The organism is Streptomyces sp. NPDC006552 (assembly GCF_040611655.1).
Classification (GTDB): Bacteria; Actinomycetota; Actinomycetes; order Streptomycetales; family Streptomycetaceae; genus Streptomyces.
This window is the reverse complement of record NZ_JBEXOS010000004.1, coordinates 1-51011: the sequence shown is the minus strand read 5'-3', so window position 1 is coordinate 51011 and position 51011 is coordinate 1. Positions and strand designations below refer to the sequence as shown.

46 protein-coding genes, 2 tRNA genes and 1 other RNA gene are annotated in these 51011 nt (G+C 72.2%); 21 read left to right on the top strand and 28 right to left on the bottom strand.

Annotated elements, in window-relative coordinates; genetic code table 11:
* Positions 1 to 681, bottom strand: a 681-nt coding sequence (locus ABZY33_RS03780) for an endonuclease/exonuclease/phosphatase family protein (RefSeq protein WP_356489828.1), incomplete at its 3' end; no start/stop codon positions are given.
* A gap of 87 nt (positions 682 to 768) precedes the next feature.
* On the opposite strand from ABZY33_RS03780, the gene ABZY33_RS03775 reads away from it, so the two are divergent.
* Both ABZY33_RS03775 and ABZY33_RS03770 read left to right on the top strand, forming a co-directional pair.
* Positions 769 to 2277 (top strand): MFS transporter, encoded by a 1509-nt coding sequence (locus tag ABZY33_RS03775; protein WP_356489827.1) that lies wholly within the window; start codon positions 769 to 771, stop codon positions 2275 to 2277.
* Between the two features lie 80 nt (positions 2278 to 2357).
* The gene (locus ABZY33_RS03770; RefSeq protein ID WP_356489826.1) at positions 2358 to 3140 is read left to right on the top strand and encodes a TetR/AcrR family transcriptional regulator; all 783 of its coding nucleotides are present in this window, start codon (positions 2358 to 2360) and stop codon (positions 3138 to 3140) included.
* Between the two features lie 25 nt (positions 3141 to 3165).
* Here ABZY33_RS03770 and ABZY33_RS03765 read toward each other — a convergent pair whose 3' ends face one another.
* Both ABZY33_RS03765 and ABZY33_RS03760 read right to left on the bottom strand, forming a co-directional pair.
* The gene (locus ABZY33_RS03765; protein ID WP_356489825.1) at positions 3166 to 3636 is read right to left on the bottom strand and encodes a PPOX class F420-dependent oxidoreductase; all 471 of its coding nucleotides are present in this window, start codon (positions 3634 to 3636) and stop codon (positions 3166 to 3168) included.
* Between the two features lie 37 nt (positions 3637 to 3673).
* Entirely contained in the window at positions 3674 to 4039 is a 366-nt protein-coding gene (locus tag ABZY33_RS03760) for an STAS domain-containing protein (RefSeq protein ID WP_356489824.1), read from the bottom strand.
* Between the two features lie 257 nt (positions 4040 to 4296).
* Between ABZY33_RS03760 and ABZY33_RS03755 the strand changes: the two genes are divergently transcribed.
* On the top strand, positions 4297 to 4989 hold the full coding sequence (locus ABZY33_RS03755; protein WP_356489823.1) for an ANTAR domain-containing protein: 693 nt from the start codon (positions 4297 to 4299) through the stop codon (positions 4987 to 4989).
* 102 nt (positions 4990 to 5091) lie between these two features.
* On the opposite strand, the gene ABZY33_RS03750 is transcribed toward ABZY33_RS03755, so the two are convergent.
* The 3 genes from ABZY33_RS03750 to ABZY33_RS03740 all read right to left on the bottom strand — a co-directional run bounded on the left by ABZY33_RS03750 (position 5092) and on the right by ABZY33_RS03740 (position 9187).
* Positions 5092 to 5910: a YceI family protein gene (locus ABZY33_RS03750; protein ID WP_356489822.1), complete on the bottom strand. Its 819-nt coding sequence runs from the start codon at positions 5908 to 5910 to the stop codon at positions 5092 to 5094.
* 214 nt (positions 5911 to 6124) lie between these two features.
* A complete protein-coding gene (locus ABZY33_RS03745) occupies positions 6125 to 8662 on the bottom strand; it encodes an MFS transporter (RefSeq protein ID WP_356489821.1) in 2538 nt (845 codons plus the stop codon).
* 18 nt (positions 8663 to 8680) lie between these two features.
* Positions 8681 to 9187, bottom strand: a complete 507-nt coding sequence (locus ABZY33_RS03740) for a MarR family transcriptional regulator (protein WP_356489820.1) — start codon at positions 9185 to 9187, stop codon at positions 8681 to 8683.
* A gap of 194 nt (positions 9188 to 9381) precedes the next feature.
* Here ABZY33_RS03740 and ABZY33_RS03735 point away from each other — a divergent pair, with 194 nt between their 5' ends.
* A complete protein-coding gene (locus ABZY33_RS03735) occupies positions 9382 to 9594 on the top strand; it encodes a hypothetical protein (protein WP_356489819.1) in 213 nt (70 codons plus the stop codon).
* Between the two features lie 26 nt (positions 9595 to 9620).
* On the opposite strand, the gene ABZY33_RS03730 is transcribed toward ABZY33_RS03735, so the two are convergent.
* The 10 genes from ABZY33_RS03730 to ABZY33_RS03685 all read right to left on the bottom strand — a co-directional run bounded on the left by ABZY33_RS03730 (position 9621) and on the right by ABZY33_RS03685 (position 15748).
* Positions 9621 to 10445 (bottom strand): hypothetical protein, encoded by an 825-nt coding sequence (locus tag ABZY33_RS03730; RefSeq protein ID WP_356489818.1) that lies wholly within the window; start codon positions 10443 to 10445, stop codon positions 9621 to 9623.
* A gap of 84 nt (positions 10446 to 10529) precedes the next feature.
* Positions 10530 to 11504 carry an RNA polymerase sigma factor SigF gene (locus ABZY33_RS03725; RefSeq protein WP_356489817.1) on the bottom strand — a complete coding sequence of 325 codons (975 nt, stop codon included), beginning with the start codon at positions 11502 to 11504 and terminating at the stop codon, positions 10530 to 10532.
* Positions 11505 to 11750: 246 nt separating this feature from the next.
* Complete coding sequence (locus tag ABZY33_RS03720) at positions 11751 to 12569, bottom strand: RNA polymerase sigma factor SigF (RefSeq protein WP_356489816.1); 819 nt, start codon at positions 12567 to 12569, stop codon at positions 11751 to 11753.
* Between the two features lie 191 nt (positions 12570 to 12760).
* Entirely contained in the window at positions 12761 to 13054 is a 294-nt protein-coding gene (locus tag ABZY33_RS03715) for a Dabb family protein (RefSeq protein ID WP_356489815.1), read from the bottom strand.
* 28 nt (positions 13055 to 13082) lie between these two features.
* Complete coding sequence (locus ABZY33_RS03710) at positions 13083 to 13253, bottom strand: hypothetical protein (protein ID WP_356489814.1); 171 nt, start codon at positions 13251 to 13253, stop codon at positions 13083 to 13085.
* Positions 13254 to 13383: 130 nt separating this feature from the next.
* Positions 13384 to 14013, bottom strand: coding sequence for a histone deacetylase (locus ABZY33_RS03705; protein ID WP_356489813.1), 630 nt, complete (start codon positions 14011 to 14013; stop codon positions 13384 to 13386).
* 74 nt (positions 14014 to 14087) lie between these two features.
* Positions 14088 to 14172 (bottom strand) — tRNA-Ser (locus ABZY33_RS03700).
* Positions 14173 to 14182: 10 nt separating this feature from the next.
* Positions 14183 to 14641, bottom strand: coding sequence for a tRNA adenosine(34) deaminase TadA (gene tadA, locus ABZY33_RS03695; RefSeq protein WP_356489948.1), 459 nt, complete (start codon positions 14639 to 14641; stop codon positions 14183 to 14185).
* A 138-nt stretch (positions 14642 to 14779) separates the two neighbouring features.
* Complete coding sequence (locus ABZY33_RS03690; protein WP_356489812.1) at positions 14780 to 15337, bottom strand: hypothetical protein; 558 nt, start codon at positions 15335 to 15337, stop codon at positions 14780 to 14782.
* Positions 15338 to 15541: 204 nt separating this feature from the next.
* Entirely contained in the window at positions 15542 to 15748 is a 207-nt protein-coding gene (locus ABZY33_RS03685; protein WP_356489811.1) for a hypothetical protein, read from the bottom strand.
* Between the two features lie 122 nt (positions 15749 to 15870).
* Between ABZY33_RS03685 and upp the strand changes: the two genes are divergently transcribed.
* The gene (gene upp / locus ABZY33_RS03680) at positions 15871 to 16506 is read left to right on the top strand and encodes a uracil phosphoribosyltransferase (RefSeq protein ID WP_356489810.1); all 636 of its coding nucleotides are present in this window, start codon (positions 15871 to 15873) and stop codon (positions 16504 to 16506) included.
* A gap of 112 nt (positions 16507 to 16618) precedes the next feature.
* On the opposite strand, the gene ABZY33_RS03675 is transcribed toward upp, so the two are convergent.
* The 4 genes from ABZY33_RS03675 to ABZY33_RS03660 form a co-directional block, all read right to left on the bottom strand.
* Positions 16619 to 17266, bottom strand: coding sequence for a LytR C-terminal domain-containing protein (locus ABZY33_RS03675; protein WP_356489809.1), 648 nt, complete (start codon positions 17264 to 17266; stop codon positions 16619 to 16621).
* 147 nt (positions 17267 to 17413) lie between these two features.
* Positions 17414 to 17710: a type II toxin-antitoxin system VapB family antitoxin gene (locus ABZY33_RS03670; protein WP_003955420.1), complete on the bottom strand. Its 297-nt coding sequence runs from the start codon at positions 17708 to 17710 to the stop codon at positions 17414 to 17416.
* A 300-nt stretch (positions 17711 to 18010) separates the two neighbouring features.
* Positions 18011 to 18151 (bottom strand): hypothetical protein, encoded by a 141-nt coding sequence (locus ABZY33_RS03665; protein ID WP_356489808.1) that lies wholly within the window; start codon positions 18149 to 18151, stop codon positions 18011 to 18013.
* A 59-nt stretch (positions 18152 to 18210) separates the two neighbouring features.
* Entirely contained in the window at positions 18211 to 18561 is a 351-nt protein-coding gene (locus tag ABZY33_RS03660) for a hypothetical protein (RefSeq protein ID WP_356489807.1), read from the bottom strand.
* A gap of 166 nt (positions 18562 to 18727) precedes the next feature.
* Between ABZY33_RS03660 and ABZY33_RS03655 the strand changes: the two genes are divergently transcribed.
* A complete protein-coding gene (locus ABZY33_RS03655; RefSeq protein WP_356489806.1) occupies positions 18728 to 21382 on the top strand; it encodes a GNAT family N-acetyltransferase in 2655 nt (884 codons plus the stop codon).
* A 25-nt stretch (positions 21383 to 21407) separates the two neighbouring features.
* Here ABZY33_RS03655 and ABZY33_RS03650 read toward each other — a convergent pair whose 3' ends face one another.
* Positions 21408 to 22160: a sulfite exporter TauE/SafE family protein gene (locus tag ABZY33_RS03650; RefSeq protein ID WP_356489947.1), complete on the bottom strand. Its 753-nt coding sequence runs from the start codon at positions 22158 to 22160 to the stop codon at positions 21408 to 21410.
* A 171-nt stretch (positions 22161 to 22331) separates the two neighbouring features.
* On the opposite strand from ABZY33_RS03650, the gene ABZY33_RS03645 reads away from it, so the two are divergent.
* Positions 22332 to 23255 carry a LysR family transcriptional regulator gene (locus tag ABZY33_RS03645; protein ID WP_356489805.1) on the top strand — a complete coding sequence of 308 codons (924 nt, stop codon included), beginning with the start codon at positions 22332 to 22334 and terminating at the stop codon, positions 23253 to 23255.
* Positions 23256 to 23408: 153 nt separating this feature from the next.
* On the top strand, positions 23409 to 23735 hold the full coding sequence (locus tag ABZY33_RS03640) for a cupin (protein WP_356489804.1): 327 nt from the start codon (positions 23409 to 23411) through the stop codon (positions 23733 to 23735).
* Between the two features lie 51 nt (positions 23736 to 23786).
* On the opposite strand, the gene ABZY33_RS03635 is transcribed toward ABZY33_RS03640, so the two are convergent.
* Positions 23787 to 25976, bottom strand: a complete 2190-nt coding sequence (locus tag ABZY33_RS03635; RefSeq protein ID WP_356489946.1) for a TerD family protein — start codon at positions 25974 to 25976, stop codon at positions 23787 to 23789.
* A 186-nt stretch (positions 25977 to 26162) separates the two neighbouring features.
* Between ABZY33_RS03635 and ABZY33_RS03630 the strand changes: the two genes are divergently transcribed.
* Positions 26163 to 28070, top strand: coding sequence for a propionyl-CoA synthetase (locus ABZY33_RS03630; protein WP_356489803.1), 1908 nt, complete (start codon positions 26163 to 26165; stop codon positions 28068 to 28070).
* Here ABZY33_RS03630 and ABZY33_RS03625 read toward each other — a convergent pair.
* The 5 genes from ABZY33_RS03625 to ABZY33_RS03605 all read right to left on the bottom strand — a co-directional run bounded on the left by ABZY33_RS03625 (position 28053) and on the right by ABZY33_RS03605 (position 34976).
* A complete protein-coding gene (locus ABZY33_RS03625) occupies positions 28053 to 28769 on the bottom strand; it encodes a sensor domain-containing protein (RefSeq protein WP_356489802.1) in 717 nt (238 codons plus the stop codon). The genes ABZY33_RS03630 and ABZY33_RS03625 overlap by 18 nt on opposite strands.
* Complete coding sequence (locus ABZY33_RS03620; RefSeq protein WP_356489801.1) at positions 28766 to 29446, bottom strand: helicase-associated domain-containing protein; 681 nt, start codon at positions 29444 to 29446, stop codon at positions 28766 to 28768. Before ABZY33_RS03620 ends, ABZY33_RS03625 begins: the two co-directional genes overlap by 4 nt.
* Before the next feature lie 90 nt (positions 29447 to 29536).
* The gene (locus ABZY33_RS03615) at positions 29537 to 30430 is read right to left on the bottom strand and encodes a phosphorothioated DNA-binding restriction endonuclease (protein ID WP_356489800.1); all 894 of its coding nucleotides are present in this window, start codon (positions 30428 to 30430) and stop codon (positions 29537 to 29539) included.
* Positions 30431 to 30519: 89 nt separating this feature from the next.
* Positions 30520 to 34425, bottom strand: coding sequence for an ATP-binding protein (locus ABZY33_RS03610; protein ID WP_356489799.1), 3906 nt, complete (start codon positions 34423 to 34425; stop codon positions 30520 to 30522).
* 77 nt (positions 34426 to 34502) lie between these two features.
* Positions 34503 to 34976, bottom strand: coding sequence for a hypothetical protein (locus tag ABZY33_RS03605; RefSeq protein WP_356489798.1), 474 nt, complete (start codon positions 34974 to 34976; stop codon positions 34503 to 34505).
* Positions 34977 to 35321: 345 nt separating this feature from the next.
* Between ABZY33_RS03605 and ABZY33_RS03600 the strand changes: the two genes are divergently transcribed.
* The 6 genes from ABZY33_RS03600 (at position 35322) to ABZY33_RS03575 (ending at position 41849) form a co-directional block, all read left to right on the top strand.
* A complete protein-coding gene (locus tag ABZY33_RS03600) occupies positions 35322 to 36545 on the top strand; it encodes a helix-turn-helix transcriptional regulator (RefSeq protein WP_356489797.1) in 1224 nt (407 codons plus the stop codon).
* A 163-nt stretch (positions 36546 to 36708) separates the two neighbouring features.
* Positions 36709 to 37521 (top strand): toll/interleukin-1 receptor domain-containing protein, encoded by an 813-nt coding sequence (locus tag ABZY33_RS03595; RefSeq protein ID WP_356489796.1) that lies wholly within the window; start codon positions 36709 to 36711, stop codon positions 37519 to 37521.
* On the top strand, positions 37518 to 39506 hold the full coding sequence (locus ABZY33_RS03590) for a hypothetical protein (protein WP_356489795.1): 1989 nt from the start codon (positions 37518 to 37520) through the stop codon (positions 39504 to 39506). The genes ABZY33_RS03595 and ABZY33_RS03590 overlap by 4 nt, the downstream gene beginning before the upstream one ends.
* Complete coding sequence (locus tag ABZY33_RS03585) at positions 39503 to 40828, top strand: hypothetical protein (RefSeq protein WP_356489794.1); 1326 nt, start codon at positions 39503 to 39505, stop codon at positions 40826 to 40828. Before ABZY33_RS03590 ends, ABZY33_RS03585 begins: the two co-directional genes overlap by 4 nt.
* Positions 40829 to 41160: 332 nt before the next feature.
* On the top strand, positions 41161 to 41571 hold the full coding sequence (locus ABZY33_RS03580) for a hypothetical protein (protein WP_356489793.1): 411 nt from the start codon (positions 41161 to 41163) through the stop codon (positions 41569 to 41571).
* Positions 41568 to 41849: a hypothetical protein gene (locus tag ABZY33_RS03575; RefSeq protein ID WP_356489792.1), complete on the top strand. Its 282-nt coding sequence runs from the start codon at positions 41568 to 41570 to the stop codon at positions 41847 to 41849. The genes ABZY33_RS03580 and ABZY33_RS03575 overlap by 4 nt, the downstream gene beginning before the upstream one ends.
* Positions 41850 to 41980: 131 nt before the next feature.
* Here the strand turns inward: ABZY33_RS03575 and ABZY33_RS03570 are convergent.
* Positions 41981 to 42068 (bottom strand) — tRNA-Ser (locus ABZY33_RS03570).
* Between the two features lie 97 nt (positions 42069 to 42165).
* Between ABZY33_RS03570 and ffs the strand changes: the two genes are divergently transcribed.
* The 6 genes from ffs (at position 42166) to ABZY33_RS03540 (ending at position 50891) form a co-directional block, all read left to right on the top strand.
* Positions 42166 to 42260: signal recognition particle sRNA small type (gene ffs / locus ABZY33_RS03565), an RNA gene on the top strand.
* Positions 42261 to 42330: 70 nt separating this feature from the next.
* The gene (locus tag ABZY33_RS03560; protein WP_356489791.1) at positions 42331 to 44550 is read left to right on the top strand and encodes a DNA polymerase III subunit gamma and tau; all 2220 of its coding nucleotides are present in this window, start codon (positions 42331 to 42333) and stop codon (positions 44548 to 44550) included.
* A 173-nt stretch (positions 44551 to 44723) separates the two neighbouring features.
* Positions 44724 to 45989, top strand: coding sequence for a phosphoribosylamine--glycine ligase (gene purD, locus ABZY33_RS03555; protein WP_356489790.1), 1266 nt, complete (start codon positions 44724 to 44726; stop codon positions 45987 to 45989).
* Between the two features lie 426 nt (positions 45990 to 46415).
* Positions 46416 to 48164 (top strand): hypothetical protein, encoded by a 1749-nt coding sequence (locus tag ABZY33_RS03550; protein WP_356489945.1) that lies wholly within the window; start codon positions 46416 to 46418, stop codon positions 48162 to 48164.
* A gap of 258 nt (positions 48165 to 48422) precedes the next feature.
* On the top strand, positions 48423 to 49865 hold the full coding sequence (locus ABZY33_RS03545; RefSeq protein ID WP_356489944.1) for a N,N-dimethylformamidase beta subunit family domain-containing protein: 1443 nt from the start codon (positions 48423 to 48425) through the stop codon (positions 49863 to 49865).
* Positions 49866 to 49988: 123 nt separating this feature from the next.
* Positions 49989 to 50891, top strand: a complete 903-nt coding sequence (locus ABZY33_RS03540; RefSeq protein ID WP_356489789.1) for a phosphoribosylaminoimidazolesuccinocarboxamide synthase — start codon at positions 49989 to 49991, stop codon at positions 50889 to 50891.
* The last annotated feature ends 120 nt before the right edge of the window (positions 50892 to 51011 follow it).

Below are 51011 nucleotides of genomic sequence, written 5' to 3'. Positions count from 1 at the left end.
CGGGTCCAACTCCGCGGCGGAGCGCGGTGCGTTGAAGTCCCCGAGGAGCACCTGCCGCGCTCCCGGGGCGGCGCGCCGCTCGCTCGCCATGATCCGCCGCGTGTCCGCGACCTGCGCCACCCTTACAGCCGGATCCGGCCGGTAGTCCAGGTGGGTCACGAAGACCTGCACCGGGACGCCGCGCACCTTCAGCGTGACCTCGCCGAAGCCGGGCGCGGGCGCCGGCACGGGGTCCGGGTCCTGCGTGGACAGGCGGGTGATCTCGTGGTTGACGGCGGAGCGGATCGGATACCGGGAGAGCACCGCCACCCCGAACTCGCGCCGCGGCTCCCCCGCGGTCTGCGGATCGAGGCTGTAGATCGGCGCGAACGACACCCGCATCCCGAGCCGGTCCGCCAACTCGCGGGCCACATCGAGGTTCCGGCTGCGCGCGCTCCAGTGGACGTCGACCTCCTGGAGCCCGATCACGTCGGCGTCGAGCGCGCGCAGTGCGGCCTCCTGCCGGTCGAGATCGAAGACGTTGTCCATGCCGGAGCCGAAGTGGATGTTGTACGAGGCGATCCGCAGCGGGACCGGGGTGACGTGCCGGGGCGTGGCGGCGGCGGGCGGGGCCGCGGCGACGAGGCCCAGGAGGAGTGCGGACAGGGCCGTGGAAGACAGGGCTCGCGTGCGCGTCGGCATGGCGGAACCGTACGCCGAAAACTGACTTGTACACCGTATAGCTGTCCTCTTACGGTGTACAGGAAATCACCGGCGACAGGGGGACGCATGACGACCACGACCACTGAGAACACCACGGGGCCCAGCGCGGCCGGCGGACACCCGCAGCGCTGGCTGATCCTGGGCGTCATCTGCCTCGCGCAGCTGACCGTGCTGCTCGACAACACCGTCCTGAACGTCGCGATCCCCTCCCTCACCGAGGAACTGCGCGCGTCGACCTCCGACATCCAGTGGGTCATCAGCGCGTACTCGCTCGTCCAGTCGGGGCTGTTGCTCACCGCGGGCAGCAGCGCGGACCGGTACGGGCGCAAGAAGATGCTCGCCGCGGGACTCGTCCTGTTCGGTGCCGGCTCGCTCGTCGCCGGACTGGCGGACACCACCGGGCAGTTGATCGCCGCGCGGGCCGGGATGGGCGTGGGCGGCGCGCTGCTGATGACCACGACCCTCGCCGTCGTCGTGCAGATCTTCGACGACACCGAGCGGGTCAGGGCGATCGGCCTGTGGGCGACGGTCAACTCGCTCGGCTTCGCCGTCGGCCCGCTCCTCGGCGGCGTGCTGCTCGACCACTTCTGGTGGGGCGCGATCTTCCTCGTCAACATCCCGGTCGCGGTCGTCGGCCTCGTCGCCGTCCTGGCGCTCGTGCCCGAGTCGAAGAACCCGCGCGGCGACCGGCCCGACCTGCCCGGCGCCGTGCTCTCCACCATCGGCATGGCCGCCGTCGTCTACGCCATCATCTCGGGCCCCGGCGAGGGCTGGACCTCCGCCGCCACGCTCCTGCCGGCCGCGGTCGGCGTCGGCGTCATGGCCGCGTTCGTGGCGTGGGAGCTGCGCAGCCCGCACCCGATGCTGGACATGCACTTCTTCCGCGACCAGCGGTTCACCGGCGCGGTCGCCGGGGCCGTCCTGGTCGCGTTCGGCATGGGCGGCTCGCTCTTCCTGCTCACCCAGCACCTGCAGTTCGTGCTCGGTTACGGGCCGCTCGACGCGGGCCTGCGTACCGCGCCGCTCGCCCTCACCGTCGTCGCGCTCAACCTGACGGGCGTCGGCGCGCGGCTGCTGCCCCGGCTCGGCGCGCCCCTGGCCATCGCCGCCGGGATGAGCTGCCTGGCGGCCGGGCTCGCGGCGATCGCGCTGCTCGGCGACGGCTACGGCGGCATGCTGGCCGGCCTGATCGTCATGGGCGCCGGGATCGCCCTCGCGATGCCGGCCATGGCCAACGCCATCATGAGCGCGATCCCGCCGGAGAAGGCGGGCGTGGGCGCGGGCGTCAACGGCACGCTCGCGGAGTTCGGCACCGGGCTCGGCGTGGCGGTGCTCGGCGCCGTCCTCAACGCCCGGTTCGCGGCGCTCGTCCCGGTCGCCGCGGCCTCGCTCCCGGCGGCCCTCGCGGCGGCGGACTCGGCCGGGGAACGGACCCGGGTCGCCGACGCGTTCGCCTCGGGGCTCGCGACCAGTCAGCTGGTCGGGGCCGGCGCGGTGCTCGTCGGCGGGCTGCTCGCCGCCGCGTTGCTGCGGCGGGCGGAGCGGGCCACCTCGGCCGGTGCGGCTTCCGCATAGCATCGAGACGGCGGACGGGCGGGTTCCACGAGGGGCCCGTCCGCACCCGCCGGACCCGAGGAGCCCAGGGAGGGTGCGCCATGGCGAAGGCAGCGCGGATGAGCGTCTGGCTGGAGGACCCCGCGGTCAGGACACCGCGCACCAGGCGCAGCGAGCAGCCGAGCGGCCTGGACCGGGAGCGGATCACCGAGGCGAGCGTGCGGCTGCTCGACGCGGAGGGGCTCGCCAAGTTCTCCATGCGGCGCCTGGCGGCCGAGCTCGGGGTCACGGCGATGTCCGTGTACTGGTACGTCGACACCAAGGACGACCTGCTCGAACTCGCCCTGGACCGGGTCTTCGCCGAGCTGGCCGTCCCCGCGCCGGAGGCGGTCGACGCCGGGGACTGGCGGGTGCACCTGCGCGACCTGGCCGCGAGCTACCGGGCGGTGATCGTGCGCCACCCCTGGATCTCGCCCCAGATGGGCAATTACCTCAACATCGGGCCGAACTCGCTGTCCTTCTCCCGCGCGGTGCAGCGTGTCGTCGCCGCCACCGGGCTCTCCCTGACCCGGCAGCGCGGCGCCATCGCCTCGGTCTTCCAGTTCGTCTACGGCTACGGGACCATCGAGGGCCACTTCCGCCGCCGGTGCGCCGAGGCCGGGCTCTCCCAGGACGACTACTTCCGGGAGGCGATGGCGGTGTTCGAGGTGCCACGGGAGATGGCCGAGGACTTCCGGCACGCCGAGGAGATGGTGGCCGCCGTGGAGGGCGGCCTGACCGTCGAGCAGATGCGCGACATGGACTTCCAGGTCGCGCTCGACCTGCTCGTGGCGGGCATCGAGGCCCTGGTCGCCCAGGAGGCCCGGGAGGACCCGGCGCCCTGAGACCCGCCGGCCCCCCGCGCCGGTATCAGCCCTCTTCGGCCAGCCGCGCCGGGAAGCCGCCGGTGGCGATCGGGCCCCACGCCGCGGGGGTGACCCGGATGATCGACTTGCCCTGCTTCAGCATCGCCTGCCGGTACTCGTCCCAGTCCGGGTGCTCGCCCGAGATGTTCCGGAAGTACTCCACCAGCGGCTCCACCGAGTCGGGGGAGTCGATGACCTCGGCGGTGCCGTCGACCTGGACCCAGGGGCCGTTCCACTCGTCGCTGAGGACCAGCACGCTCACCCGCGGGTTCCGCTTGGCGTTGCGCGTCTTCGCGCGCTCGGGGTAGGTCGACATGACGATCCGCCCCGAGTCGTCGACGCCGCAGGTCAGCGGAGAGGCCTGCGGGGAGCCGTCGGCGCGGGCGGTGATCAGCAGGGCGCGGTGGCGGGGGCGTACGAAGTCGAGCAACTCGTCGAGGCTGACACGGGTGTTGGTCGCGATGTTCGGAGCCATGGACCCAGCCTAAGCCGCACCCGGCCCGCGTGGACGCTCACGGCTCGCAGGCCCGCAGCGCCTCCTCGACGCTGTCGTGCACGGGGATGTCCCGCCGGGTCTGCGCGAGGGTCAGAACCCGGCGCACCGGCCCCGCGCCGGGGGCCGCCACCCGCATCCGGGCACCGTGCCGGTCCAGGAGATGGCGGCGCAGCTGTGACAGCAGCCGCACGCCCTGGGAGTCGACGAAGACGGTACGGGTCAGATCGAGGATGAACTCGCGGCACCGGTCGGCCCGCTCGTCCGCCAGGGCGCACGCCTCCGCGAGCAGCGACGGGGCGTTGCCGAGGTCGATCTCCGCCGGGAACGTCAGGAGGGTGCGGTCCGCGAGGTCGACGGGTGCCAGTTGAACGGGTGCGGGCACAGGGGTTCACCTGCCATGCCGGTACTGGTGGTCGGTCGGTGGACGACGAGCCGCTTCCTGACCCGGTCCCATTCCACCACCGAAGCGGGGGCCCTCGCTGGCTCCCGAGCAAATCCACGTCGTCTTAAGGAAACGGATAGAGTTCTGTACGTCCTGCGCTCGCAGTCGGGAATGTGCTGCGGAGCTCTCCCCGCGCATGCCCTTTTTGGGCATGCTCGCTGAAGAGGTTCGTGGTGGTTGCGCCCAGTTTTCCCGAAGTGCCCTATTCCTCTGCCGGTTTTCAGCTGGCGGAGGCGCTGACCGTTGCCGCGCGTCAGCTCCACGAGCAGTCCGGCCCCGCCGCCACGCTGCGGACCGCCGTACGGCTCGCCGTGCACCTGGTGCCGGGGGTCGAGCACGCCGGCATCGTCACCGTCGGCCGCGACCTCGTGCCCGACTCCGTCGCCTGGAGCGACGACGTGGCCCGCAGCGCCCAGGCGCTGACCGGGATGCCGGGCCACCGGCCCTTCTGGGAGCAGCTGTGGTCCGCGCCCGTCGCCACCCTCGCGGACACCACGGAGAAGAACGGGCCGGGGCAGAGCCTGTCCGTGCTCGGGGTGCGGGCCGTGCTGGCGTTGCGGCTGCGCACCGACCGCAACCGCCTGACGGCGCTCGTGCTGTACGGCCGCAAGCCAGGCGGCCACGACGAGACGAGCCTGCGCGTGGGCCGGATGCTCGCCGCGCACGTCTCCGTCGCGCACGACTCCGCCACCGTCCAGGAACAGCTCACGGCGGCGATGCGCACCCGGGACCTCATCGGCCAGGCCACCGGGCTGCTCATGGCGCGCGAGGGCGTCGACGCGGCCGAGGCGTTCGACCACCTCGTACGGGCCTCGCAGCAGCAGAACATCAAGCTCAGGGAGCTGGCGCAGCGCTACGTGGACTCCGCCGCGCGGCCGCGTGACGCGTGAGGCCCCGCCGCGGCGGCCGGTGACCCGGGCCGGCGGAGCGCCGTCGAGCCGGGGGGAGTCCACCGAACGCCGCCCCGGCCGCAACCGCTCCGCCGGGCGGGCTCAGACCTGCGGCAGGGCGTCGCCCTGGACCGCCTGGATGTCGAGCTCCACCTTCAGCGTCGCGCCGATCGCCGCGATGCCGGCCTGGACGACCTGGTTGTAGTTCATCGCGAAGTCCTCGCGCTTCAGCTCGGCCGTCGCCTTGAAGGCCGCGCGGGTGCCGCCCCAGGGGTCGGCGCCGGTGCCCAGGTAGCTCAGGTCGAGGTCGACCTGGCGGACCACGCCGTGCAGGCTCAGCTCGCCGTGGACGGTCCAGCGGTCCGGGCCGGCCGGCTCCAGCGCGGTGCTGCGGTAGGTGATCTCGGGGTGCGTCTCCACGTCCAGGAAGTCCGGCGACTTCAGGTGGCCGTCGCGCATGCCGTTGCCGGTGTCGATCGACGCGGCCCGGATCACGGCCTCGACGCGGGACTTCTCCACGTCCTGGGCGATGTCGACGCGGGCGGTGAAGTCGGTGAACCGGCCGTGCACGCTGGTGATCCCCAGGTGCTGGGCGGTCGCCGCGACGGTGGAGTGCGCCGGGTCGACCGTCCACGGCCCGGGCGGCGGCAGTTCGGCGCCGCCCTGCCGGGCCAGCACGACCGTGCCCACCTCGGCCCGGCCGGTCGCCGTGACCAGGGCGGTGGAGGCCACGGGGGCGTACCCGACGGCGGTGACGATCACCGTGTAGGGGCCGGGGGTCAGCGCGGCCGCGTCGTGCACGGCGCCCTCGTCGTCGGCCTCGGCCCGCAGCACCTGCGCGCCCGTCATGTCGGTCACCGTGACGACGGCGTGCGGCAGGGCCCACCCGTCCCGCGTACGGATCCGCGCACTCAGTCCCATCAGACACAACTCCTAGCTCAAGTTCTCACACACGTAAGGGAATCGGGGTGACCCCGGACGTGAACGGGCCCCGGCCCGTGACGTCTCGGCCGTCCCCTGCCGTTAACGACGCCACCGGGTCCGGGGCCCATTTCCCACAACCGGTCCGGCAGGCCCGCGCCTCCGCTCGAAGCGCGGGCCGCCCGGTCCGGGGTCTTGCCGGGACTCGCGCGAACTACTCGCCGGGGTGCGAGAGTTCGATGTCGTGACCGTCGACGCCGCTGCCCTGCACGCTCAGGTGCGTGGCCACGGGCGGGTAGCCGGTCGCGATGACGGTGTAGTCGCCGCCGTCCAGGTCGGTGAAGGCGTACGCGCCGTCCTCACCGGTGGTGGACGTCGCCACGACGTTGCCCGCGGCGTCGATCAGGGTGACCCGCGCGTCGTTCAGCGAACGGCCCGCGGCCCGCACGGTGCCCTGCACCTGGGAGCCGGAGTTCAGCTCCAGCTCGACGCGGGTGACACCGGTGCCGCCGACCTCGACGGGGAGCGCCAGCGGGCGGTGGCCCGCGGCGTTCACCGCGACGGTGACCGGTCCCGGCACCAGCTCGGCGAAGGTGAACTCGCCGTCCTGACCGGAGAGCCCGGTCGCCAGGACGTCACCGCGGACGTCGGTCACGATGACCATGGCGCCGATGACGGCGGCCTTGGTCTCGGCGGCCCGGACGACACCGCTCAGGCCGCTGGTGCCGCTGAGGAGGATGTCGTAGGTGACCGGCTCCTCGCCGACCAGGACCGTGGAGGCCTGCGGCTGGTAGCCGTCGGCCGAGGCGATCAGCACGTAGGAGCCGGCGCCGGGGGCGTCCACTCCGTAGGAACCGTCGCCCTGGGCGACCGCGCGTCCCAGCTGGCGTCCGCCGAGGGAGATCAGCGTGACCGCGGCCCGCGGGACCGGGGCGGACTCGGCGCCGCGGACGAAGCCGCGCACCGGGGTGCCGCCGCCGACGGTCTGCGCCGGCGCGTCGCCCGCGGCGGAGGCCACCGCGGCCAGCGGCTGGGTCTGGGTCTGCGGCCCGGCGGCGGGCGCACCCGCGCCGACCAGGCTCGGCACCCGCTCGTCCTGGCCCTGCACGGGCTCAGCGGCGGCGGGGGCGGCGGCTGCCGCCTCGTTCTGCTTGGCCTGGTCCAGGCCGCCCGACGTACGCAGCGGAACCTCCTTGATGAACAGCGTGGCGATGAGAGCGAGCAGCGCGATCGGCGCCGCGATCAGGAAGACGTCGGCGATGCCGTGCCCGTACGAGCTCTCCATGATGGTGCGCAGCGGCGCGGGGAGCGTGGCCAGGTCCGGGATGGCGCCGCCGCCGGTGCCGGCGTGGCCCAGGGCCGCGCCCTTGGGACCGAGGTCGGCGAGGCCGTCCGTCACGTAGTGCGTGATCCGGGTGGCCATGATCGAACCGAGCGCGGAGACACCCATCGCACCACCGAGGGAGCGGAAGAAGGTGACCGTGGAGCTGGCCGAGCCGATGTCCTGCGGGGCGACCTGGTTCTGGGTGCAGAGCACGAGGTTCTGCATCATCATGCCGATACCGAGGCCCATCAGGGCCATGAAGATCGCGACGCGCCAGTACGGGGTGTCGTAGCGGATCGTGCCGAGCAGGCCGAGGCCCGCCGTGATGAGGACGCCGCCGGAGACCAGCCACGCCTTCCACTTGCCGGTCTTGGTGATGATCTGGCCGGCGACGGTCGACGAGATGAACAGGCCGCCGATCATCGGGATCGTCATGACACCGGACATCGTCGGCGACTTGCCGCGCGCCAGCTGGAAGTACTGCGAGAAGAACACGGTGCCCGTGAACATCGCGACACCCACGAAGAGCGAGGCGATCGAGGCGAGCGTGATGGTGCGGTTGCGGAACAGCCGCAGCGGGATGATCGGCTCGGCGGCCTTGGCCTCCACGAGGAGGAAGATCAGGGCGAGCACGACCGCGCCGCCCACCATCGCGCCGGTCTGCCACGACATCCAGTCGTACTTGTCGTCGGCGAAGGTCACCCACAGGAGCAGGGTGCAGACCGCGGCGGTGATGAAGAAGGCACCGGCCCAGTCGACCTTGACGTTGTCGCGCTTGACCGTGGGGAGCTTCAGCGTCTTCTGGAGCACGATGAGCGCGATGATCGCGAAGGGCACGCCGACGTAGAAGCACCAGCGCCAGCCGAGCCACGAGGTGTCGGTGATGACACCGCCGAGCAGCGGGCCGCCGACGGTGGCGACGGCGAAGGTCGCGCCGAGGTAGCCGGAGTAGCGGCCCCGCTCGCGCGGGGAGATCATCGCGGCCATCACGATCTGGGCGAGGGCGGAGAGACCGCCGACGCCGATGCCCTGCACCACACGGCAGGCGATCAGCATGGTCGGGCTCTGCGAGAGCCCCGCCACGACCGAACCGCCGACGTAGACGATCAGGGCTATCTGGACGAGCGCCTTCTTGCTGAAGATGTCCGCGAGCTTGCCCCACAGGGGCGTGGTCGCGGTCATCGCGAGCAGCGAGGCGGTGACGACCCAGGTGTAGGCGGACTGGCCGCCGCCGAGGTCGCCCACGATCTCCGGGAGGGCGTTGGTGACGATCGTCGACGACAGGATCGCGACGAACATGCCGAGCAGCAGCCCGGACAGCGCCTCCATGATCTGCCGGTGCGTCATCGGAGCGCCGGCCTCGGGGGCGGCGCCTCCGTGCTTGGCGGCATGGCTGCCCCGCACACCGGACGGTGTGGATGTTGCCATGGGATTCCTTTTCTTACGTTACGCGGGTGTACGGGTGGTCTGGGTGGGAGCCGGGGCCTGCGCGGCGGCCGGGAACTGCCCGCGGGACGTCGTCGTCCGGCAGTCGCCGAAGCTGTCGCGCAGCCGCGTCATGAGAGCGATCAGCTGGTTGACCTCGTCGTCGGACCAGTCGCTCAGCCGGTCGGCGAGCAGCTCGGTCGTACGGACGTTCAGGTCCTCCATCCGTTCGTGGCCCTCGGCGGTGAGGGTGAGGATGCGCGAGCGCTTGTCGGCCGGGTCGGGGCGGCGCTCGATCCAGCCGCGGTCCGCGGTGTGCGCCACGTGGCGGCTGGCCACGGACATGTCCACCGCGAGCAGCTCGGCCAGCTTGCTCATCCGCATGTCCCCGTACCGCTTGAGCAGGGTGAGGACCGCGGCCGAGCCGCCCGGGCAGTCGGGGGGCAGGATGCGCGCCATGTCCCTCTTGACGGCGCCGAAGGCACTGAGCTGTCGGGCCAGCTCGTCGTAATGACGCTGTGCGGCCACAGCACCTCCTGACGGGAATCTTATTCGTTGCTTAGGGCAACCATAGAAGCAGTTGGTTGCCGCAGGCAAACTAAAAGGGGCGTCCAAGGCTAAAATCACGGCAAAGTCGAGGTGTGCAAAGGTAAAGCCGCAGCTCAGGTCGGCCGCGGGCGGACTGTGGCGCCCGTCGCGCCGATTCGCTAGGGTCCTGCCCCATGGCAACCAACCCCCAGGGCCCGACCCCCGAAGGCAACTACGACCCCGCGGGCAGCACCCAGATGTTCCGCGCCTTCGTCGACGACGGCGGTACCCCCACTCCGCGTGCGCAGGCGGCTCCGGTGAAGTCCGGCCCCGGCACGGGCCTGATCATCGGCATCGTCGTCGCCGTCGTGGTGATCGCCGCGGTGGCGTGGCTGGCGCTCAAGTAGCGCCCGCGCGGCCGCCGCCCCGGCCGCTACGCCCAGTCGACGGAGACGTCGCGGGTCTCGACGTGCATCCCGAGCGGGACGCGCCAGGACGCGACGCACACGGTCCAGGTCTTCTTCTTCTCCTCCCCGGCCCCCAGGGGCACGGGGAGCTTCTCGGCGGACTTCAGGGTCGCCCAGTCGACCCCGAGCGCGCCGATGACGTGCGTCTCGAACGTGACCGTTCCCGAACGCACCGCGCTGCCACCGGAGTTGCGCAGCAGCAGCGTCACGTCCTGGCACCAGCGCCGGCCGGCGTCGGCGAGGACGGGTTCGCTCACCGTGAGGGCGGCCGGGCCCGCGGGTGAGGGCGCCGTGGTGCCGCCCGGGCTTCCCGAGGCCGAACTCCCGTGCCTGGGTGTGGTGTTGCCGCCGGTCCCGGTGCCGCTCCCGCCAGGCGTACCGGCGCCTTCCGTCCCGGACGCCGCTCCGGACGACGCCGACGCGCCGCCCGCCGACGCCCCTGCACCCGAGGTGCCTGAAGCGCCTGGGGTGTCCGAGGCGCCTGAAGTGCCCTCTGCACCGGCCGAGTTGGCCGGGTCTCCTGTGCCGGACGCCTCGGGCGGCCCGGAGGCGCCGGGCGGACTCCCGGAGGGCCCTGGCGGCGCCGAGTCCAGCGGCAGCAGCCGTACCTTCCCGTCGGGCGCGGCGCTCTTGCCGGGGCTCCCGGAGGAGCCCCCGGCGGCGCCCACCGCGACATACCCCTCGGGCCCGTCGCCCCCGCCGAGGGCGGCGACCGTGCCCAGACACACCGTGGCTCCCAGAGCGGCCCCCACGGCGGCCCCGCGCCGCCCTCGCACCCACGTCCGCAGCATCGCGCCAGTGTGTCTGACGGGCCGTCATTTGAGAACCCCGTACGCCCCACGGACCGGCGGGCGCCGGGCGGCCCGGGGCGGGGGTCAGTCCGCGATGAGCCCTTCGCGGAGCTGCGCCAGCGTCCGCGTGAGGAGGCGGGAGACGTGCATCTGCGAGATGCCGACCTCCTCGCCGATCTGTGACTGCGTCATGTTCGCGAAGAAGCGGAGCATGATGATCCGGCGCTCGCGGGGCGGCAGCTTCGCCAGCAGCGGCTTCAGCGACTCCCGGTACTCGACGCCTTCGAGCGCCGTGTCCTCATAGCCGAGCCGGTCCGCGAGGGAGCCCTCGCCGCCGTCGTCCTCCGGGGTCGGCGAGTCCAGCGAGGACGCCGTGTACGCGTTCCCCACCGCGAGGCCGTCGACCACGTCCTCCTCCGAGACGCCGAGCACCACGGCGAGCTCGGGGACGGTGGGCGAGCGGTCCAGCTTCTGCGCCAGCTCGTCGGAGGCCTTGGTCAGGGCGAGCCGCAGCTCCTGGAGGCGCCGCGGCACCCGTACCGACCAGGAGGTGTCCCGGAAGAAGCGCTTGATCTCGCCGACCACGGTGGGCATCGCGAAGGTCGGGAACTCGACGCCGCGTTCGCAGTCGAACCGGTCGATCGCCTTGATCAGCCCGATCGTGCCGACCTGGACGATGTCCTCCATCGGCTCGTTGCGGCTGCGGAAGCGGGCGGCCGCGTACCGCACCAGCGGCAGGTTCAGCTCGATGAGGGTGTCGCGGACGTAGGCCCGCTCAGCACTGGTCGCCGACTGCTCGTCGAGCGTGGCAAGGCGCAGGAACAGGGAACGGGACAGGGTGCGGGTGTCGAGGGAGGCCGACGACACGGATGCCACGGCCGACACGTCCGGCTCCGGCGCCTGGGTGGGCCCGGACGCCGCGGGGGCCTGGGGCGCCTGCGCCGGCAGGGACACCGGGACGGAAATGTCGATCAGCGCGGCGGTCGTGGACGCACTCGCGTCGACGGACGCGCCGGGCGTGAGCGTGAGCACCTTCGAGCTGCCCTGGTCTGCGGACATGCCACCCCCTTGAGGTCGCGGACGGTCGCGGCGGACGCTCCCGTCAGGTAAGAGCGCAGCCTCCACCTGAATACCGGATGTGAGGGAGCGCCAAACTCCGTTCCAGCAGAATGTCACATGTCGGCAACACGCTGTAGTGACATGTCGACATGGAAGGTGCGAATCACCGCAGGACGCAGGGGGTGTGGCGGGTGGTGACGGGGATTTCCGCGGCAGAACGCCGCAGGAGCGGTCTACCCGTTCCAGCTACGCTTCGATCCTGTTTGCGGATCGTAGCCTGGCGAAGCTCCGGGCGAGGAGCCTTGACACATGCATCTGGGAGACACCCAGTTCGGCGCTGATCTGCGACTGGGTGAGGTTGCTGTAGTAGCGCAGCAGCAGGATGCGCTGCTCGCGCTCGGGCAGCTGGACCAGGAGGTGGCGGACGAGGTCGCGGTGTTCGACGCCGTCGAGTTCGGGGTCCTCGTAGCCGAGCCGGTCGAGCAGCCCCGGCATCCCGTCGCCCTCCTGCGCGGCCTCCAGGGACGTCGCGTGGTACGAGCGCCCGGCCTCGATGCAGGAGAGCACCTCGTCCTCGCCGATGCGCAGCCGTTCGGCGATCTCGGCGGTGGTGGGGGAGCGGCCGAAGGCGGTGGTGAGGTCCTCGCTCGCGGCGTTCACCTGCACCCACAGCTCGTGCAGCCGGCGCGGCACGTGCACGGTGCGGACGTTGTCGCGGAAGTAGCGCTTGATCTCGCCCACGACGGTGGGCATGGCGAAGGTGGGGAACTGCACCCCGCGCTCCGGGTCGAACCGGTCGATGGCGTTGATCAGCCCGATGGTGCCGACCTGGACGACGTCCTCCATCGGTTCGTTGCGGCTGCGGAAACGGGCGGCCGCGTACCGCACCAGCGGCAGGTTGGCCTCGATGAGCGCGCCGCGCACCCGGGAGTGCTCGGGGCTGCCCGGCGGCAGGGTCTTGAGCTGGGCGAAGAGGACCTGTGTGAGGGCCCGTGTGTCGGCACCGCGCGTGGACTTCGCGGGCGGTGCCTGAGGCGCAGTACTGGCCGGCACGGTCAACCCCACCTCTGTATCCGTCAATTCATCGGTCAAAAGCGGTCATAGCATCACAAGACATGTGCACTGTGTGCAAGCACCGTATAACTCCGTGTTGACGGTCCGGTCGGTACAGATGGTGATCGGGACGGAAAAAGCCCCCCGCCGTCGAGGGCGAGGGGCCGTTTGGCCGTACGGCCGGGGAGCGCGGGGGCGCGGGCTCAGAACGCGTAGTCGGCGACCACCCACGTGGCGAACTCCCGCCACAGCGCGACGCCCGCCTGGTGCGCGGGGTGTTCGAGGTAGCGCGTCAGCGCCTCGGCGTCCCGCACCGCGGAGTTGATCGCGAAGTCGTACGCGATGGGCCGGTCGCTGATGTTCCACCCGCACTCCCAGAACGTCAGCTCGGGGATCTGTCCGCCCAGCGCCTGGAAGGCGGCGACGCCCTCGGCGACGCGGGGTTCGTCACGGCTCACGCCGTCGTTCAGCTTGAACAGGACCAGGTGGCGGATCACGGCAGTGTTCTCCTGCGGGGGTTCGGGGCTACTTGCCGCCGTTGGCGACCCAGGTCATGAAGTCGCCGATGGACCGCGCGGCGGACGAGACGCCCTCGAACCCTATCTGGACGTAGTCGGCGGCCTTGGCGGGGTCGGTGATGACCACGTAGAGCACGAAGACGACCACGACGAACAACGCAATTTTCTTCGGCTGCACTACGTTCGGCCTCCCCGTGCCCGCGCCCGTGCCACTTCTGTTCCCCATGTGGCCCCTGTTGCGGGCGCGAGTCTACTCGTCCGCATGTTCGCCTGGGTCGCAGCACCAACGGCCCCTGCGGAACAGGCGCTTACGGGCGTCCGTCCGCGCCGGGACAGCCGGCCAGGTACGCCGCGATCTCCTCCCCCGTCCACGCGCCCGCCTCACCCAGCCCCGCCGCCAGAAGGCGCAGATAGGCGGGGGCAGGCGGCGCCCACGGCACCTCGTCCATCGACCAGGGCGCGGTGAAGGTCAGCACCGGCGCCCCGTCGAGCCGCCCCGCGCAGACCAGCGTCTCGTACCGCCCCGGCCCCAGCACCGCGCGGCCCGTCGTCAGCACCCCGGACAGATCGAGCTCCCCGCCCGGCTCCCGGTACATCTCCTGCGCGGCGATGTCCGCGAACTGCTGGGCCGTCACCAGATGCGCCCGCGCCAGGACCCGGCCGGCCGCCCCAGGGTCGTAGAAGGCGCGCCCTCCGCCCCACACCGGCGACCGCGTCGCGAAGTACATCCGCCCCGCAAGCTCCACCGGCACCGAGCGCACCGGCAGCGTGGTGTCACGACAGCCGGGGCAGCTCCGCGCGGCCCCTGCGGGCCGCCCGCCCCGGAGGTACACGGCGAGCCGCTCCAGGCGCATGTTCGAACCGTACGAGGCGTACCAGACCCGCCGCGGCGAACTGCCGCCCGGCGGCGCGGGGTCGAGGGGCCGGGGCGTGATCATGCGTGCTCGCTTCCGTGGCGCCGGGGACGGACAGCACGAAGGGCCCGGTCCACTGGACCGGGCCCTTCTCTCTGCGGTAGCGGAGGGATTTGAACCCTCGGTGAGTTTCCCCACACTCGCTTTCGAGGCGAGCTCCTTCGGCCGCTCGGACACGCTACCGAGAGAGATCCTAGCCCAAGGTGGGCCGTGGTCTGAAATCCGTATCCCGGAAGAAACGCGTGAGGAGCGAGGCGCACTCCTCGGCGAGGACTCCGGGGACGACTTCGGGCCGGTGGTTGAGGCGCCGGTCGCGGAGCACGTCCCACAGGGAGCCGGCCGCACCGGCCTTCTCGTCGCGGGCTCCGTAGACGACGCGGCCGACCCGGGACTGGACGAGCGCGCCCGCGCACATGGTGCACGGCTCCAGCGTGACGACGAGCGTGCAGCCGGTCAGCCGCCACTCCCCGACCGCCGCCGCGCCCCGCCGCACCGCCAGGACCTCGGCGTGGGCGGTGGGGTCGCCGGTCAGTTCGCGTTCGTTGTGCGCGGCCGCGAGCACGCTCACCCCGTCCGGCGCCAGCAGCACGGCGCCGACGGGCACGTCCCCGCCCGCCGCGGCGAGCCCGGCCTCGGCCAGCGCCTGCCGCATGGCGGACGTCCAGGGATCGCGTACGGGATCGGGCACGGGTCCGAGGCCGGGTTCGGAGTCGGGTACGCGGGGTTCGGGGCCGGGCGCGGGCCCGGGGGATTCGGGGGGCGTCACGTCCCGGAATCTATCCCCGCCCGCTCACCGCACCGTCTCCAGCACCTCCGAGGCCCCCAGCGCGTCCGCGATCTCGCTCAGCGCGTCCACGCCGTCGAGCGCGAGCAGCTCCTTCTCCGGGACGCCCAGGTCGGCGAGGATCCCGGTGTCCCCGATCGGCCCGGGAGGCACGATCTCCGCGCCCGGGCCCTCGCTCCCCTCGTCCTCCTCGTCGTCGGCCGTCCTCGTGTCGCCGTCCTCCGTACCGTCCAGGTCGAGGGCGTCCAGATCGACGTCGAGGTCGTCCGGTTCCTTTCCGAGCAGTTCGTCGGTGAGCAGGATCTCGCCGTAGCTGCTGCGGGCTGCCGCGGCGGCGTCCGAGACGTAGATGCGAGGGTCCTCCTCGCCGTCCACCCGGACCACGCCGAACCACGCGTCCTCCTGTTCGATGAAGACGAGGACGGTGTCGTCCTCGGCGCCGGCCTCGGCCGACGCCTCGCGGGCCAGGTCGGACAGGTCCGACAAGGTCTCCACGTCGTCGAGCTCTGTGTCGCTCGCTTCCCACCCGTCTTCGGTGCGCGCGAGCAGTGCGGCGAAGTACACCGTGACTCTCCCACTGGTCTCAGGTGCCGGTCGGGGGTCCCCCCGGCGGAGGCTTGGAGGCGGGGAGCGCCGTTCACGCCCCGCCCACTCGGAATCGTGGCAGAAAGTACGGCTCCAAGAGAGGTCTTCCGCACGCTGTGTTGGTGGCGCGCCCCCGGCGGGCGGGTCTCTTGTGAGGCCTGTCACCTGTATGTCACCGCCGGGTCACCAGCGAAACGTGCGCATCCTCATCTGCCGGCGCATCCGCGCGGCCCGCGCGCGGCGCGGCTGGACACGGGCCCGCAGCTCGCGCGCCTCGGTCAGCTCGCGCAGGAACAGGGCGCGCCGGCGCCTTCGTTCGGCGTCCGACTCCATGGGCTCGCCGGGGACCGGCCCCCGGACGGGCCGCCCCTGACGCTCCTGGTCGGGCATCGCCTCATCACCACCCCTGTCCCGCGCCGTCGACGAGTTCCCTCCACTTTCCCCCCGCTGCGCCGCTTGATGCCACCGCACGCGGGGAGCCCGGGCCGTGGCCCCCGGTTACTGTTGGGGACATGCGGATTCACGTCGTCGACCACCCGCTGGTGGCGCACAAACTCACCACGCTGCGCGACCGGCGCACCGACTCCCCGACCTTCCGGCGCCTCGCCGACGAGCTGGTCACCCTGCTCGCGTACGAGGCGACCCGGGACGTGCGCACCGAGCAGGTCGACATCGACACCCCGGTGTCGCGGACGACCGGGGTGAAGCTGTCGTACCCGCGTCCCCTCGTGGTCCCGATCCTCCGTGCCGGGCTCGGCATGCTGGACGGCATGGTCCGCCTGCTGCCGACGGCCGAGGTGGGCTTCCTCGGCATGGTCCGCGACGAGGAGACGCTCCAGGCGTCCACGTACGCGACCCGCATGCCGGACGACCTCTCCGGCCGCCAGGTCTACGTCCTGGACCCGATGCTCGCCACGGGCGGGACGCTCGTCGCGGCGATCCAGGAACTCATCAAGCGCGGCGCGGACGACGTCACGGCCGTGGTGCTGCTGGCCGCGCCGGAGGGTGTCGAGATCATGGAGCGGGAGCTGGCGGGGACGCCGGTGACCGTGGTGACGGCCTCGGTCGACGAGCGGCTGAACGAGAACGGCTACATCGTCCCGGGCCTCGGCGACGCGGGCGACCGGATGTACGGCGCGGCCGAATAACCCCGGCGGGCCGGACGGGTTCCGGGCCACGTCAAGAGCCGCGGTCGCGGCTGCTCGGTCTTCGAGCGGCCGCGACCGCGGCTCTTTCATGACTGCTCGCGACTGCGGGCGGTTACGCGCAGGTCGGCGTCGCGGAGGGGGCCGGCTTCGGCCGGGACAGGGCGGTCAGCGCCTTGTCCGCGGCGGGCTTGGCGGTCAGTGCCGTGAACTTGGTGCCGATGATCAGGTCGACCTCGGCGGGGGCGGTCCGTCCGTCGGTCTTGTGCTCGGCGGCCGTGAGCTGGGTGCCGAGCACGGGCAGCGCCGTGTCGGCCGCCGTCCTCGCGCCGAGGAGTATGCCGACGCCCTTGACCTTCTTGTCGTACGCCTTCGGGGCGTTGCCCACGTCGCCGATGGTGAAGCCGCGCTTCTTCAGCTCGTCGGCGGTCTTCTTGGCGAGACCGCCGCGCGGCGTGGCGTTCAGGACGTTCACCTTGATCTGGGCCGGGGCGGGGAGCTTGCCGGCCGTCGTCCGCGCGGCGGCGGGAGACGCGCTCGCCCGCTTCGCGCAGGGGGCCGGGCCCGCGGCCGTGGCCTTGTCGCCGCGGGTGAAGACGTGGAAGAGCTGTAGCGATCCCCAGCCGATGAGACCGATGACGGCGAGGGACGCGACGACGGCGAGCACGATCCTGCCGCGCGGGCGGCCACGGCGCATCCGGGGGTATTTGTCCCCCGTGATGCGGTACTTGCCGCCCATGCCGGGGGGAGTGAGCATGCTCATGAACGCAGCGTAATGCCGCCTGGCGGTGATGCCTATTAAATGATCACGATACGGCGGTCAGGCCAACCCGAAAGGGCCAATGCGGGCGGTGAGCCGCGGGCGCTGAGGCGCTGTCAGGCGTCCCGTCGGGCGCCGCGCCGGGTCTCGTCAGCCGAGTTCGAGCACGCGGGCGTGGAGTACCTGGCGCTGCTGGAGCGCGGCGCGGACCGCGCGGTGCAGGCCGTCCTCCAGGTACAGGTCGCCCTGCCACTTCACGACGTGCGCGAAGAGGTCGCCGTAGAACGTGGAGTCCTCGGCGAGCAGCGTTTCCAGGTCGAGCTGGCCCTTGGTCGTCACCAGCTGATCGAGGCGGACCGGGCGCGGCGCGACGTCCGCCCACTGCCGGGTGCTTTCCCGGCCGTGGTCGGGGTACGGCCGGCCGTTTCCGATGCGCTTGAAGATCACACGGAAAGCCTACCGGGCGAAGCTCTCCGGGCGCAGCCATGGAGACGGCGTGCGGTTCCGGGAAATAGTGCCGTGAATGTGGATGAAAGGGGAAGAGTTCCGTCCGTGATGGGGACCTGGGCAGGGCCACGGTGAGTTGTCGGCGGACGGTTCGTGGGGGGCGGCGGGGTCGGCCCGTTCGGGGGGCGGGGTGTTGCCGGGTTGACGCGCCGGGGCGGCCGGTCGCCGTTCGGGGTGGCGGCCCGCCGTCCGTCGGTGGTGGCGGGCCGGGCGCCGTTGCGGGTGGCGGCCCGCCGTTCGTCAGTGGGGGTTCTTCTCCTGCGGGGGCCGGGAGTCCCGGGAGTTCTTCGCCGGGGGCGGGGTCGCCGCGGCCGCCCGGCTGTCGCGTGCGGCTTCCGCGCGGAGCAGGGCGCGCAGCAGGGCGTACGGGTCCTTGGGCATGAGGGGGTCGTCCTTCCGAGGTCGTGCGGCGATACGTGACGGGTCCGGGGCGGGACCGGTCAGCAGCGCAGGACGACGGTGCGCAGGACGAGCGTGCGCAGGGCGCGGTGGGACGGGCGCCCGCCGGGCCCGGCGGCACCGGAGCGGGGCGGGGTCGCGGGAGCCGGGCGGCGGCGCGGACCGGCGGGGAGCCGGGTGGGGTGGCCCGTCGGGAGACGGAGCGCGGCCTCGGGGATGTCGTGCTGGAGTTCACCGGCCTCGGCCGAGACCACGGCGGCGGGGGGTGGCGCGGCGGCGAACGCGGGCGCGGCCGCCAGCGGCGCGAACAGCAGGGCGAGGACGAGGACGAGCGCACGGACCCGGCCCCGGGCGGGGTGGCCCGGGGCGGCGGTCGGCGGGGCGGCGCTCATAGAACGTCTTGTCCCACGCCCGGGCCCCCGGCGTGCCCTCCGGACCGGCAGAACCGCCCTCATGGGCTACGGAGGCGGCCCCGACCGCGAGGCGGCCCGCCGGGGCCGCTCCACGCAGCCTTAGGTTAGGCTACCCTAAGAAATGGGGAGAGGGAGTGGGGTAAGCGTGAACGTGCCCGGCGCGGCCGACTTCGAGATCTTCCGGGACGACTGGGGCGTGCCCCACCTGCGGGCGGGCGACGCCTCCGCCCTCGCGTACGCCCAGGGTTATGTGACGGCCGTCGACCGCGGCTGGCAGCTGGAGGTCGAGCGGCACCGGATGCTCGGCACGTCCGCCCGGCTGCTCGGGGTGGCGGCCCGCGGCTGGGACACGTTCGCCCGGCGGGCCCGGCTCGCGGACACCGCGCGGCGGTGCCTCGACGCCCTGGACGCACCGACCCGGGCCTGGGTCGGCGCCTACGTGGACGGCGTCAACCACGGACTCGCCCGGCAGGGCGCCGCCGCGCCCGAGTTCGCCCGCGTCGAGGCGGCGCCGGGTCGCTGGGAGGCCTGGACGCCGCTCGGCGTGTGGCTGTCGACGCACGTGCTCTTCGCCGGGTTCCCCGCGAAGCTGTGGCGGGACGAGGTCGTCCGGCGGCTCGGGGCGGACGCCGTCGCGCTGTTCGCCACCGACGGGCCCGGCACGGCGGGCAGCAACGGCTGGCTCGTCGACGCGGCCCGCGGCGCGGACGGCGGGGCGCTGCTCGCCGGGGACCCGCACCGGTTCATCGAGGACCCGGGCGTCTACCAGCAGGTACGGCTCGCCTGCCCGGAGTTCGACGTCGTCGGGCTCGCGGTGCCGGGGGTGCCGGGGATCGGCCACTTCGGGCACGCCGGCCCGGTGGCCTGGGCCATCACCAACGCCATGGCCGACTACCAGGACCTGTACCGCGAGCGGCTGCGGCGCACGGCGGGCGGCGGCGTGGAGGCCCTCGGCCCGGACGGCTGGCGGCCGGCCCACGCGCACACCGAGGACGGTGTCGAGGTCGTCGAGACCGACCGCGGGGTGCTCATCACCGGCAGCCCCGACGAGGGCGAGGGCATCAGCCTGCGCCAGCCCGCCCGCGTCCACGCCGACCTGGGCTTCAGCGCCCTGCCCGCGCTGCTGCGCGCCCGTACCGTCGCGGACGTGGACCGCGCCTTCGACCGCTGGGCCGAGCCGGTCAACGTCGTCCTGGCCGCCGACACCGAGGGCGGCCTGCTGCACCGGGTCGCGGGCACCGTCCCCGCGCGCGACCCGGAGAACATGGTGCGCACCGTGCCCGCCTGGGAGGAGCGGTACGCGTGGCGCGGCCGGCCCGAGCCGCTGCCGCGCGCCGGGGTCGACGGGATCGCCGTCATGGCCAACGAACGCTCCCTCGCCGCCCCGCTCGGCGTCGAGTTCGCGCCCCCGCACCGGGCGGACCGCATCCGGACGCTGCTGGAGGAGCGGACGAGCTGGCGGGCCGGGGACATGGCCGCCGTGCACACCGACACCGCGCTCGCCTCGTGCGCGCCGCTGCTGGCCCTGGTCGAACGGCTCGACGGGCTCTCCCCGGCGGCGGCCGCGCTGCGGACGCGGCTGCTGAACTGGGACCGGCGCATGGCCGCGGGCAGCGTCCGGGCGGCGGCGTACGCGCGGGTGCGCTCCCGGGTCGTCCGGCGGCTGGCCCGGCACGAGCTGTTCGCGCCGCTCGCGGACCTGGCGCCCGCCTACCCCGAGGTGTTCCGGCCGTGGCTCGCGCTCGTGCCGCGGATCGCGTTCGCCCTGGAACACCTGCTGGCCGGCGAGCGGCTGCCGGAGGCGGACCGGCTCGCCGCGGTGCGCGCCGCGGTCGAGGAGAGCGCGGGCGAGCCGGACACCACCTGGGGCGAGCTGCACCGGCTCGCGCCCTGGCAGGCGCTGCCGGACCCGGACGCCGCCCGGCCCTGCCTCGACGGCGACCACGACTGCGTGCTGTCCACGTCGAGCGTGCCGGGCCTGACCGACCTCAGCGTGCGCGGCCCCGCCGCCCGTTACGTATGGGACCTCGCCGACCGCGAGAACAGCCGCTGGATCGTGCCGCTCGGCGCCCGCGGCGTCCCCGGTTCCGCCCACCACCGGGACCAGCTCCCGCTGTGGCTGCGCGGCGAACTGGCCCCCGTAGTCACCGACTTCGACCGCCTCAGCAAGGAGCACCGCATGCCCGACACGACGACGGACGACACCACGACCGGCGAGCCGGGCGGGTACCCGGGCGCGTACGAGGAGACCGTCGAGGGGCTCGGCACCTTCCGGCTCACGCGCGTCGACCCGGCCGGCGCCGACATCGACGTCCTGCACGGCTGGGTGAGCGAGGAGCGGGCCCGGTTCTGGGGGATGACGGGCCTCGGCCGGGACGACGTACGCGGCATCTACGCGCACATGGCCACCCTCACCACCCACCACGCCCACCTCGTACGGCTCGACGGCGTCCCCGTCGCCCTCTTCCAGACGTACGAACCCGGGGCGGACCGGGTCAGCGAGTGCTACGAGGTGCGCGACGGCGATATCGGCGCCCATCTGCTGGTCGGCCCCGCCGGGGCGGGCCGCGCGGTGCACGGGTTCACCGAGGCGCTGGTGCGGGTGCTCGTCGCGTACGCGCTCGACCGGCTCGGCCGCAAGCGGATCGTGGTCGAACCGGACGCCCGCAACGACAAGGCGATCGCGCTGTTCACGCGCGCGGGGTTCGAGGTCGCGGGCGAGATCGTGCTGCCCGAGATCGACCTCCCCGAGGTGTATCTGGCGCAGAAGCGGGCGCAATTGGCGTTCTACAGCCGGTGACCCGCCGCGCTACGGGGTCAGGCGCTCAGCCGCGGACGATCAGCAGGACCGAGGCCGTGACGCCGATGACGACGATGACCCCGCGCAGCACGGCCGGCGGCAGCCGCCGGCCGATCCGGGCGCCGAGCAGGCCGCCCGCCGTGGAACCGGCGGCGATCAGCGCCGCCACCGTCCAGTCGATGTCGGCGACGGCGATGAAGACGACGGCGGCGACGCCGTTGACCAGCGAGGCGAGGACGTTCTTCGCGGCGTTCAGCCGCTGGAGGTCGTCGCGGAGCACGGCACCGAACATGCCCATGAGCAGGACGCCCTGGGCCGCGCCGAAGTAACCGCCGTAGACACCGGTGCCGAGGACGCCGAGCCACATCGGTACGCCGCCGTCGGCCCGCCCGCCGGCCCCCCGCCGGTTCCGCGTCCAGCGGTTCAGCCGCGGCTGGAGCAGGACGAGGAGGCAGGCGGTGAGGATCAGGACCGGCACGACGGCCCGGAACGCGGCGTCCGGCAGCCGCAGCAGGAGCACGGCGCCGACCAGCCCGCCGAGCAGCGAGGCCGCGCCGAACCGGACCAACCGGCGGCGCTGGCCGCGCAGTTCGCGCCGGTAGCCGTAGGCGCCGCTGAGCACGCCCGGGACCAGGCCGACATTGTTGGAGACGTTGGCGAGGACCGGCGGGTACCCGAAGGCGAGCAGCGTCGGGAACGTGATCAGGGTGCCGGACCCGACCACGGCGTTCATTCCGCCCGCGGCGACCCCCGCGGCGCCGATCGCCACTGCTTGCATTACGTCCACGCGGTCACTCCGTGCTGGGAACGGGTCGGCACCCGGCGGGAGTTCGCGACCTCCGCACCGGGTTGCCGCCCTGGGCCGGCCTGGCAGGATCGTGCTCCCGGCCTCAGCCCCAAGTCAATCCTCGGGTCCCCTTGTACACCTCCAAGCGGTAACTTGGGCCGCGTGACCCTCGACGACCTCCGCGTCTTCGTCGCCGTCTGCCGGGCGGGCAGCCTCAGCGCTGCCGCCCGCGAGCTGTCCTGTACGCAGTCGGCGGTGAGCCAGCACGTCAGACGGCTGGAGAAGGAGGTCGGTACCGGCCTCCTGGAACGGCACCCGCGCGGCGTCGTGCCCACCCCCGCGGGCCACATCCTGCGCGCCGCCGCCGCCGACGGACTCGGCACCCTCGACCAGGCGCTGCGCCGCCTCGACGAGCTGGCGCGCGGGGAGAGCGGCTCGGTGCGGGTGACGACGGGCGCCACGTCCGTGCGCCACTTCATGGCGGCGGCGATCGTCGCGTTCCGGCGTACGCATCCGCTGGTCGGCCTGGAGTTCCAGACGGTCAGTTCCAGCCGCGGCTGCTTCGAGGCGCTTGCCGCACACGACCTCGACCTGGCGTGGATCACCCTGGGGGCGCCCGAACGCGGCATCGAACTGCGCCCCGTGGTCGAACTGCCCTGGGTCCTGGCGGTGCGCGAGGACGACGCCCTGGCGCCGGGCCCGTCCGTCGGCCCCGAGGAGCTACGGGGGTCGGGCCGGCTGATCCTGCCGCCCGTCCGCTCCACGTCCCGCGCCCACCTCGACGAGCGGTTCGCCGAACTGGGCCTGCCGGGCGGCCCCGCCTCCGGCCCCGGCACCGCCGACTGGGACACCGCCGTGCACCTGGCCGAGCTGGGCCTCGGCCACGCTCTCGTCCCCGACCTCCCGGGCCTGCGCGACCCCGGCGGCGCCTCCGCCCCGGGCCTCACCCTGCTCCCGGTCCCCTGCCTGCCCCCGCTCCGGGTCGGCTGGGCGGTCCGCCGCTGGTCCGCGCTCTCCCCCGCGGCCCGCGCCTTCGCGGACACGGTCGGCCACACCTGCCCGGGCCGCACCCCGACCCCCGGCTGAACGGGCCCGCGCGCGCAGCGGCCCGACCGCTCTTACCCGGTCGGGCCCCGACACCCGGCTGCACGGCCGGCCCCGCGCCCGCCGACCGGTTCCCCTGAACCGATCGGCTGACGCCGCCTCGCCCCCGGCGCCCGTCCGGGCCACGCTGGGCCCATGACGACGACGTACGACCTGACGACCCTGCCCGACGAACATCTGGCCGCCGCGCACCGCGACGCGCATGGCCGCAGCGCCGAACTCCTCGTCCGCGAGGACCCCCTGCGCCAGAGCGTCATCGCCCTGACCGAGGGCACGGCCCTGGACGAACACAACACCCCCCAGGCCGCCACCCTCCTCGTCCTGCGCGGCCGCGTCCGCCTCACGACCCACTCCGACACCACGGACCTCGCGGCGAACGAACTCCGCGCGATCCCCCAGGAACGGCACGGGCTGCTGGCGCTGACGGACGCGGTGGTGCTGTTGACGGCGGTGATGGCCTGACCCCGGGGGCCGGGGGCCGGGGGCCGGGGCCGGGGCCGGGCCGTCCGACCGTCAGGCCGGGACCGTCGCGTCGGAGGACCGGACGGTCGGCCGTGCTGTGGGCTGCGCGGCCGGCTGGGAGGGCCGGGCCCGGCGTACCGTGCGCCGGTCGAGTTCGGCGAGGTGGGTGACCACGGTCCCGTAGAAGCGGTCCACGCAGTCGTCGACGCTGCGGATGAAACCGGACTCGGCGTTGCCCCGCGTCCCGCCCATCCCCTTGAACAGGGACAGCCGGAACCCCGTGATCGGGGCGCCGTCCCTGGGCAGCAGGTCCCCGGGTTCCGGACGCAGCCGCTCCAGCGTGCTGCGCGGGCCGCCGCCGGTCTCGGTCAGCGTCTCCACATGCAGGTCGGCCGGGGCCAGTGCCAGGGCTCTGAGCAGCCGCTTCGCGGTCGACAGGGGGTAACTCCCCTCGGGCGGCGGCACGTCGATCGAGGTCCGCAGCTTCCCCGTCCGCAGATCCGCGGTGATGGCGAGGACCCCGGGCGATCCGTCCACCCGCAGCTCCGCCGAGAGCCGGCCCTCCTCGCAGAGCCGCTGCGCCAGCGCGGCCCGCCGGGCGCCGGGGTCCCCGCCGCGTCTGCTGCGCTGCACGGGAAGCGCCTTCTGGCCCAGCTCCCCGCCGAGACGCAGACAGACCTGCCGGATCAGCCGCTCCCAGCTCTCCACGACCTCCACCGCGCGGGGATCACCCTGGCAGAGCGTCTCCAGGTCGATCGCGTTGCGCACCGGGACCCAGGTGGGTCCCATGTTCTGGAAGCCGTGGCAGCCGGAGTTGTCGTGCTGGAGGTAGTGCAGCAGCTCCTGGAGCAGCCAGGCGTGCGCGGCGTTGGCGACGCCCTCGTGCCGGATCAGCATCTGGGCCTGATGCGCCACCTCGGCCCAGGACAGGTGCCAGAGCGACACCTTGTGCTTGCGGCGGCCGTCGGTCTTGATGTCGACCAGGGGACTGCCTTCGAGGGCCACGTCGTTGGAGAGCGTGATGACCGCTTCGTAACCCCGGCGGGCGGCGATGTCGACGTAGTTCTGTACCTGCTCGGCCTTGAGCGGGTTCCCGTTGGTCTTCGTCTCCAGGAGCGCGGTCCACAGCTTGCCCGCGCGTTCCACGCGGATCACGCCGTCCGGGCGCTTGGGGGTGTCTCCGTGGGGCAGCGAGACCTCGGTGAAGGTCTGCAGCCGGCCGGCCGGAGCGCCGAAGCCGGCCATGAGCCGGCGCCCGAACTCCGGGACCTCCGTCATCACGGCGAGCAGCACCGATGTCGCGCGCACCTCCCGCTCCTTGTCGCTGCGGAAGGACGGGACGGGGAAGAGCCGGGCAGGCCGCCACGCGTCGTTCTCCGCCAGGGACTTGGCGGCGGCCTTGGGCAGCGTGACCTTCTTCTTCGCCGTGCGGGCGGTGCGCTTGCGGGCCGGAGCGGCGGGGTCCGCGGGCGCCGCCTCGACGGGCCCCGGCTGGGCGGGCGCCGGCTGGGCGGGCAGCGCCGGCATCGGCGCCCGGCCGCCGGGCAGCACGGGCGCGTCGGCGGCGCCCGGTGCCCCGGCGGCCGCCCCGCCCCGGCCCGACCCCGCCGCCGTCTCCGTGGCCCCGGCCACACCTGTAGCCGCACCGGTATCCGGATCCGCAGGCGTACCGGGGTGTGCGTCCGTGTCGCCGCCGGCATCGGTGTCATCGACGATGTCGATCCCGAAATCGGTGGCCAGCCCCGCGAGCCCGGTCTCGTACCCCTGGCCGACGGCCCGGAACTTCCACTCGCCCGAGCGCCGGTACAACTCGCCGAAGACGAACGCCGTCTCGATGCTCGCGTCGCCGATGGAGAACCCGAGCAGCGCCTCGCCCGACTGGTCGCAGAGCGTCAGCCGCAGGTCGTCCAGGTCGCCGAAGACCGAGGACCCGTACTGGCTCGCCGCCAGGACGACCCGGGAGACGTCCGCGGGCATGGCCGCCAGATCGAGGCCGATCCGGTCCTCGCTGCCCTCGTTCGTGGGCGACTTGCCCAGCAGATGCACGGTTCCGTCGGCCGCGGACGGATGGTTGTAGAAGTAGAAGTCGTCCTCCCCGCGCACCTTGCCGTCCGGCCCGAGCAGGAGCACGGAGACGTCCGCGTCCCCGTCCCCCGCCGTGCTGCTCCAGCTCAGGCTCACGGTGACCGAGCCGGTCTGCTCCCCCAAGGACGACAGACCGACATTGGCCCCTTTGGACATCTCGTACACGTGACCCCCCTCGCGCCCCACCGCGTCACGGACACGGTGCATATGACGCACGGTAGCGCCCGAAGCGACGATGTGAGGAGGTGATGTGAAGGTCGGACCCAGGTCTTGACCGTGTGCGGGCCGCTGGGACTCTCGTCCGAGGGCCGGGTGGGAACCGACGACAGCACAGGAGTGCGAATGAGGCAGTTCGGCACGTCGTACGAGGAAGTCTTCCGCGCCAGTACCGAGGACCCCGAGGGGTTCTGGCTCGCCGCCGCCGGCGGGATCGAGTGGGACGTGGTTCCGGCGCGGGCCCTCGACGCGTCCCGGGCGCCCTTCTACCGGTGGTTTCCCGACGGGGAGCTGAACGTGTGCCACAACGCGCTCGACCGGCACGTCGCGGCGGGGCGCGGCGCGCAGCCGGCGCTGGTCCACGACTCACCCGTGACCGGGGTGCGCCGCACGTACACGTACGCGGAGCTGACCGAGGAGGTCGCCGCCTTCGCCGGGGTGCTCGCCGGGCTCGGGGTCGGGCGCGGGGACCGCGTCGTCGTCTACATGCCGATGGTGCCGGAGGCCGTCGTCGCGATGCTGGCGTGCGCGCGGATCGGCGCGGTGCACTCCGTGGTCTTCGGCGGGTTCGCGGCGCCCGAGCTGGCCGTGCGGATCGACGACGCCGCGCCGAAGGTCGTCGTCGCGGCCTCCTGCGGGATCGAGGGCGCCCGGGTCGTCCCGTACAAGCCGCTCCTGGACCGGGCCCTCGACCTCGCCGCCCACCGGCCGCGGGCCTGCGTCGTGCTGCAACGGCCGCAGTGCGCGGCCGAGTTGGGCGAACGGGACCTGGACTGGGCGGACGCCGTGCGCACGGCGCGCCCCGCGGCGCCGGTGCCCGTGGCCGCCACCGACCCGCTCTACATCCTCTACACCTCCGGCACGACGGGTAAGCCGAAGGGCGTCGTCCGCGACTGCGGCGGCCACGCCGTCGCCCTGCGCTGGACGATGGAGGCCGTGTACGACGTCGGCCCCGGCGAGGTGATGTTTACGGCGTCCGACGTGGGCTGGGTCGTCGGCCACTCGTACATCGTCTACGGGCCGCTGCTGGCCGGCGCGACGACCGTCCTGTACGAGGGGAAGCCGGTGGGGACGCCGGACGCGGGTCAGTTCTGGCGGGTGGCGGCGGAGCACGGGGTGAAGACGCTGTTCACGGCGCCGACGGCGCTGCGGGCGATCAAGAAGGCCGACCCGGACGGCGAACTGGCCCGGCGCCACGACCTGAGCCGCCTGGAGTACCTCTTCCTGGCCGGCGAACGGCTCGACCCCGGGACCTACCACTGGGCCCGTGACCTGCTGCGCGTCCCGGTCGTCGACAACTGGTGGCAGACCGAGACCGGCTGGCCCGTGGTCGCCAACCCGATGGGGATCGAGGCCGCCCCCGCCCGTGCGGGCTCTCCCACCCGGCCGCTGCCCGGCTGGGACGTACGCGTGCTCGACGCGGCCGGGAAACCGGCACCCGCGGGGGAGGACGGCGCGCTCGTGGTGCGGCTCCCGATGCCGCCCGGGGCGCTGTCCACGCTCTGGAACGACGACGACCGCTTCGTCGCCTCCTACCTCTCCGCCTACGACGGTTTCTACCTGACCGGGGACGGCGGCCACATCGACGAGGACGGCTACGTCTTCGTGATGGGCCGCACCGACGACGTCATCAACGTGGCCGGGCACCGGCTCTCCACCGGCAGCATGGAGGAGGTCCTCGCCTCGCACCCGGCGGTCGCCGAGTGCGCCGTCATCGGCGTCGCGGACCCGCTCAAGGGCCAAGTGCCGCGTGGGCTCGTGGTGTTGAAGGAGGGGGTGGTGGCCGGACCCGGCGCCGTGGAGGCGGAACTCGTCCGGCTGGTCCGGGACCGGATCGGCCCCGTCGCGGCGCTGAAGGACGTCGCCGTCGTCGCCGCGCTGCCGAAGACCAGGTCGGGGAAGATCCTGCGCGCGACCATGCGCGGCATCGCCGACGGGCGCGACGAACCGGTGCCGTCGACCGTCGACGACGCGGCGGTGCTGGACGCGCTGCGCCCGGTGCTCACGCGCGGCGCCTCACTTGGAGAGCAGTGAACGGATCGCGAGGCGGTCGACGTTCGTCAGGCCGCGGACCAGCTGCGGCGTGAGGAAGACGAGGACCAGGCCGACGGCCGAGACCGCGGCGGTCTGCGCGGGCGACTCGATGTAGAAGGCGTGGTGCACACCGGCGTCGGTAGTGAAGTCGTAGAGGCGGTAGCCGGGCCAGTCCAGGTAGCGGTGGAAGACCCACGAGTACGCCGGGAACAGGGCGACCACCCAGCCGGTCACCAGGAACGTCACCGACAGCACGAAGGAGAGCACCCGCCAGGGGAACATCACGACCTGGAACAGCAGCGCCTTCCACCCGGCGGCGTCCGCGAGCCGGCCGCGCAGCCCCGTCACGCGGCCCCCGGGCGCCGTCACGTCCAGCCCGAGCAGCGACCGCGCCCGCCCGCGCTCGGCGGCCCCGAGCCCCCGGGCCCCGGCCAGCGCGGCGGCCAGCACGGGCAGCCCGACCCAGACGACGAGCGTGCCCAGGCCCAGGGCGACCATCGTCACGGCGAAGGTGAACCCGGCGATGGCCACGGGCAGCGAGGTGAGCGTGTGCCCGACCTCCCGGTAGGTGAGGGAGGCGAAGGGGGCACGCCAGAAGCCGGGGCGGGACCGGCGGGTCCCAGGGGCGCCCCAGCTCTCCTGGGCATTTCTGTCGGTTCCACGGTGAAGATCGGCGTAGGAAGGCGTCGTCGAGGTCATACCCAGAGCCTCGCGCCACGGGGCCGCCGGAACCATGGGGAGGCTTGGTGTCTTGGGGGTGGGGTTAACCCCCTGCTGGGCGGCAAGGCGGCGGCCGCGGCTCGCCGCGACCGAATTCTCTCGATGCGTACGGTTCCCTCGGCGACCGGGGCGTAGCCCTCGGCGCGGAGCGTAGCGAGGATCTCCGCGGGCGGGCTGCCGCTCACCAGGACCGTCGGGGCGAGCTGCCGCAGGCCGAGCCGGGACAGTCCGCGTTGAGCGGCGAGTTCGGCCAGGAGCGCCGGCTCGTCGCCGTGGATGACCCCGGCCGCCGGGGCGACGCGCATCCGTCCGTGACGCCGGGCGGTGTCGGCGATGAGATAGGTCAGCGGCTGCGGTACGGCCGTGGCGGAGCCGGCCGCCAGGGCCGCGGTGATCTCGTCCGGGGCGCGGCCGGCGTCCAGGGCGCGGCGGACACTCGCGGCGCTGAAACGCCACACCGATGCCGTGCCGCTGGTCTCCCGGTCCGCGACCGAGTCCAGGAACGTGGCGAGTCGCGCGGACGGGGTGCCGGTGACGACGGCGGTGAGGTCGCCGCCGGGCCGTGGCGGCGATCTCGCCGTCGGAGCCGGCTGACAGGGGGGCGCCCAGAGGGGACAGAGCGCCTCGGGCCAGCACGCCGAGCAGTTCCGCTTCATGGACCAAGGCGCTGAACGGCGGCGCGCTTTCGGGCGAGGCGTCGTCGGCGAGCGGCTGGACGGTGAGTTTCCACGATCCGGGCGGCGTCATCAGGTGGTCGCGGCGGGGCGCGGACTCCCGTGGAAGACCTGGCTGGTGTGCCAGGAGCGGTGGGCGGCGGCGACGGGGCGGACACCTGGCTGGGGACCGATGACCGGGCGGCCGGCGAGTGCGATGACGTGCTCGCGGGCGGCGGCACCGCGGCCGACGAAACTCTGCGAGACCAGGATGCGGTGACCGTCGCCGATGCCGAGAACGCCCTTGTCGAAGAGCTTGTGGTGCAGCGAGCACAGGCACAGCCCGTTGTCGATGTCGTCCGGTCCGTCAAACGCCCACCAGCGCACATGGGCGGCCTCGAGCCCGACCGGCACCGCACCGATCCTGCCGTCGTATCCGCAGAAGGCGCACTGGTACTCGTACGCGGTCAGGACCGTCTCCCGCATCCGCCGGTCCCGCTGTCGGCGCGCGGCCGAGAGTCGCACGGTCTCGGCCTCCTCCAGTTCCAGGCCGACGGCTTCGCACAACTCACCGTGGAGGGAAGGCGGGAAGTTCAGGTCGAGCAGCACCCGGGCCATCCGGCTGAGCAGGGACGGCTCCCGCCGCAGCGCCGCCCGCAGCCGAGGTGTCAGCCGTCCGGCGGCGCCGGACGCGCGCAGCTCCCCGACCCGGGTACCGGGGCTGCCCGGCCCGCGCTCGGTACGCACCTCCCACACTCCGTCGCTCACCAGGTGGTGGAAGGGGTACGCGGGAGTCGTCCGGTTGCCGGGCCCGTACTCGGCGAGCAGCCTGTGCAGATCCTGCTCCACCGCGCTGTACCGCAGCTCGTCCTCGGCATCCTGCTGAAACCGGCCGAGGGCGTACAGAAACAGCAACGGCTTGTGCGGAGCCCGGGCCCCGCTCCTCGTCCACTGCCTCAACTGCGCAGTGCGCTCGACCCAGTCCATGAGCGGCGATCGTAGTGGGGGCGTCGGACGGTGATCGGGGTACCGGCGGGGATGCGAGATACTAAGGATTCCCGTGGCCCCGATTAGCTTCAGCGCTCGCCCGAGAGCGCGGCGGTCAGCCCGTGGGCGCCGGTTCGATAGAGGGCGTCGATGATGTCGAGGCACTGCGTGCGGACCTTCACATCCCCCTGCCGATACAGGCGGAGGACTGCCTCGGTCAAATACCGCTGGATCAGCGCGTAACTGTGTCGGCCCTCTCTGCTGTTCCGCTCGGACACCACTGCCAGTGCCTGACATGCCTCGATCGCTCCGGAGGGAAGCCGCGCGGCCGATTGCGCGAGGGCACGGGCCAGCGTGTCGGGGTGCTCCGCAAGGGCGGGGCTGCCGAGGAATGCGCCGATGAGGCTGTCCGCGGCTCCGGGCGACAGCGACATCACGTCGGACATGGCGCGTGCTGCCGCTGTGCGTACCGCCGCATCGCTGTCCTGGAACATCTCTTGCAGCAGCGACGCGCCATACGCGGGATCCCCGGCGGCCGTCGCGGCGGCGCCCTGGCGTGCCGCCGTCGTGAGCCCGGTGAGGTCGGTGGGCAGGCAGGGAAGCAACCGCCCCTGCATGCTCAGGACTGCCCAAGTCGCTCCAGCGTGCCGGGCGGCTTCCTCCGTGCCGTCGAGCGCCCGGAGGAGTTCCGGTGCGAAGCGCCGGGTATCGCGGATCAGGGTCCAGGTGAGGAGCCAATGGGTGGTCCGGGCCTCGTGAATGTCGATGGGTGTACCGGTGAAAAGGCTTTCCGCCAGGTCGAGGGCGGCTTCCGGGGCATGCCGCAACAGGGCGGCCACCGCCTCCGCCGCGCAGACGCGGACCGCCATGATCGGGTCCACGGCGAGTCTTCCCAGTAGGGGGACGAGGCCCTGGGTAACCGTGTCCGATGCCCTCAACAGGGCACCGAGGGCGAGCGCGGACTGCCCTCGTGTGGAGTTCAACCCCGCGGTCAGGAGGTCCCCGCCGTAAGGGTCCTGCCCCGGTTCGGCACCGGATCGCGCCGCTTCGACGGCGGGATCCGGGTGATCGACACAGTCGACCAACAGGCCTACTAGCGCGGCGTGCCCTACGACATCCGAAGCAGCGGTTTCTATGGCCTGGCAAATGGTCCTGGCGAGGCCCTTTCCTACGAGGTGACGAGCATGGGAACAGAGCCGGAGCAGGAGGTCGGCGTCGACCTTCCCCGCTACCCCGTCGATCACGGCTGCGAAGGCAGGAGCCGGAACAGTCTCGTCGAAGATGAGTGCCAGCCGAACGAACCGTTGCGGCTCCTGCCCGGCAACCGCACGCAGCATGGAAGCCAGCTCGGTCGCTCCGCCTGTCGGGACGTCACCTTCCCAGTTGATCCCTTCGGCGGCGTACTTCCGCAGAGCGCCCAGCCACTGGTCATCCGTCATGTGCTCTGCTGCGGAGCGGGGCACCGGTGGGCCCACCCAATCGGCTGTTTCTGAATTCCGGGGCCCGACCGGAGGATGTTGCCCGAACTTTCGCTCCAACTCGCCGAGGCGCCTCTCCACGGCAGCGCTGCGGCGCTTCTCGTCGACCGCGCCGAGGAGTACGTACTGCGCTCGCCCGAACAGGCGTCGTCCCTCGGATTGCCGCTCCCAGCGGGGAAAATGACCGATCAGGAGCTGAACGAGCTGCTCCAGAGTGGTGTCCTTGCACCGCCGCGCCGCCGCGGCGATGAGTTCGCGCGAGGCCCAGCACGCACTGTCCGCCCAACCGATACGCAAGTGTTCGGGGTCGCTCATCAGCCAGACGAGTGCTTCGTCCGGCCGGTTCCAGACCGCGTAGGTCCGGCAGGCCAGAAAGTTGAGGGCTCGGTTGTCGCCTGCCGCCGTCAGGGTTCCCATGGCCCCGGTGACGACGGAAGGGTTCTGCTGGGCCAGAGTGCGCATGGAGTCGTGAGTCGTCCAGTACAGGGCTTCATCGAGGTCGGGTTGGAGCTTGGAAGGAGGAAGTGCCCACCGAGGGCGTAGCAGGGAGACGTGGGAGAGGGCGGCGTGACTGGACTTCGCGACGGCGACGACGAACGGCAGCACGTGTTCGAGCGCTGCTGTGGGGGCCGCCTCGGCCGCCTCGGTGATGAACGTGCCCGCACTGGAGCCTATGCGGATACGCAGATGACCAGAGGCGAAGGGGTCGCCGTGACCCGCTGCGGCGGCTTGCTGTAATCCGCGGGTGAGAAAGGCTCCGAGCACCTGGAGTGCGACACCTGCGTCCTCCTGGGCGAGCTGTTCGAACAGGTACCAGAAGTCCGCCTCGGTGTCGGAGGGCCCGTCGGGCGTGACGTCGAAGGCACCACGGTCGATGAGAGCGAGGGTCAGCCCCAGGGCGTGCACCGAGGGCCATGACTGGACCCAGGAGAGGAGGCGCTGCCCCCACGGGTCCTCGGCATCGAGATACGGCTCCAGGAGTTCCGTTATGCGCGCCGGATGGTGTGGGGTGCCCCACTCAAGTTGAGGGAGGACCAGCGGTACCACTTCGGGTGTGGCGAGCCACCTTTCCCACCTCCCGGTGTCGGCCGCCTCGAACCAGGACGGCAGGGCCAGCAGGCGGCGCAAATTGCCCGAGGTCACGTCCTCTCCCCAGGCAAGGGGTTCGAGCGTGGCCCAGTCCTCGCTGGTGGCGTCAAGTTGTTCGAGTACGGCTACGACCACGAACCGCAGGTGGGGCCGGACCAGATCCGAGGTGAGCAGGCGCACCGCAGTGTGCCGGAAGGCCGTGCGGTCAGTGTCCCGGAGATGCTCCAGGACCTGACGGGTCTGGGCTCGGCGGAACAGGGCTTGTCCGCTTGCCGCCAGGAAGTCATGGAGGTCGTGGCCTGCCAGGACGAAGGAGCGCGCGAAGAGGTAGTCGAAGTACGTTTCGTGGAAGAACCCGATACGGCCGTTCTCCGCGTGGAGAAGGGTCCCGGCCGAGCAGAGCACCGCCAGGTGGGCCCTTGGGAACCGGTCCAGGAGCGCAAAAGGCACCGTGACGGTCTCGCGTCGGCTCATCTCCTCGACCAGCTGCTGGGTGATAGCCGGCCATCCCTCAGGGGGGAGTGTCCGCTCCGCCGCATGTCGCTGGTCTTCTGTGTACTGGGCGTAGAGGTCCTGCAGGCTCCGGTAGGCCGTTGTCCGTGCTCCCTTCGTCAGTCTGCTGAAGACCGCGAGGTGCAGAGGTGTCCGCAGCAGAGCCAAGGTCTCTGTGTCGAGCTTCTCCGGAGGAGTGCTGCCCCGTTCGAGTACCGCGCGAACAGCTTGGTCGTCCAGCAGCCCCAGGACGAACCGCGCCACGGTGTCCTTCTTGTCGACCAGACTTGTGAGTCTCGGATCCTTCTCGACATCGACTGTCCGCGCCACCAGCACGACCTTGACGTTCGGTGAGTCGGCCAACGTCTCCAGCATTTCGTCGACAGCTTCAAAGACCTCCGGTATGCGCCCGCTGTAGCTGCTTACCGCGTCGAGCTGGTCCACGACCAGTAGAGCGGGGCCGCCCTGCGCCACCTGGACGATCAGTGCGGCGGGGGAGCCGGGGAGCCTCAGCCGCGAGCCCACTGCCTCTGCGGTCCGGTCGTCCGCCTCCACCTCGTCCATCCGGAAAGGCAGGACGGGCCATCCCCGGTCGGCCACTTGGCCGATGACCTCCTCGACGACGGCGGACTTCCCCATTCCCGCAGGGCCTTCACAGACGAAGGTAGCCGGCCCGTCCCCTGCTACCAGGCGGTCCACCAGTTCCTGTGCATGGGGCCGTGCGGCCATTCCGAACGGAGGGCGGACGCTTTTGCCGCGCCGCAGGAAGCGCCGCCGAACGGCGTGGACGGCCTCTCGGGTGGCGTCAGCCGCGTCGGGGCCGTGCGGCGCACCGCTTGTTGCCTGCGGAGCTTCGAGGATCGTGTACTGATTCCAGGAGCCGACGGCGAAGCTGTTACCGGATGCCTGGACGAGGTCTGCTCGGGCGAATGGCACGGCCCGGTTTACGGCGGGGAGCGGCGCCGTCGGCGTGATCTGTTCCGAGCGGGATGGGCCTGAGTCAACCGGTCCGTTCAGCCCTGTGCCGGACCCGGGTGGAAAGGGGACGTGAAGTGCACGTCTCCGTTGGCCACGCCCACCACTAGCGAGCCGCAGTCGGCCTGGAACCGCACGTTCTCCCCGGCGATGACGCCAGGGGCAGAGGCCGCCGGGGCGGCGCCGGTGGAGTGGTCACGCACGAGACGTTGGAGTTGTGCTGCCGCGGGGTGGCGTTCATCGGCCTTCAGTTGCTCCAGCGCGGAGATGAAGCGGCCCTGCCAGACCGTCGCGTGTCGGGCGGCGACAGCCCGGGACGAGCCATCGACGGCCGCCCGGAGAGCCGCCTCGGTCTCCGCCAGGCGGGCGAGGTCGGCCCGCTCGGTCTGCCCGCCCCGAGCGAGCCAGCAGGCCACCTGTTCCCCGAACGGCGTCCAGTGATCCGTCCCGGCCGCCTCCACCACGGCCACTCCGGCCTCTGCCGCGATGTTGCTCAGTGCTTCTGGTAACACCTGGTCCCTCCCTGTCGGGTTTTGACTCTCCGACACGGTAGTCATCCGATGCGGTCGGTAGAGGTAGGCAGGAGAATCACGCCATCCGGAACCCGGTATTTCGCATCTCTGGCGGACCGCGGTACGGAATGGGTGTCAGGGGCCCTTGCCCGCCGAACGCCTGATTCCGGGCCGCAGTCACAGCACGGGGCCATGAGCTGTGCATCGGCTTCCTGCGCCCGAACATAAGGAGGAAACATGAAACTTCTCTTTACCCGGCAGAACATCGCGCGGCCGTGCCAGAATCTTCGTCAGGGCGCGGTCGAGGGATAATTCGGCCGTCCAGAGTGCTAGGAAGGTGGGGGTATGGACGTCCCGTTACGGTTCGGTGCGGAGCTGCGTCGGCTGCGTGAAGGCGCGGGAATGACGCTCAAGCAGCTGGCGGAAGTCACGACCTACAGCACCGGGCATCTCTCCAAGATCGAGCGGGGTGCGAATCCCCCCACTATGAATCTGGCCCAGTGCTGTGACGCCTACTTCAATGCCGGCGGGCGGTTGCGCCGATTGTTCGCAGCGGAGGGCCAGTCACCCGGGAGCAAGCCGAGGCCCGCGCGGCGCCGGGTGATCGCCACAGGGATGGGCTCCCTGCTCGCCGCCCGCTTGGCGGACGGGGGCGGAGCCGGCCATGTAGGAGACCAGGATCTGTCGCCGGGCGCCCTCTTCCAGGAACAGCTGTACCAGATGAAGAGGTTGGGCCAGAGCTTGGCACCCGCCGCGATGCTGCCCGTTCTGCGCTCACAGGTTTATACCGTCACGACGCTGGCTTCCCGCACCACCGGATCCTCTCGGGCCGGTCTGCTCGTCACCGCCTCCCGCTTCGCCGAATACATCGGATGGATGGCCCAGGAGAACGGGGACGCGACCACGGCACTGCGGGCCACGGCCGAGGCGGTGGAGCTGGCGCAGGCTGGTGGGAACACGGAGCTCGCCGATTACGCACTGGTCCGCCGTGCGCTCGTCACCTACTACGACGGGGACGCGCTCGGGACGGTCGCGCTCGCTCGACAGGCTCAGAGCAGCGCTGCACCGCCCAGAGTCAGAGGTCTGGCGGCCCAACGCGAGGCCCAGGGTCATGCCTTAGCCGGTGACGATCGGGCCTGCGGAAGAGCGCTGGAACGTGCGCGCGACCTCCTGGCGGCTGACGTGGACCCACGGATCGGCCCGGTGCTCGGCACCACCCAGCTCAAGGACCCGGTATCGATGGTGGAGGGGTGGTGCCTCTACGACCTGGGCCGCCCCCGGCAGGCAGCCGACGTGCTGGAGCACCAGTGCAGGCGCATCGCACCTCATGCATTGAACACCCGTGCTCGGTACGGGCTCCGGCACGCCCTGGCACTCGCCGCATCGGGTGAGATCGAACGATCCTGTGAAACGGCCCGCGAATTGCTGGATTTCATGAGCGTCGCTCCGTCGGCCACCATTCGTACGGACGTACGTCGGCTGGACCGTGAATGGTCACGATTCCGTGGGAACCCGCCGGTGCGCGACCTCCGGCCCGCACTTGCCAACGCACTCGGCGCTGGTCGCTGAGGGCTGTTTCCGGCCACGGGAGTCTCGACCGCGCGGCAGTTCGGCCACTCTTGCTCATTTCGAAGAGTTCCCCTGCCCCTGCTCCTCTGTGTTCTCGGTATTCCATCGGATTTTTTTGCCTATCGGTCGCGAATGGGAACACCACACAGAAACGGAATTCCGCATGCCTTTGGTCTTTGTGAATTATCGAACCGATGACGAGGAAGGCACTGCCACACTCGTAGAAAGGGAGCTCTCCAGGGTGTTCGGCAATGACAATGTCTTCCGGGCGAGCAAGTCCATCCGGTTGGGAAGCCGGTTTCCCCAGGAACTGCTCACCGCGGTCCGGCGCAGCAGCGTGTTGCTGGCCGTCATGGGGCCTCGTTGGCTGACGCCGGCGGGCCCCGAAGGCCGGAGTCCTCTGGAGGACGAGGACGACTGGACCCGTCGGGAGATCCGGGAAGCCCTCGAAACCGGGGCCGTGGTCATTCCTCTGCTGGTCGGAGGCGCGAAGAGGCTGCGTCCCGACGACCTTCCCGCCGACATCGAAGCCATGGCCTCCTGCCAGTACCGGCGACTCAGCCACCGCAACGCGGACGCCGACCTGGCGGGGCTGGCTGATGACCTCGTGGACCTGTTGCCCGAACTGGGAGCAGCAGCGCGGAGCAACGGCTACCGAACTAGTCCGGCCCCGACGGCCGACGACCGCAGCACTGAGAGGGACGGGACCGGAGTCGCCCGGATGCAGGCCAGGGTGATCAAGCACCGCCAACGCGGAGGGATCGGCAATCTCAACGGGGACTTCTCCGGAACCTTTGTCAGCGAGCCACAGGGGCCGGTCCACACCGGAAACGGTCACCTGTATCAGGCGCGTGAGCAGTACCTGGGCCCGCGTATCTCCGGTGACGGAGGCAACGTCCAGTACGTGGGCGAGAACCAGGGGGAAGTCCGGCAGAGGGCGAACCGGAGTGGACGACCCGTGGACGAGGACCGTTGAGCGGCACGTGCGACACATCGATCAGCGACCCGCAGGGACCGGTGCACAGCGGTGGCGGTGACCAGAACAACACGTATTACTACTCGATCGGCCTGCGAGAACCCTTGGTCAGGACCGGGGTCGATCGGCTGGAGATCGTACGCGAGCACCGGCGGCGGCTCGCCAAGTGCTTCATATGGCCGGGTGGATACGCTCGGGCGGCCGACCTGCTGGGGCGGCCCGGTGCGGTGGTGCTCTTGGAAGGCCGGCCCGGAATCGGCCGGCGCTCCGCAGCGACCATGTTGCTGATGGAGGCGTCGGTTCCGGGCAGCCGCATCGAGGAATTGCCCACGGTCAGGGAGGAGGAGCCCCTCGACCCGTCACCCGATGACCGCTATCTACTGGACCTGTCGAGCATAGGTGACAGTGACTACCCGGCTGCTCAGCGCACGCTCACGTCCTATCGCGCGCTGGTTGAGGAGAGCGGTGCCCGGCTGGTCGCGGTGACTCCGTCGGGCCTGGAATGGATGCTCGATGCGGAACTCGCCCCCTTGGCAGTGCACCTTGAACGGCCGAGTGGGCGGGCGATCTTCAGCCGGCATCTGCGGGTGCGGGGCGTGAGGTTCCAGTACGAGCAACTGGACCACGGTGACCTGCCCCATCTGCTCGAGACTGCGCCCATCCGGGAGCTGGACCGCTTGGCGGGCCTGGTGGTCCAGGCCCGGGACCGGGCCGACCGCGGCACGAGTTTCGAGCACTGGCGGGACGACGCGCTGGCGGCCGCGACCAACTGGACGCAGCAGGTGGCCGGAGATCTGCGACAGCACCGAGGCGCGCAGGAACGAGCACTCATGCTCGCGGCGAGCATGACGAGCGGCGGACCGGCGGACACGGTGCTGAGCGCCGCGCACAGCCTTCTGGGCGTCCTGGGGCACCCTCAGGACGAAACGCCCAGACTCGCCCGGGCAGGTCTGGGTGAGCAGTTCGAGGAGTTGTCCCTCGTCCGGGAGGACGACGGGCGGGTGCGGTTCGTCAGGCTTGCTTACGACGACGCGGTCAGACGGCACTTCTGGGAGAACTTCCCCGAACTCCGCGCAGATTTCCGGGACTGGGTGGGGGAATGCATGCGGCTTCCTGGACTCGGGGCGGAGGACCGCGCGCGTCTGGTCACCCGCTTCGCGGAACAGGCCCTGCGGACCGATCGACCCGAGGACCTGCACCTGCTCATCGAGAAATGGACCCACCCCTCGGCAGAGGGTCGGCTGCGGGCCGAGGCCGCGGCGGCGCTCGAACTGGGCCTCAGCCATGAACGGTACGGGTCGCGGTTCCGCTCGCACGTCTACCAGTGGGTGACAACGGCCCGCATAGCACCCGATCTCGCACGAGTGCTGACGGTCGTGTGCCGGCAGGTGATGGCCGTCACCCATCCTGAGCAGGCCGTGGTCCGGCTCAGGCATCTCGCTCTGCGGCAGGAGAACCCCGAGGACATCAAGGCGGCGGCCCGCTCCGCTCTGCTGCAGCTGGCGTGCGGCAACCGCCGACTGTACGGGCGGCTGGTGCGACGCCTTCTGCCGCGAGCGAGACCTGCGGACGGGGGCTTGGAGGTACTTCTGGCACTGCTCGACCCTGCCGAACTTCGCGTCCCCCCGCCCTGGCAGGCGTTCGTCCTCGCCTGGCGGGCCGTGATGGCGGGAAAGCCGGCGCGCGCCTGGTCCCCATCGGTGCAGCGCTGGCTCGCCGCCCTGACGCTGCAGCGGGCGGGGGATGGGGTCCTGAACGCGTTGCTGTTGGCCGCCTACGGAGACCGGGACCTGCTGAACCAGCTCTACGTGACGACCCGCGACTGGGCTGAGTCGGAGCCCGCCGACATGCCTGAGGGCCTTCGGACCCAGCGCGACGACCGCTTGCGGACCGCCGACCGGTTCTGCCGGGAAATCGACCTTGCACAAGGAGTCGGAGACCTCGCCTCGGCTTCGGGTGCGCAAGGGACAGGGGAAGGCCCATGAGTACCCAGTACATCTCGCGCCTCATGTCCGGCGGAGTCGTTGCCACCGCCCTGGCGGTGGGAGTGGCGCTTGGCCGACCGCTGTGGGTGTGGTTCCTTTTGTCTGCGCTCATCGCCGGTGCGCTACTGATCGATATGCGGATATCGCGTGCAGAGGGCACGCGTCCCACAGACTCCGACCTGGACTCGGACGAGTCTGTTCCCGAGCCTCCGGCCGAAGTCCCCTACCGGGAGACGTCGATCGTGGTGGTTCCTGTCCAGAGCGCCGTCGAGGACTGTCCCTTCCTGTTCTCCGCCTTCGTCAGGTGGCGGCCCACATCCAGGTTCGCCCCCTCTTCGCACGGTAACCCGGCTGCTCTGGCCGCGACGTCCATCCTGGGGCGTGTGGAGAGCGTGACCCTGACCGAGAACCCCGGCCGGTGTACGTTCCTGGAGCGTTCGCTGGAGGGAGTGCTGGGAACACCCGTACTCGACAGTTCGAGGCTGGTGGAGGCCTTCGCCACGGACATCCGGCTGGTCCTGCGGCCCAGGGATCTGGAACATCTGGAAGAGCTGGACGGGCTGCGCAAGGCCATGGGCAGCTGGGAGAGCCGCCGGCAGCACGAGCGCAACCTCCGGGAGTACCTGGGGGAGGACGTTCTGCGGAGTCCCGGCAACGCGGTGGTCTGGTGGATGGCCCGCCACGACGACCAGATCGAGCGTGCGGTGGACATGATCGCTCCTCTGACGGTGTTGTCCGCCGCTGCTAATGACGAGGAGATCCCCGAGGAGTACCGGGATCTGTTCCGGGACCGCTGGAAGCCAGCGGAAGGAGAGCCGATGGGTGGATTGGACCACCCGGAGCCGGGCGCTGGGGAAACCCCGCCGGGCCATGGCCCGGTCCCTTCAGGAGAGGGGCAGGAACCTCCAGCCGATCTTCTGGCCGCCTGGTTGGACAGCGAGGGGTTCACCGAAGGGTCGGACGAGACCAGGGTGTTCCTGGACCGCCTTGCGCGTACGTCGGACGCGGCTGGCCGGCCGGAGGCCGCGGAGAACATCCGCAGGCACATGTGCCGGGCCGACCACGAGGACGGACGTCCTCCTGCCGCCCCCGCGAAGACTGGTACGGAGGACCCCCCGCCGGCCACACCCGCCTCTTGGTCGCCGCCCCCGCACGGCGGAAACGTGCCCGACCGCCCGGACGAGGCGGCGGAACCGTCGAGCACGGGGTCGACGCCATCGGCCGGAACGGCCGCTGAAGGGGGGGTTCGTCCCCGGCATTTCGACCCCGACGCGTGGGCGCGGAGCGGCCCCGACCCGGAGTGGCCCGGGGGGGAGCGATGACTCCGTCCCCTGATGTCTTCACCCGTATCTGCAGATCCGTGGAACAGCGGTTCGCCCAGGGGCAGCCGTTGTGCGACGGTTCGGACGTACCCGTGGAGCCGCACTGTGGTCGAGCGGGCATATCGCTGGACGATCTGCGGTCACAGGCACTCCGAGCAGTGCCGGGCCACCCTGGCCGGATCGCTCACTGGCGGCACATTGCCGGCCACATCCGACAGGACGAGGGTGAGAGCGGACGGAGTTGGACGCTTGTGGCTGTGTGGCTACTCGCGCCCCGTTTGAGAGGAGCGGCGTACTCGCTCTCCCGCCGTACCGGCGCCGAGCATGCCGACATGTGTTCCGCTTTATTGCAAGGGACGTTGGAGGGTGTACGAACCCTTCGTCGGGCGGACACATCGCTCGCCGAGCAGCACCTGGTCGACAATGCCTTCGCCGCCGGATGGCGGACGGGCCGCCGCAGCCCGGAGGAGACCCCGGTGGGGGAGTGGCGAACGATGCAGGAGCCGGAAGGGCTCGATCCGCTGATGATCGCGGGCGATGAAGTCTTACGCGTCGAAGGGATGTCCAGGACCCTCGCCCAGCAGGCACAGGGCGAACGGCTGGGGTCGCTGGCCTACCGACTGGGTCTGCTGGACCACGTGCGCCAGGTACGTCAGTCTGAACGCCGCCGCGCGAGCCGTCGCGTCCAGACCACAGTGAGTGAGCAGTTGGACCTGTTCGGGGTATGGGGGTCCGCCGGATGAAGCGCCATCGTGATGAGTCCGTTCCCTTCTCCGTCGTGTTCGGACTTCCGGAAGAGGTGGGGATGCGCATGGCTGCGGACGCGCTGAGCCTGGGGCTGAGCACAGCGTACAAGCGGGCGAGAAGCGGTGAATTCCCTTGCCCGTTCCGGAAAGTCGGGCGTCGGTACGTCGTGCGGCTGACGGACCTGATGCGGGCTCTTGGCATCCAGGACGTGCGCGTGCACTATGACGACTTTGAAGCGGGTGCGCGCATCGCGCGTGGCCGGTCCGACTCCTGAAGGTCGCCCAGCAAGTCGGAGACGCGCTCTGGATGCTGCCCGGCATCGAGGGACAAGCCGACTGAGACGGACAACGTCGAAGGGCCCCACCTTGCGGTGGGGCCCTTCGACGTTAGTGCCCGGTGAGGCACTGGCGGAGGATACGAGATTCGAACTCGTGAGGGGTTGCCCCCAACACGCTTTCCAAGCGTGCGCCCTAGGCCACTAGGCGAATCCTCCGCGGCAAACAATACAAGACGTTTGAGGGTGCTCGCGAACCCGTTCCCCTCGTCCCGGAGCGGGTACTTCTCCGGGCCCCGGAGCATGTACTCTGGGCTCAGCCCCTCACGTGGCGCTATCTGACTGAACTCCCCCAGGGCCGGAAGGCAGCAAGGGTAGGTCGGCTCTGGCGGGTGCGTGGGGGGCGTCTGCGTTCCCGGGCCGGGTCGGGCCTGGACGGGGACGGCCCTGGTTGTCAGTGGTCGCCTATAACCTCGTATGCGTGTCGTCTCTCGCGCTGTACCGCCGTTATCGCCCGGAGTCGTTCGCCGAGGTCATCGGGCAGGAGCATGTAACCGACCCGCTGCAGCAGGCGTTGCGGAACAACCGGGTCAATCACGCGTACCTGTTCAGTGGTCCGCGCGGTTGCGGCAAGACGACCAGCGCGCGCATCCTCGCCCGCTGCCTGAACTGTGAGCAAGGTCCCACTCCGACGCCCTGCGGCACGTGCCAGTCCTGCCAGGACCTCGCGCGCAACGGCCCGGGTTCGATCGACGTCATCGAGATCGACGCGGCCTCGCACGGTGGTGTGGACGACGCCCGTGACCTGCGCGAGAAGGCTTTCTTCGGCCCGGCGGGCAGCCGGTACAAGATCTACATCATCGACGAGGCCCACATGGTCACGTCGGCCGGGTTCAACGCGCTTCTCAAGGTCGTCGAGGAGCCCCCGGAGCACCTCAAGTTCATCTTCGCGACCACCGAGCCCGAGAAGGTCATCGGGACGATCCGCTCGCGTACGCACCACTACCCGTTCCGGCTCGTGCCGCCCGGCACCCTGCGCGACTATCTGGGCGAGGTGTGCGGCAAGGAGGACAGCCGCGTCGAGGACGGCGTGCTGCCGCTCGTCGTGCGCGCCGGCGCCGGGTCCGTGCGTGACTCGATGTCCGTGATGGACCAGTTGCTCGCCGGTGCCGGTGAGGACGGTGTGACGTATGCCATGGCGACCGCCCTGCTCGGCTACACGGACGCCTCGCTGCTCGACTCCGTCGTCGAGGCGTTCGCCACCGGAGACGGGGCCGCCGCCTTCGAGGTCGTGAACCACGTCATCGAGCGGGGCAACGACCCGCGCCGCTTCGTCACCGACCTGCTGGAGCGGCTGCGCGACCTGGTGATCCTGGCCGCGGTCCCGGACGCGGTGGAGAAGGGGCTCATCGACTCCCCGGCCGACGTCGTGGAGCGGATGCAGGCGCAGGCCTCGACGTTCGGCGCCGCCGAGCTGAGCCGCGCCGCCGACATCGTCAACGAGGGCCTGACCGAGATGCGCGGCGCGAACTCGCCGCGCCTCCAGCTGGAGCTGATCTGCGCGCGCGTGCTGCTGCCCGCCGCGTACGACGACGCCCGCTCCGTCATGGCCCGCCTCGACCGCATCGAGCGCGGCGGCGTCTTCACGCCGGGCGGCCAGGGCCCCGGCCCTGCCATGGCGTACGTTCCCGGACCCGACGCCCACGCACCCGCCCAGGCCGCGCCCGGCGCCCCGCCCGCCACCGGTCCGGCGGCCCCGATCGCCCCCGGCACCGGCCCGGCGGCGGCCCGCGCGGCGGTCCGCGGTGGCGCCCCGGAACCGGAAGCCCCGGCCCCCGCCGCCCCGACACCACCGGCCCCGGCCCCGACGCCACCGGCCCCGGCCCCGACGCCACCGGCCCAGACCCCGGCCCCGGCCATGGACGCCGCCCCGGCCGAACCCGCCGCCCCGGCCCCCGGCGCCTGGCCCACCGCCGCTCCCACCGGCGCCGGCGGCCCTGGTGGCGCCCGGCGCCCCGGCGGCTGGCCCACGGCCGCCTCCGCCGGCACCGGCCGCCCGCCCGCCCCGGCCGCGAGCCCCGCCCCGGCCGCCGCCACCCCTCAGCCTCCCGCTCCCGCCCCGGCCGCGGCCCCGGCACCCGTCGGCGGCCCCGACCCCCGCACCCTCTGGCCGAACATCCTGGAGGCGGTGAAGAACAAGCGCCGCTTCACCTGGATCCTGCTCAGCCAGAACGCGCAGGTCACGGGGTTCGACGGTGCCACGCTCCAGCTCGGCTTCGTGAGCGCGGGCGCGCGGGACAACTTCGCGAGCAGCGGCAGCGAGGATGTCCTGAAGTCGGCCCTGACCGAGCTGTACGGCGTGCAGTGGAAGATCGACGCGGTGGTCGACAGCGGCGGCGGCGCCCCGGCCCCGCCCGTCGCCCCCGGTGGTTACGGCGGCGGCTACACCCCGCCCCCCGCCCCGGCTCCGTCCCCGCCGCCGGCTCCGGCCCGGCCCGCGTCCGCCGCGCCGCAGGCACCCGCCGCCGCTCCGGCACCCGCGCCCGCCCCGGCCCAGCCTCCGGCCCGCCGCCCGGTCTCGGTGGAGGACGACATCCCGGAGGACGACGACCCGGACCTCGACGAGACCGCGCTGACCGGCCACGACCTGATCGTCCGCGAACTGGGCGCGACGGTCGTCGAGGAGTTCACGAACGAGTAGCCGACGAGTAGTAAGGGGAGGTGGGAGAAACGGGGAGCGCCGGTACCGGTCGGCGCAGCCCTGTAGGCGCGGGCGGAGCAGGCCCCGTTCTTGGAGGAACCCACAGCCCCCGCCCCGCCCAGCCTTGGGAAGCCCGTACAAGAGCACAGCACGCGGACGGATAGGCTGACCGCGTGAAGGTCCTCGTCATCGGCGGCGGCGCCCGCGAACACGCCCTGTGCCGCTCTCTGTCCCTCGACCCCGCCGTCTCCGCCCTGCACTGCGCCCCCGGCAACGCAGGCATCGCCGAGGTCGCCGAGCTGCACCCCGTCGACGCGCTCGACGGCGCCGCGGTCACCGCCCTCGCCGAGAAGCTGGAGGCCGCTCTCGTCGTCGTCGGCCCGGAGGCCCCGCTGGTCGCGGGCGTCGCCGACGCCGTCCGGGCGGCCGGCATCCCGGTCTTCGGGCCGTCCGGCGAGGCGGCCCGGCTGGAGGGTTCGAAGGCCTTCGCCAAGGACGTGATGGCGGGCGCCGGCGTACCGACCGCCCGGTCCTACGTCTGCACGAACGCGGCGGAGGTGGACGAGGCGCTGGACGCGTTCGGCGCCCCGTACGTGGTGAAGGACGACGGTCTCGCCGCGGGCAAGGGCGTCGTCGTCACCGACGACATCGCCGCGGCCCGCGCCCACGCGCACGCCTGTGAGCGCGTCGTCATCGAGGAGTTCCTCGACGGCCCCGAGGTCTCGCTCTTCGCGATCACCGACGGCACCACGGTCGTCCCGCTCCAGCCCGCCCAGGACTTCAAGCGCGCGCTCGACGGCGACCAGGGCCCCAACACCGGCGGCATGGGTGCCTACTCGCCGCTCCCGTGGGCCGACCCGACGCTGGTGCGGGAAGTCCTCGACACGGTCCTGCAGCCGACGGTCGACGAGATGAAGAAGCGCGGCACGACCTTCTCGGGGCTGCTCTACGCCGGGCTGGCGATCACCAGCCGGGGCGTGCGCGTCATCGAGTTCAACGCCCGCTTCGGCGACCCCGAGACGCAGGTCGTCCTCGCCCGGCTCCGTACCCCGCTGGCCGGCGTCCTGCTCGCCGCCGCGAACGGCACGCTCGCCGACCTGGAGCCGCTGCGGTGGAGCGACGAGGCGGCGGTCACCGTCGTCATCGCCTCGCACAACTATCCGGACACCCCGCGCACCGGCGACCCGATCACCGGGCTCGACGCGGTGGCCGCGCAGGACGCCCCGCACGCGTACGTCCTGCACGCCGGTACCAAGCGTGCCGGCGGTGACGGCAGCGGCGCCGTGGTCAGCGCGGGCGGCCGGGTGCTCTCCGTCACGGCGACCGGCACGGACCTCACGCAGGCGCGCGAGCGCGCGTACGCCGCGGTGAGCCGCATCGGCCTCGACGGCTCCCAGCACCGCACGGACATCGCCGCGAAGGCCGCCGCCGAAAGCTGACGCGTAAGCCCCGACGGCCGCACCCGGCCTGCCACCGGGGGCGGCCGTCGCGTGCGTTCCGGCCGCCCGAAACCCATCCGCCCCGCAAGCGCCGGGGGAGTGCCACCCTCTCTCGTCCGGCCGCCCCTGTCAGCCACCTCTGCCCAAAGCCATTCCATCGAGTGACCGTCGGCCCATCCTGGTGACGATGCCTGCGCTCCCAACTAGGGTGCGGCGCACGGGGTTCCGGCACCCGTGAGCTGAACCGTCGAGCGTCGGGAGCCGTCCTCCGAAGGGACGGAACCAGACGGACCACCGGCATTGCGATGTCGGTGGCGGGTGCCACAGTGGGGGAGTGAGCAACGCCACCAGTGTCCCGCCGCGGGCCTCGGCCCGCGGTCGGACAAGAGGTCCAGGCAGCAGGGGGTGACATCGGTCGTGTCCGGTATGGGTGCGGAAGCGGGTGCGCAGGCAGCGCGTGTCCGGGCCCTCGCCGTGCTGCGCATCCGCGGCAGGGCGACGGCGCTCGCCCTGCTGCCCGCGGCCGCGTCGGTGATCCTGCTCGCGGGCGGCGCCACCGGCCACCTGACCGGCGGGAGTTGGGACGCCGCGCGGCTGGCGGTGTCGCTGCTCGCGGTGGTCGTCCTGCTCGGCGCGGCGGTGGTCGCACTGGTGGTGGCGCGGGCCAGGCCCGCCCTCAGCCCGACGGTCCCGATCGCCGAGGAGACCGCCCCCGACCTGTACCGCCTGGTGCGCGACCTGGCCGACCGGCTCGACGTCCCGGCGCCCTCGGCCATAGCGCTCACCCCGGACTGCGACAGCTGGCTGGAGGACCGCACCCATCCGGCGCACGGCCCGCCGGGGTCCGCGCCCGGTGACCGCGGCAAGACACCCGTGGCGCCGGTCCTCGTCATCGGCTCCCCCTTCCTGTGGTGGATGCGGGTGGCCGAGCTGCGGGCCGTCCTCGCCCCGGTCGTCGCCGGTACGGGACCCTCGGCCCACCCCGACATAGCGGCGGCCCGGCGTTTCGTGCGCGGCTTGGACGCCGCCGTCGCGGTCGCGTCGGCCCCCGGCCGCGGCCCGCTCGCCCGGACCGTCCTCGGCGGCGTCGGCCGGATCGCGCGGCTGATGCTGCGGGCCTGCCGGGTGCACGCCGCGGAGATGGAGCGCGGCGTCGCCGCCGCCGGCGCCGAGCGCGCCCAGGCGGTCGACTACGGCCTGCGGATCGTCGCCCAGGAGCAGGTCGGCCTCGCGTACGCGGGCTGGGACCGGCTGCTCACCCGGGTCGCGCTGCCCGCCTGGCGCATGGGCCGCTGGCCCTCCCGGCTGGACGTGGGCGTGGTCGCGGCCCTCACCGAGCTGTCCCGCCGCGACCGGCTCGCGGAGGGTTTCACCTCCCGGCTCGGCGAGCGCCCCGCCTGCGACCTGCTGGAAGAGCCCGGCGCCGTGGACGAGGCGGCCTCCCTGCTCGCCGCCCGGCTCTTCCACGGCGGCCCCGCCGAAGCGGGCCCCGACTGGGCACCGGTGAACTGGCAGGAGTACCCGGACGAGGTCGTGGACCGTACGTGGCGCGCGGACGCCGCCCGGCTGCACCGCGTCCTGGACACCCTGGGCGTGCGCAGCGCGCGCGCCGGCGCCTCGCGCGCCCCCGAGGGCCCGACCCTGGCGCGCGTCCTCGACCACCTGGCGACGGACCCCGAGAGCCGCCCGGCGCCGGACCTTGCGGCCCCCGTCCCGGCCGCCGCTCCGGAGTCGTACACCGATGCCGAGCTGGAGCGGCTGCTCTCCCCGGCCCCCCGGCCCGAGGCCGACTCCCTCTCCGCCCGGCTCAGTGCCGAGCTGGAGCGCGAGGAGAGAGACCGGCCCGTGGCGCCCGCCCCCGCCAGCCAGGGGCCGGACGACGCGCTGTGGGACGAGGGCGCGCTGCCGCTGTTCCCGTTGCAGCCGCCGCGCAGCGGGCGGGAGTTGCTGGCCGACCACGTCACGGCGATGGTGTGCTGCGCGGCCGTCGACACGGCGGGTGCCGTCCCGGGTCTGGACTGGCTCGACGGGCCCGCGCTGCTCATCGGCGGGGAGCGCGCCGGGGATCTCGCGCCCCGCGTCCTGAGCCTGGTGGAGGACGGCGACCCCGAACCGCTCAAGGGGTGGCTCGCCCGCCTGGGGGTCCGCGCCGAGAAGCCCGTACGACTGGTCTGACCGCCTCCGGGGCCGGCGCGGCGGCCCGTGTGGAGGCGGGCGTTCCACCTTCGTCGATTCACGACGAACGGTGACGGAGTGCGTGCGTAATGTGATGTGCTGGGACCGGGTCGCGGAACACCATCGCGCGGCACGGGCTCGGGGGAGCGAGGGAGGGGAGCGGGCATGGGGCCGGAGAGCGCGGGAGAGCCGGAAGCCGCGGCGGGCCAGGACGCCGTGCCGTCCCGTCCGCGCACGCGCCGCTGGGAGTCCGGGGCGATGGCGCACGCGGTCAGCGACCCGTTCGGCCAGGGGCCGCTGCCGTGGCTGCGCGGCAGTGAGAACTACTTCGACGACACCGGTCAGGTCGTCCCCTGGTACGTGGACCCCGCCGCGCAGGCCGGCGCGGGCCCCCAGCGGCCCCCGCGCACCAGCGGTCCCCGCACCGCCGACGACGTGCACCGCCAGATCAAGGGGTTCACCTCGACCGGCGCGGCCGCCCCCGGCGAGGCGATCGACTTCCACGTCACGGTCGACCCGCCGCAGCAGTTCAGCGTGGACATCTACCGCATCGGCCACTACGCCGGCGACGGCGCCCGCAAGATCACCACGAGCCCGCGCCTGTCCGGCATCGTCCAGCCCGCGCCGCTGACCGCCGACCGCACGGTCTCCTGCCACCACTGGTGGCTCTCCTGGCGGTTGCAGATCCCGTCGTACTGGAGCGTGGGGGCGTACGTCGCCGTCCTCACCACCACCGACGGCTACCGCTCGCACGTCCCCTTCACGGTCCGAGACTCCCGGCCCGCCGACCTGCTCCTGCTGCTCCCGGACATCACCTGGCAGGCGTACAACCTCTACCCGGAGGACGGCCACACCGGCGCCAGCCTCTACCACGCCTGGGACGAGGAGGGCCGCCTCCTCGGCGAGAGCGAGGCCGCCACCACGGTCTCCTTCGACCGGCCGTACGCGGGCGCGGGCCTGCCCCTGCACGTCGGCCACGCCTACGACTTCATCCGCTGGGCCGAGCGGTACGGATATGACCTCGCCTACGCCGACACGCGCGATCTGCACGCGGGCCGCATCGACCCCGCGCGCTACCGGGGCCTGGTCTTCCCCGGCCACGACGAGTACTGGTCGGCGACCATGCGCCGCACCACCGAGCTGGCCCGGGAGAACGGCACGTCCCTCGTCTTCCTCTCGGCCAACACCATGTACTGGCAGGTGGAGCTGGGCCCGTCCCCGTCCGGGGTGCCGGACCGGCTGCTCACCTGCCGCAAGCGGCGCGGGCCGGGCAGGCCGGCGCTCTGGCGCGAGATCGACCGGCCGGAACAGCAGCTCCTGGGCATCCAGTACGCGGGCCGCGTCCCCGAGCCGCACCCGCTGGTCGTACGGAACGCGGACCACTGGCTGTGGGAGGCGACCGGCGCTCACGACGGGGACGAGATCGAGGGGCTGGTCGCCGGCGAGGCCGACCGGTACTACCCGCGCACGGCCCTGCCCGACCACCAGGACCGCATCCTGCTGGCCCATTCGCCGTACCGCGACAGCGAGAAGGCCCGCCGCCATCAGGAGACGTCCCTGTACCGGGCGCCGTCCGGTGCGCTGGTCTTCGCATCCGGGACGTTCGCCTGGTCCCCGGCGCTCGACCGGCCCGGTCACGTGGACCCGCGGATCCAGCGGGCGACCGCGAATCTGCTCGACCGCATCTGCAAACGGGACTGACCGCGGGGGTGTCCCCGGACCAGCCATGGGGGCGGTCCCGGACGCACCGGCCGACCCCTGGCCGGAACACGTCGCCTGGTACGGGAGAATCAGTGGTACTCGTACAGAACCACGGGAGGCACCGTGTCCGGATTCGTCGAAAAGCCCGAGCCAGTGCAGGTCCCCGGCCTGGTCCACCTCCATACCGGCAAGGTGCGGGAGCTGTACCAGAACGAGGCGGGCGATCTGATCATGGTCGCCAGTGACCGCCTGTCGGCCTTCGACTGGGTCCTGCCGACGCCCATCCCGGACAAGGGCCGGGTCCTCACCCAGCTCTCGCTGTGGTGGTTCGATCAGCTCGCCGACCTCATGCCCCACCACGTCCTCGCCACGGAGCCGCCGGCCGGCGCGCCCGCCGACTGGGCGGGGCGCACCCTCGTCTGCAAGTCGCTGGAGATGGTGCCGGTCGAGTGCGTCGCCCGCGGCTACCTCACCGGCTCCGGCCTGCTGGAGTACAACGAGACGCGTACGGTCTGCGGCCTCGCCCTGCCGCACGGCCTGGAGGACGGCTCGGAGCTGCCCGCGCCGATCTTCACGCCCGCCACCAAGGCCGAGGTCGGCGAGCACGACGAGAACGTGAGCTACGAGGAGGTCGCCCGGCAGGTCGGCGCGGAGACGGCCGCGCAGCTGCGTCAGTCGACGCTCGCCGTCTACAGCCGGGCCCGGGACATCGCGCGCGAGCGCGGCATCATCCTGGCGGACACGAAGTTCGAGTTCGGCTTCGACAAGGAGGGCACGCTCGTCATCGCCGATGAGGTGCTCACCCCGGACTCCTCGCGGTTCTGGCCGGCCGACCAGTGGCAGCCGGGCCGCGCGCAGGCCAGCTACGACAAGCAGTTCGTGCGGGACTGGCTGACCTCCGACGCCTCCGGCTGGGACCGCAAGAGCGAGCAGCCGCCGCCGGCCCTGCCCGAGGAGGTCGTGGCCGCGACCCGGGCCAAGTACATCGAGGCGTTCGAGCTGCTGACCGGGACGCCCTGGTCGTAGCGGGTCGCCCCGGAGAACGGCGAGAGCCCCGGTCCGTGGGACCGGGGCTCTCGACTTCGCGGAGCGAACGACCGGGTTCGAACCGGCGACCTCAACCTTGGCAAGGTTGCGCTCTACCAA

What these genes read in the sequence shown, in the direction of transcription:
- ABZY33_RS03600 (WP_356489797.1), top strand. Translation starts at nt 35,322, where the DNA reads ATGGACGTCCCGTTACGGTTCGGTGCGGAGCTGCGTCGGCTGCGTGAA.
- ABZY33_RS03545 (WP_356489944.1), top strand. Translation starts at nt 48,423, where the DNA reads ATGGCGCACGCGGTCAGCGACCCGTTCGGCCAGGGGCCGCTGCCGTGG.
- ABZY33_RS03595 (WP_356489796.1), top strand. Translation starts at nt 36,709, where the DNA reads ATGCCTTTGGTCTTTGTGAATTATCGAACCGATGACGAGGAAGGCACT.
- ABZY33_RS03630 (WP_356489803.1), top strand. Translation starts at nt 26,163, where the DNA reads ATGAGGCAGTTCGGCACGTCGTACGAGGAAGTCTTCCGCGCCAGTACC.
- ABZY33_RS03745 (WP_356489821.1), bottom strand. Translation starts at nt 8,662, where the DNA reads ATGGCAACATCCACACCGTCCGGTGTGCGGGGCAGCCATGCCGCCAAG.
- ABZY33_RS03705 (WP_356489813.1), bottom strand. Translation starts at nt 14,013, where the DNA reads ATGATCACGCCCCGGCCCCTCGACCCCGCGCCGCCGGGCGGCAGTTCG.
- ABZY33_RS03765 (WP_356489825.1), bottom strand. Translation starts at nt 3,636, where the DNA reads ATGGCTCCGAACATCGCGACCAACACCCGTGTCAGCCTCGACGAGTTG.
- ABZY33_RS03620 (WP_356489801.1), bottom strand. Translation starts at nt 29,446, where the DNA reads ATGAAGCGGAACTGCTCGGCGTGCTGGCCCGAGGCGCTCTGTCCCCTC.
- tadA (WP_356489948.1), bottom strand. Translation starts at nt 14,641, where the DNA reads ATGCGGCAGGCGCTGGCCGAGGCCGGGCTCGCCGCGGCGGGCGGGGAC.
- ABZY33_RS03685 (WP_356489811.1), bottom strand. Translation starts at nt 15,748, where the DNA reads ATGCCCGACCAGGAGCGTCAGGGGCGGCCCGTCCGGGGGCCGGTCCCC.
- ABZY33_RS03615 (WP_356489800.1), bottom strand. Translation starts at nt 30,430, where the DNA reads ATGGACTGGGTCGAGCGCACTGCGCAGTTGAGGCAGTGGACGAGGAGC.
- ABZY33_RS03625 (WP_356489802.1), bottom strand. Translation starts at nt 28,769, where the DNA reads ATGACCTCGACGACGCCTTCCTACGCCGATCTTCACCGTGGAACCGAC.
- ABZY33_RS03725 (WP_356489817.1), bottom strand. Translation starts at nt 11,504, where the DNA reads ATGTCCGCAGACCAGGGCAGCTCGAAGGTGCTCACGCTCACGCCCGGC.
- ABZY33_RS03585 (WP_356489794.1), top strand. Translation starts at nt 39,503, where the DNA reads ATGAGTACCCAGTACATCTCGCGCCTCATGTCCGGCGGAGTCGTTGCC.
- ABZY33_RS03730 (WP_356489818.1), bottom strand. Translation starts at nt 10,445, where the DNA reads ATGCTGCGGACGTGGGTGCGAGGGCGGCGCGGGGCCGCCGTGGGGGCC.
- ABZY33_RS03750 (WP_356489822.1), bottom strand. Translation starts at nt 5,910, where the DNA reads ATGGGACTGAGTGCGCGGATCCGTACGCGGGACGGGTGGGCCCTGCCG.
- ABZY33_RS03660 (WP_356489807.1), bottom strand. Translation starts at nt 18,561, where the DNA reads ATGAGCGCCGCCCCGCCGACCGCCGCCCCGGGCCACCCCGCCCGGGGC.
- ABZY33_RS03735 (WP_356489819.1), top strand. Translation starts at nt 9,382, where the DNA reads ATGGCAACCAACCCCCAGGGCCCGACCCCCGAAGGCAACTACGACCCC.
- ABZY33_RS03775 (WP_356489827.1), top strand. Translation starts at nt 769, where the DNA reads ATGACGACCACGACCACTGAGAACACCACGGGGCCCAGCGCGGCCGGC.
- ABZY33_RS03770 (WP_356489826.1), top strand. Translation starts at nt 2,358, where the DNA reads ATGGCGAAGGCAGCGCGGATGAGCGTCTGGCTGGAGGACCCCGCGGTC.
- ABZY33_RS03675 (WP_356489809.1), bottom strand. Translation starts at nt 17,266, where the DNA reads ATGAGCATGCTCACTCCCCCCGGCATGGGCGGCAAGTACCGCATCACG.
- ABZY33_RS03575 (WP_356489792.1), top strand. Translation starts at nt 41,568, where the DNA reads ATGAAGCGCCATCGTGATGAGTCCGTTCCCTTCTCCGTCGTGTTCGGA.
- ABZY33_RS03665 (WP_356489808.1), bottom strand. Translation starts at nt 18,151, where the DNA reads ATGCCCAAGGACCCGTACGCCCTGCTGCGCGCCCTGCTCCGCGCGGAA.
- upp (WP_356489810.1), top strand. Translation starts at nt 15,871, where the DNA reads ATGCGGATTCACGTCGTCGACCACCCGCTGGTGGCGCACAAACTCACC.
- ABZY33_RS03635 (WP_356489946.1), bottom strand. Translation starts at nt 25,976, where the DNA reads ATGTCCAAAGGGGCCAATGTCGGTCTGTCGTCCTTGGGGGAGCAGACC.
- ABZY33_RS03650 (WP_356489947.1), bottom strand. Translation starts at nt 22,160, where the DNA reads ATGCAAGCAGTGGCGATCGGCGCCGCGGGGGTCGCCGCGGGCGGAATG.
- ABZY33_RS03640 (WP_356489804.1), top strand. Translation starts at nt 23,409, where the DNA reads ATGACGACGACGTACGACCTGACGACCCTGCCCGACGAACATCTGGCC.
- ABZY33_RS03580 (WP_356489793.1), top strand. Translation starts at nt 41,161, where the DNA reads ATGTGTTCCGCTTTATTGCAAGGGACGTTGGAGGGTGTACGAACCCTT.
- ABZY33_RS03550 (WP_356489945.1), top strand. Translation starts at nt 46,416, where the DNA reads ATGGGTGCGGAAGCGGGTGCGCAGGCAGCGCGTGTCCGGGCCCTCGCC.